46 protein-coding genes (2 of these 46 cut by a window edge) are annotated in these 57,671 nt (G+C 59.1%); 25 read left to right on the top strand and 21 right to left on the bottom strand.

Annotation, left to right across the window (positions count from 1 at the left end; translation table 11 throughout):
• From ACYQ54_RS09910 to ACYQ54_RS09895, 4 genes are all read right to left on the bottom strand, one after another.
• Nucleotides 1–1,382: the 5' portion of a BCCT family transporter gene (locus ACYQ54_RS09910; protein WP_460081551.1), read on the bottom strand. It extends 247 nt beyond the left edge of the window; 1,382 of the gene's 1,629 nt are visible here — the first part of the coding sequence; the start codon lies at nucleotides 1,380–1,382; its stop codon lies off the left edge, out of view.
• Nucleotides 1,383–1,411: 29 nt separating this feature from the next.
• Nucleotides 1,412–1,825, bottom strand: coding sequence for a universal stress protein (locus tag ACYQ54_RS09905; RefSeq protein WP_460081548.1), 414 nt, complete (start codon nucleotides 1,823–1,825; stop codon nucleotides 1,412–1,414).
• A gap of 330 nt (nucleotides 1,826–2,155) precedes the next feature.
• Nucleotides 2,156–4,327, bottom strand: coding sequence for a diguanylate cyclase (locus tag ACYQ54_RS09900; RefSeq protein ID WP_460081546.1), 2,172 nt, complete (start codon nucleotides 4,325–4,327; stop codon nucleotides 2,156–2,158).
• A 150-nt stretch (nucleotides 4,328–4,477) separates the two neighbouring features.
• Nucleotides 4,478–5,659, bottom strand: coding sequence for a pyridoxal phosphate-dependent aminotransferase (locus ACYQ54_RS09895; RefSeq protein ID WP_460081544.1), 1,182 nt, complete (start codon nucleotides 5,657–5,659; stop codon nucleotides 4,478–4,480).
• 229 nt (nucleotides 5,660–5,888) lie between these two features.
• Between ACYQ54_RS09895 and ACYQ54_RS09890 the strand changes: the two genes are divergently transcribed.
• The 5 genes from ACYQ54_RS09890 (at nucleotide 5,889) to ACYQ54_RS09870 (ending at nucleotide 10,236) form a co-directional block, all read left to right on the top strand.
• Nucleotides 5,889–6,974 (top strand): CobW family GTP-binding protein, encoded by a 1,086-nt coding sequence (locus ACYQ54_RS09890; protein ID WP_460081542.1) that lies wholly within the window; start codon nucleotides 5,889–5,891, stop codon nucleotides 6,972–6,974.
• A 12-nt stretch (nucleotides 6,975–6,986) separates the two neighbouring features.
• Nucleotides 6,987–7,964: a WD40 repeat domain-containing protein gene (locus tag ACYQ54_RS09885; RefSeq protein WP_460081540.1), complete on the top strand. Its 978-nt coding sequence runs from the start codon at nucleotides 6,987–6,989 to the stop codon at nucleotides 7,962–7,964.
• A gap of 36 nt (nucleotides 7,965–8,000) precedes the next feature.
• On the top strand, nucleotides 8,001–8,501 hold the full coding sequence (locus tag ACYQ54_RS09880; RefSeq protein ID WP_460081538.1) for a DUF2937 family protein: 501 nt from the start codon (nucleotides 8,001–8,003) through the stop codon (nucleotides 8,499–8,501).
• 99 nt (nucleotides 8,502–8,600) lie between these two features.
• Nucleotides 8,601–9,500: a LysR family transcriptional regulator gene (locus ACYQ54_RS09875; protein ID WP_460081535.1), complete on the top strand. Its 900-nt coding sequence runs from the start codon at nucleotides 8,601–8,603 to the stop codon at nucleotides 9,498–9,500.
• 172 nt (nucleotides 9,501–9,672) lie between these two features.
• The gene (locus ACYQ54_RS09870; protein WP_460081533.1) at nucleotides 9,673–10,236 is read left to right on the top strand and encodes a TetR/AcrR family transcriptional regulator; all 564 of its coding nucleotides are present in this window, start codon (nucleotides 9,673–9,675) and stop codon (nucleotides 10,234–10,236) included.
• A 142-nt stretch (nucleotides 10,237–10,378) separates the two neighbouring features.
• On the opposite strand, the gene ACYQ54_RS09865 is transcribed toward ACYQ54_RS09870, so the two are convergent.
• A complete protein-coding gene (locus ACYQ54_RS09865) occupies nucleotides 10,379–11,452 on the bottom strand; it encodes a Glu/Leu/Phe/Val dehydrogenase dimerization domain-containing protein (protein WP_460081530.1) in 1,074 nt (357 codons plus the stop codon).
• 249 nt (nucleotides 11,453–11,701) lie between these two features.
• Between ACYQ54_RS09865 and ACYQ54_RS09860 the strand changes: the two genes are divergently transcribed.
• On the top strand, nucleotides 11,702–13,627 hold the full coding sequence (locus tag ACYQ54_RS09860; protein WP_460081527.1) for a HoxN/HupN/NixA family nickel/cobalt transporter: 1,926 nt from the start codon (nucleotides 11,702–11,704) through the stop codon (nucleotides 13,625–13,627).
• A 23-nt stretch (nucleotides 13,628–13,650) separates the two neighbouring features.
• On the opposite strand, the gene ACYQ54_RS09855 is transcribed toward ACYQ54_RS09860, so the two are convergent.
• The 3 genes from ACYQ54_RS09855 to ACYQ54_RS09845 form a co-directional block, all read right to left on the bottom strand.
• On the bottom strand, nucleotides 13,651–14,409 hold the full coding sequence (locus tag ACYQ54_RS09855) for a gamma-glutamyl-gamma-aminobutyrate hydrolase family protein (protein ID WP_460081525.1): 759 nt from the start codon (nucleotides 14,407–14,409) through the stop codon (nucleotides 13,651–13,653).
• 68 nt (nucleotides 14,410–14,477) lie between these two features.
• Complete coding sequence (locus tag ACYQ54_RS09850; RefSeq protein WP_460081522.1) at nucleotides 14,478–15,146, bottom strand: response regulator; 669 nt, start codon at nucleotides 15,144–15,146, stop codon at nucleotides 14,478–14,480.
• A gap of 7 nt (nucleotides 15,147–15,153) precedes the next feature.
• Nucleotides 15,154–16,515, bottom strand: coding sequence for a cache domain-containing protein (locus tag ACYQ54_RS09845; protein ID WP_460081519.1), 1,362 nt, complete (start codon nucleotides 16,513–16,515; stop codon nucleotides 15,154–15,156).
• A 189-nt stretch (nucleotides 16,516–16,704) separates the two neighbouring features.
• Here ACYQ54_RS09845 and ACYQ54_RS09840 point away from each other — a divergent pair, with 189 nt between their 5' ends.
• From ACYQ54_RS09840 to ACYQ54_RS09830, 3 genes are all read left to right on the top strand, one after another.
• The gene (locus ACYQ54_RS09840; protein WP_460081517.1) at nucleotides 16,705–17,805 is read left to right on the top strand and encodes a TRAP transporter substrate-binding protein; all 1,101 of its coding nucleotides are present in this window, start codon (nucleotides 16,705–16,707) and stop codon (nucleotides 17,803–17,805) included.
• A gap of 75 nt (nucleotides 17,806–17,880) precedes the next feature.
• The gene (locus ACYQ54_RS09835; RefSeq protein ID WP_460081514.1) at nucleotides 17,881–18,915 is read left to right on the top strand and encodes a TRAP transporter small permease subunit; all 1,035 of its coding nucleotides are present in this window, start codon (nucleotides 17,881–17,883) and stop codon (nucleotides 18,913–18,915) included.
• Nucleotides 18,916–18,936: 21 nt separating this feature from the next.
• On the top strand, nucleotides 18,937–21,603 hold the full coding sequence (locus ACYQ54_RS09830; protein WP_460081512.1) for a TRAP transporter large permease: 2,667 nt from the start codon (nucleotides 18,937–18,939) through the stop codon (nucleotides 21,601–21,603).
• Between the two features lie 307 nt (nucleotides 21,604–21,910).
• On the opposite strand, the gene ACYQ54_RS09825 is transcribed toward ACYQ54_RS09830, so the two are convergent.
• Complete coding sequence (locus ACYQ54_RS09825; RefSeq protein WP_460081510.1) at nucleotides 21,911–22,633, bottom strand: response regulator transcription factor; 723 nt, start codon at nucleotides 22,631–22,633, stop codon at nucleotides 21,911–21,913.
• Between the two features lie 152 nt (nucleotides 22,634–22,785).
• The gene (locus ACYQ54_RS09820; protein WP_460081509.1) at nucleotides 22,786–24,756 is read right to left on the bottom strand and encodes a PAS-domain containing protein; all 1,971 of its coding nucleotides are present in this window, start codon (nucleotides 24,754–24,756) and stop codon (nucleotides 22,786–22,788) included.
• Between the two features lie 167 nt (nucleotides 24,757–24,923).
• Between ACYQ54_RS09820 and ACYQ54_RS09815 the strand changes: the two genes are divergently transcribed.
• Entirely contained in the window at nucleotides 24,924–26,822 is a 1,899-nt protein-coding gene (locus tag ACYQ54_RS09815) for a S8 family peptidase (protein ID WP_460081506.1), read from the top strand.
• Between the two features lie 40 nt (nucleotides 26,823–26,862).
• Here the strand turns inward: ACYQ54_RS09815 and ACYQ54_RS09810 are convergent, their stop codons facing one another.
• Together ACYQ54_RS09810 and ACYQ54_RS09805 are read right to left on the bottom strand one after the other, a co-directional pair.
• Entirely contained in the window at nucleotides 26,863–27,123 is a 261-nt protein-coding gene (locus ACYQ54_RS09810) for a hypothetical protein (protein WP_460081505.1), read from the bottom strand.
• Nucleotides 27,124–27,179: 56 nt separating this feature from the next.
• A complete protein-coding gene (locus ACYQ54_RS09805; protein WP_460081504.1) occupies nucleotides 27,180–27,602 on the bottom strand; it encodes a Ros/MucR family transcriptional regulator in 423 nt (140 codons plus the stop codon).
• Nucleotides 27,603–28,329: 727 nt separating this feature from the next.
• Between ACYQ54_RS09805 and ACYQ54_RS09800 the strand changes: the two genes are divergently transcribed.
• Nucleotides 28,330–29,460, top strand: a complete 1,131-nt coding sequence (locus ACYQ54_RS09800; RefSeq protein WP_460081503.1) for a porin — start codon at nucleotides 28,330–28,332, stop codon at nucleotides 29,458–29,460.
• A gap of 205 nt (nucleotides 29,461–29,665) precedes the next feature.
• Here the strand turns inward: ACYQ54_RS09800 and ACYQ54_RS09795 are convergent, their stop codons facing one another.
• The 4 genes from ACYQ54_RS09795 to ACYQ54_RS09780 form a co-directional block, all read right to left on the bottom strand.
• Nucleotides 29,666–30,475 (bottom strand): CPBP family intramembrane glutamic endopeptidase, encoded by an 810-nt coding sequence (locus tag ACYQ54_RS09795; protein ID WP_460081501.1) that lies wholly within the window; start codon nucleotides 30,473–30,475, stop codon nucleotides 29,666–29,668.
• A gap of 68 nt (nucleotides 30,476–30,543) precedes the next feature.
• On the bottom strand, nucleotides 30,544–33,759 hold the full coding sequence (locus tag ACYQ54_RS09790) for a S41 family peptidase (protein ID WP_460081500.1): 3,216 nt from the start codon (nucleotides 33,757–33,759) through the stop codon (nucleotides 30,544–30,546).
• A 148-nt stretch (nucleotides 33,760–33,907) separates the two neighbouring features.
• Nucleotides 33,908–34,249, bottom strand: a complete 342-nt coding sequence (locus tag ACYQ54_RS09785) for a hypothetical protein (RefSeq protein ID WP_460081498.1) — start codon at nucleotides 34,247–34,249, stop codon at nucleotides 33,908–33,910.
• Between the two features lie 195 nt (nucleotides 34,250–34,444).
• On the bottom strand, nucleotides 34,445–34,843 hold the full coding sequence (locus ACYQ54_RS09780) for an SH3 domain-containing protein (protein ID WP_460081496.1): 399 nt from the start codon (nucleotides 34,841–34,843) through the stop codon (nucleotides 34,445–34,447).
• Between the two features lie 266 nt (nucleotides 34,844–35,109).
• Between ACYQ54_RS09780 and ACYQ54_RS09775 the strand changes: the two genes are divergently transcribed.
• The 11 genes from ACYQ54_RS09775 to ACYQ54_RS09725 all read left to right on the top strand — a co-directional run bounded on the left by ACYQ54_RS09775 (nucleotide 35,110) and on the right by ACYQ54_RS09725 (nucleotide 48,020).
• The gene (locus tag ACYQ54_RS09775) at nucleotides 35,110–36,138 is read left to right on the top strand and encodes a LacI family DNA-binding transcriptional regulator (RefSeq protein ID WP_460081493.1); all 1,029 of its coding nucleotides are present in this window, start codon (nucleotides 35,110–35,112) and stop codon (nucleotides 36,136–36,138) included.
• 379 nt (nucleotides 36,139–36,517) lie between these two features.
• Nucleotides 36,518–38,446, top strand: a complete 1,929-nt coding sequence (locus ACYQ54_RS09770) for an AMP-binding protein (protein ID WP_460081492.1) — start codon at nucleotides 36,518–36,520, stop codon at nucleotides 38,444–38,446.
• Complete coding sequence (locus ACYQ54_RS09765; RefSeq protein WP_460081490.1) at nucleotides 38,443–39,270, top strand: ABC transporter ATP-binding protein; 828 nt, start codon at nucleotides 38,443–38,445, stop codon at nucleotides 39,268–39,270. The genes ACYQ54_RS09770 and ACYQ54_RS09765 overlap by 4 nt, the downstream gene beginning before the upstream one ends.
• Nucleotides 39,271–39,282: 12 nt before the next feature.
• Nucleotides 39,283–40,236 (top strand): branched-chain amino acid ABC transporter permease, encoded by a 954-nt coding sequence (locus ACYQ54_RS09760; RefSeq protein WP_460081489.1) that lies wholly within the window; start codon nucleotides 39,283–39,285, stop codon nucleotides 40,234–40,236.
• Between the two features lie 13 nt (nucleotides 40,237–40,249).
• The gene (locus ACYQ54_RS09755) at nucleotides 40,250–41,326 is read left to right on the top strand and encodes a branched-chain amino acid ABC transporter permease (RefSeq protein WP_460081488.1); all 1,077 of its coding nucleotides are present in this window, start codon (nucleotides 40,250–40,252) and stop codon (nucleotides 41,324–41,326) included.
• 104 nt (nucleotides 41,327–41,430) lie between these two features.
• A complete protein-coding gene (locus ACYQ54_RS09750) occupies nucleotides 41,431–42,762 on the top strand; it encodes an ABC transporter substrate-binding protein (protein ID WP_460081486.1) in 1,332 nt (443 codons plus the stop codon).
• A gap of 61 nt (nucleotides 42,763–42,823) precedes the next feature.
• Nucleotides 42,824–43,678, top strand: a complete 855-nt coding sequence (locus ACYQ54_RS09745; RefSeq protein WP_460081484.1) for an ABC transporter ATP-binding protein — start codon at nucleotides 42,824–42,826, stop codon at nucleotides 43,676–43,678.
• A gap of 40 nt (nucleotides 43,679–43,718) precedes the next feature.
• Nucleotides 43,719–44,957, top strand: a complete 1,239-nt coding sequence (locus ACYQ54_RS09740) for a phenylacetate--CoA ligase family protein (RefSeq protein ID WP_460081483.1) — start codon at nucleotides 43,719–43,721, stop codon at nucleotides 44,955–44,957.
• 313 nt (nucleotides 44,958–45,270) lie between these two features.
• Entirely contained in the window at nucleotides 45,271–46,350 is a 1,080-nt protein-coding gene (hemH, locus tag ACYQ54_RS09735; protein ID WP_460081481.1) for a ferrochelatase, read from the top strand.
• Nucleotides 46,351–46,584: 234 nt separating this feature from the next.
• The gene (locus tag ACYQ54_RS09730; RefSeq protein WP_460081722.1) at nucleotides 46,585–47,568 is read left to right on the top strand and encodes an SPFH domain-containing protein; all 984 of its coding nucleotides are present in this window, start codon (nucleotides 46,585–46,587) and stop codon (nucleotides 47,566–47,568) included.
• Nucleotides 47,565–48,020, top strand: coding sequence for an NfeD family protein (locus ACYQ54_RS09725; RefSeq protein WP_460081480.1), 456 nt, complete (start codon nucleotides 47,565–47,567; stop codon nucleotides 48,018–48,020). Before ACYQ54_RS09730 ends, ACYQ54_RS09725 begins: the two co-directional genes overlap by 4 nt.
• A 60-nt stretch (nucleotides 48,021–48,080) precedes the next feature.
• On the opposite strand, the gene ACYQ54_RS09720 is transcribed toward ACYQ54_RS09725, so the two are convergent.
• The 3 genes from ACYQ54_RS09720 to ACYQ54_RS09710 all read right to left on the bottom strand — a co-directional run bounded on the left by ACYQ54_RS09720 (nucleotide 48,081) and on the right by ACYQ54_RS09710 (nucleotide 51,006).
• Nucleotides 48,081–48,938 carry a flagellar motor protein MotB gene (locus tag ACYQ54_RS09720; protein ID WP_460081479.1) on the bottom strand — a complete coding sequence of 286 codons (858 nt, stop codon included), beginning with the start codon at nucleotides 48,936–48,938 and terminating at the stop codon, nucleotides 48,081–48,083.
• A 129-nt stretch (nucleotides 48,939–49,067) separates the two neighbouring features.
• A complete protein-coding gene (locus tag ACYQ54_RS09715; RefSeq protein ID WP_460081478.1) occupies nucleotides 49,068–49,835 on the bottom strand; it encodes a motility protein A in 768 nt (255 codons plus the stop codon).
• Between the two features lie 157 nt (nucleotides 49,836–49,992).
• Nucleotides 49,993–51,006: a KpsF/GutQ family sugar-phosphate isomerase gene (locus ACYQ54_RS09710; protein ID WP_460081476.1), complete on the bottom strand. Its 1,014-nt coding sequence runs from the start codon at nucleotides 51,004–51,006 to the stop codon at nucleotides 49,993–49,995.
• A 204-nt stretch (nucleotides 51,007–51,210) separates the two neighbouring features.
• Between ACYQ54_RS09710 and ACYQ54_RS09705 the strand changes: the two genes are divergently transcribed.
• The 3 genes from ACYQ54_RS09705 (at nucleotide 51,211) to ACYQ54_RS09695 (ending at nucleotide 55,333) form a co-directional block, all read left to right on the top strand.
• Nucleotides 51,211–52,674, top strand: coding sequence for an outer membrane beta-barrel protein (locus tag ACYQ54_RS09705; protein ID WP_460081473.1), 1,464 nt, complete (start codon nucleotides 51,211–51,213; stop codon nucleotides 52,672–52,674).
• Nucleotides 52,675–52,749: 75 nt separating this feature from the next.
• Nucleotides 52,750–54,021 (top strand): lytic murein transglycosylase, encoded by a 1,272-nt coding sequence (locus ACYQ54_RS09700; RefSeq protein WP_460081472.1) that lies wholly within the window; start codon nucleotides 52,750–52,752, stop codon nucleotides 54,019–54,021.
• Between the two features lie 34 nt (nucleotides 54,022–54,055).
• Nucleotides 54,056–55,333 (top strand): SGNH/GDSL hydrolase family protein, encoded by a 1,278-nt coding sequence (locus ACYQ54_RS09695; protein WP_460081470.1) that lies wholly within the window; start codon nucleotides 54,056–54,058, stop codon nucleotides 55,331–55,333.
• A gap of 77 nt (nucleotides 55,334–55,410) precedes the next feature.
• Here the strand turns inward: ACYQ54_RS09695 and ACYQ54_RS09690 are convergent, their stop codons facing one another.
• Nucleotides 55,411–56,841: a glutamate synthase subunit beta gene (locus tag ACYQ54_RS09690; RefSeq protein WP_460081469.1), complete on the bottom strand. Its 1,431-nt coding sequence runs from the start codon at nucleotides 56,839–56,841 to the stop codon at nucleotides 55,411–55,413.
• Nucleotides 56,842–56,932: 91 nt separating this feature from the next.
• Nucleotides 56,933–57,671, bottom strand: partial view of a glutamate synthase large subunit gene (gltB, locus tag ACYQ54_RS09685; protein WP_460081468.1) — the final stretch only. The gene runs 3,992 nt beyond the window's last position; only the last 739 of its 4,731 coding nucleotides appear in the window; the start codon falls outside the window, past its right edge — the gene reads right to left on this strand; it ends in the stop codon at nucleotides 56,933–56,935.

Here is a 57,671-nt window from a genome sequence, read left to right as displayed (position 1 = left end):
AAGAACACGATGACCAGAATGATGGCGATGAACGAGGTGATCGAAGCCATCGGCAGATCGGCAAGCATGCCGAATAGCGACAGCTCGGGGCTGTAGCTCGCAATCACATATTCATGCACCTGGCTGTCGCTGCTGGCCAGGACCTGCTCGATGGCGGTGCCGCCGAACGCGGTCATCCAGATCACCGAGACGATGGTCGGAATGATCAGGACGCAGACGATAAACTCCCGAACAGTGCGGCCACGGCTGACGCGTGCAATGAACATGCCGACAAAAGGCGACCAGGAAATCCACCAGGCCCAGTAGAACGATGTCCAACCCTGGCGGAAGCTATCGTCCTCGCGGCCGAATGGCATCGACAGCGGTACGATTTCCCTTCCATAGGCAATAATGTTGGAGAAGAAGTCGGAGACCAGCGTTGCGGTTGGCCCTGCGGCAATCACGAAGACCAGCAACAGCGCTGCGATCAGCATGTTGATTTCCGACAGCACCTTCACGCCACCATCGAGGCCGCGCAGCACCGATACCAGCGCAATGCCGGTGATGCCGATGATCAGCACGATCTGTGCCGTGACGCTGACTGGAATGCCGAAGACGAAATCGAGGCCGGCGTTGGCCTGTTGAGCGCCGAAGCCGAGCGAGGTGGCGAGGCCGAACAGGGTGGCGAACACTGCCATGATATCGATGATATGGCCCGGCCAACCCCAGGTGCGTTCACCGAAGATCGGATAGAACACCGAGCGCATGGTCAGCGGCAGCCCCTTGTTGAAGGAGAAGATTGCAAGAGCGAGTGCAACCACTGCGTAGATCGCCCAGGGGTGCAGACCCCAGTGAAAGATCGTTGCAGCCATGCCCATGGCCTTCGCAGCTGCGACGTTTTCCGGAATGAGATTTCCGTCTGCGTCAAAAGGCTTGGGCACGCCGACCGGCTCGGAAAAGGCCATGTGATAGACGGGTTCCAGCACCCCGAAGAACATCAGGCCGATGCCCATGCCTGCGGCGAACAGCATGGCGAACCAGCCGAAATAGGTGTAGTCGGGCTCGGCGTCCTTGCCACCGATGCGGACGTTGCCGAGGGGGGTGACAATCAGCGCCAGGCAGACGAGGACGAAGACGTTGCCGGAAATGATGAAGAACCAGTCGAGGTTCGAGGTCAGCCACTTGCGCAGATGATCGAACATCGGTCCGACTTCGGTCTGAAAGGCAAGGGTCAGAAAGACAAAAGCAACGATGGTGAGGCCGGAGACCAGGAAGACCGGATTGTGGATGTCGAGATTGAAGGGACCGACAGAGGTCTCGATATTGTCCTGGCCAATCTCATATTCGGTATCGATGAGATTGGCGGCACCTTCCGGATCCGGAATGCCTTGATTGTCGCTCATGGGAGCGCTCCTTTTGTTCGGGAAACGGGTTATCTCACAAGGAAGACGGATACGTCTGCGTGGCTTGCGACGCGGCCACCGTTCGACGGCCAGAAATGATCCGGCAGATTTGGAATATGCGTCGCCATGACCACCAGATCCGCCCCGGTGTCATGAATCGCCTTGAGAATCGCATTTTCCAGATCGATTGCCGGGTCATGAGAGAACACGGCATGGCCAGATGCGGTGATGCCGTGTTTCTGCCCTTCTGTGGCAGCGTAGGCAGCGAGCTTTTCCCGAAACTCGTCCGGTGTGTGGGCCAGGGCACTCGGTGTATTCGAAGTTACTGCTGCAAATACCACGGGAATACTATTGGTTTTTGCCAGATAAGCGCCTACCGAGATGGCTTTTTCAAGTTTATCCGCATGACTCAAGTCAATTGGAACTAGTATTTTTGTGAACAAATGTCCCTCCTAGATCTGTTCTAGCAAGAATATACAAGATTCAAGCTATAGAGGTCCGCGCGCGGAGGGTTCGTTTTAGTATGCCATTTTAAGGTAATGTCGTTTTGTCCCGCTCCGCTGTGATTAGACTACTGTCGCATATGCGGAGGGTGGCGTCAAAAGAGCGTCAAGAACAGGCTGTGACGCGACATATTGGCGCGCCTAGATCGAAAAAAGGTCTGAATTTCGCGCGCGAACCATGGAAAAACGCTACGGCATCGTCTGCCGTGACGCGATTTCGAGGCTGGCTGCCCATTTAGAGCAGATCTGGTTCGAGCCGATCGGGTCCGGTCAGACGGCCGGCGTATGCTCCGATTGCGGAGCCTTGTAGGCGACGCATTTGTTGCGGCCCGTCGACTTGGCTTCATAAAGCGCCGTGTCCGCCTTTTGCATGAGCGTCGAAAACTCCAGATCTTCCCGCGCTGCGGTCGCAAGCCCCATGCTGCAGGTGACGACCTGATTGACGATGTCCAACTGGCACTCTTCCATGATCTTCACCCGCAGGCGTTCACACACCAGCATGGCGTCGTCCATATCGGCATTGTGCAGGATCATGCAGAACTCTTCACCGCCGACACGGCCGAAGATGTCGACCGCACGCAAGGCACCACTGACGGTGTCTGTAAATTTCTTCAGGACCTCGTCGCCCGTTGCATGTCCGTACAGATCGTTGATCTGCTTGAACTTGTCGATGTCCATCATAACCGCGGTGAAGGGATGCTTGGTGCGGCGGTACCTTTGGACTTCGGTGCTGGCGCGTTCCAGGAAGGCGCGGCGGTTCAGGATCTGGGTCAGGTCGTCGATGCTGGCGACCCGCTCCAGGTTGATCTTGGCGTTCATCAAGGCCTGATGATCACGCTGGCGGGCAATCTCGTGTCCGACCCAGTCGGCAAACTGGCGCACGATCTGAAGGTCGGAGGCTGTAAACGCCTGTTTGCGAGCTTCCGGGGCGGTGAAGTTGATCGTCCCGTGGACCTCGCCGTCCACCAGCAGCGGTGCGCCGATGTAGGTCTCCAGCTTGAAGATCTCGTGACAGGGATGCCTGGCGAACTCGGAGTTTGCGGCATTGGCGGTTGCAAGCGGCTCATCGGCCTTCAGCGTCAGCAGACAATAGGTGTCCTGCAGCGGGAACGACGTGCCCGGCACAAGTTCTCCGTCGGGACTCTGGGCGTGCGTGATCGTGTAATGGTCATCGATCACATGGCTGATGATGCCGAACGGAACCTCGAAATGCTCGGTACCAAGGCGCAGGATCTCGGCGATCTTGTCTTCGTGGCCGAGTTCGCGTGTCGAGGTTATTGCGTAAAGCTCGGCCAGCGTCCGTTCTGTTTTCTTGCGGTTTGTAATGTCCGAGAGCAGCACCACGATGGCGTCAACCGCGCCGTCGTCGCTGAAGCGAGGATTACAGCTCATCAGGCATTCGCGCAAAATGCCGTCAGGAAAATGAAGACTGATTTCCGTCGATACCTTTTCGCCGTTCAACGCTTCACCCAAGATCGACCGTAGGGTTTCACGTTCCTTCCAGGGCAATCGGTCACGAAGCCGCGTGCCGATCAGGTTTTCCGGTGTCTCCTGAAACCAGTCACAGGCGGTCTTGTTGATGAAAAGGCACTTTCCGTCCCTGTCGACCTCGGTAACGCTGGCAACGATATTGTCCGCCATCAGGCAGAGGTTCTTGTAGGCGCTTTCCGCCTGGGCCTGCGCCCTCTTGAGTTCAGTGATGTCAAACCGGATGCCGGCGATCCCGCCATTGCGGGTGCGGGTTTCGGAAATGCGCAGCCAACGGCCGTCACTGAGGTTTTGTTCCAGGACTGTTCCGTCTCCGGCCTGATGCCGTTCGAGACGTTCCGCGAGCCATTCGTCGTCCGTTTTACCGCCCGTGTCGTACTGCTTCCGGTTCAGACCGAACCGCAGGATGTCCTCGAAGCGGTTGCCGGGGAACATTGCAGGTGCCGAGTGGCTGTAGATTTCCCGGTAATTGTCATTGCAGATGACCAGACGGTCATCCTTGTCGTAGAGCGCAAACCCTTCGGAAATTGCATCCAGGGCATCTTCAAGCGTCAGGGCGATATCGCTGAGTTTGCTTTCGAGTGCTTTTCGCTCCGCCTGATCGCGTGCGATAAACAGGATGCCGGTCAGATTGTGGTCTGCATCGAAAAGAGGCGCACTGACAACCTCTACCGATACGGTCGAACCGTCTTCGAGCAACAGATCAAGCGCGTAGGCCTTGCGGTTTCGGTGATCCGTCGGAGTTTGGTAGAGCTCCGCAATTTGCGCAAACTGGTTCGGGTCTGCGAAAAACCGCTTCGTCGTGGTGCCGACAACGTCTTCGCGATCGACCTTCAGCAGGGCGGCCATGGCCTTGTTCATGAAGACGATGGAGCGCTCGGGGTTGGTGACGAGGACACATTCGTTCAGATCGCCGAATGTCTGTTCAAGATCCAGGTTGATGCTCTTGTCCATATCTGTCCCCGTGGTCCTGCCGTTGCGCGGCATCGGAGCCATTCAAACCAATAAAAGTTTAATAAAAACGATACGCAGTAGCAGACTCCTTGAAGAAAATGCGCAAAATAACCTATGTAATGTCTAGCGACTGGTATTTGTGCCAAGTGTCTAAATCTTGCGGTTTACGTTCAGGAATTTCTCTATTCGCCCGAGAGCATCGCGGATGTTGTCCGTCGAATTCGCGTAAGACAACCTGATGTATCCTTCGCCCAATACACCGAAATCTGGGCCGCCAATGACCGCAACGCCGGCTTCTTCCAAAAGCGCCGAAGCAAGTTCCTTGGCCTTCCAGCCAGTCTTCTTGATGTTGGGGAACGCATAAAAGGCACCAAGCGGGACACGGCAGGATACACCTTCGATGGCGTTCAGGCCGTCGACCGTTACCTTGCGCCGGCCGTCGAATTCCCGAACCATGTCCGCCACAGCGGTTTGCGGTCCCGTGAGTGCGGCAAGGGCGCCGAACTGGGCAGGTGCGTTGACGCAGGACCAGGCGTTGACCGCCAGTTTGCGCGCCTTGTCGATCAGGCCGTCGGGCCAGAGGGAAAAGCCCATCCGCCAACCCGTCATGGCATAGGTTTTCGACCAGCCGTCGAGCAGGATGAGGCGGTCGCGCAGGGAAGGGAAGCCCAGCAGCGAGACATGCTCCATGCCGTCGTAAGTCATCTGCGAGTAGATTTCATCGGACATGACGGCGACATCGGGAAACTGCTCCAGTCCGGCGACAAGCTTTTCGATCTCCGCTCTCGGGGTGACGCCCCCAGTGGGATTGGCCGGTGAATTGAGGATCAGCAACCGGGTCTTGTCGGTGATCAGGGAAAGCGTTTCGTCCGCCGAAAAGGCAAAGTCGTTTTCCTCGCGGATCGGAACCGGCACGGGGCGGGCTCCGGTGAACTCGATCATCGAACGGTAGATCGGAAATCCCGGGTCGGGATAGAGAATCTCGCTGCCCGGTTCGCCGAACATCAAGATGGCCATGAACATGGTCACCTTGCCGCCGGGAACGATCAAAACGTTGCCGGGGTCGGTTTCCACGCCGTGACGTTTCAGGAGGTCGGCGCAGACCGCCTCGCGCAAGGGGGCAATGCCGGTCGCCGGCGTGTAGCCGTGCTGGCCATCGCGCAAGGCCTTGATGGCCGCTTCCACGATGTGATCCGGCGTTTTGAAATCTGGCTGGCCGATGCCCAGATTGATAATGTCGCGACCCTGTCTGGCAAGTTCCGTTGCCCGCGCCAGCACGGCAAAGGCGTTTTCTTCGCCAATCCGGTCAAATCCGCCAATCGTGTGCAGCATTTCGGTCTCCCATGCCTGTGCGCTTTCTGGAGGTGACGTTAATGCGGTGGGGAAGGGCTTGAAAAGGCTTATGAACGGCTAAAGCGTTCGGGTGAGTGTCCACAGGCCTGCAGAGTTGAGGGAAATTTCCGTACCGCCCTCCCAATGCGGCGGCGAAATGCTTATATTCGCGGCCAAGCGGCCCGCCGACCGGCGGGCGACCCCTTATCTCCTGCCAGGAAAGCGCGCAATGACTGCGACCCAGGACAGCCAGGCACAGATTCCCGTCACCGTGTTGACGGGATATCTGGGTGCCGGCAAGACCACTCTTCTCAACCGGATTCTGACCGAAAACCACGGTCAGCGATATGCCGTCATCGTCAATGAGTTCGGCGAAGTCGGTATCGACAACGATCTGCTTGTTGAATCCGACGAAGAAATCTTCGAAATGAACAACGGCTGCATCTGCTGCACGGTGCGCGGCGACCTGATCCGCACAGTGCAGAACCTGATGAAGCGCAAGAATGCCTTTGATGCGATTATCGTGGAAACCACGGGTGTTGCCGATCCGGCGCCTGTCGCACAGACATTCTTCATGGACGATGATGTCCGGGCTGCGGCGAAACTCGACGCGGTCGTTGCCGTGGTCGATGCCCGTCACGTCCTGCAGCGCCTGGAAGACACCGAAGAGGCCGAAGACCAGATCGCCTTTGCCGACGTGATCCTGATCAACAAGACCGATCTTGTTTCGAGCGAGGAGCTTGCGACCGTCGAAGCGCGCATCCGTTCGATCAATCCGTATGCCGTGCTTCACCAGAGCGAGCGCTGCGGCATCGAGATTGCCAAGGTCCTCGACCGGGGTGCGTTCGACCTCGACCGGATACTGTCGCTAGATCCGCATTTCCTGGAGCATGGCCATCATGCCGATGAATGCGGTCCCGATTGCGACCACGACCACCACCATCATGACCATGACCATGACCATCACCACCACGGTCATGATCACGGGCATCACCATCATCACCACGATGAAGACCCCCATTCGGTCAAGAGCATTTCCCTGAAGGCGGGCGACCTCGACCCCAACATGTTCTTTCCCTGGATCAACCAGGTCACGCAGGTTCAGGGTCCGAACATCCTGCGCTTGAAGGGCATCATTGCCTTCAAGGGTGATCCGCAACGCTATGTCATCCAGGGCGTGCACATGATCGTCGAAGGCGATCATCAGCGTGACTGGAAAGAGGATGAACCGCGGGAAAGCCGCCTGGTCTTCATTGGCCGCGATCTCAACTGGGATGTCCTGAAAGACAGTTTCCAGGCCTGCGCTGCGCAATAAGGAAGAAGACACTTGCCGACAGTTGCTCCCGTGGAGGTGGACGGCTACGTCGTCCGCGCCGGCTATCTGAAAGAAACGGCCTTTTTTGTATCCGGAGAAGGCGACATCGTCCTGTCCGGACAGGGCGAAACGAAACTGAGGCCCCATAAGGCCGGGATCCTGGCTGCCGCACCGGCCACCGACGGCAAGGGCTTGATCACGTCCGGCGACGACGGTTGCATTTATCTGAGTGCGGCGGACGGGTCCAGCAAATGCGTTGCCGAACGGCCGCGCAAGTGGATCGACCTGATTGCTGCCGGACCTTCCGGTGCATTGGCCTTTGCCAGCGGCCGCACTGCGTGGGTGCGGTTCGCTGACGGGCGCGAAAAGGAATTTGCCCATGAACGGGCCGTCGGCGGTCTTGCGTTCGCACCCAAGGGCATGCGGCTGGCGGTTGGGCGTTACGATGGCGCGACACTCTGGTGGGCCGGCACGGATGGAGCTCCGGTTGAGCTCAGCTGGAAAGGCGCTCATCTGGGTGTAAGTTTTTCACCCGACGGCAAGTATGTTGTCACCGCCATGCAGGAAAATGCCCTGCACGGCTGGCGACTGTCCGACAGCCAGGACATGCGCATGACCGGTTATCCGGCCAAGGTCAAATCGTTCAGCTGGTCGGTCAAGGGGCGCTATCTGGCGACCTCCGGTGCCAATGCAGCGATCCTGTGGCCGTTCTTCGGCAAGACCGGGCCGATGGGACAGACGCCCTTGCAACTTGGTACGCGCGGCGACAACCTGGTCAGTGCCGTTGCCTGCCATCCGAAGGAAGATGTCGTCGCCGTTGGTTATCAGGACGGCATGATCCTGATGTGCCGGTTCGAGGACAATGCCGAAGTTCTGCTGCGGCGGCCGGGGCAGGGGCCTGTGTCGACCATGGCCTGGGATGCGGACGGCGTCCGGCTGGTCTTTGGAACGGAAACGGCGGAAGCCGGGATTGTCAGTCTGCAGGACTGACCGCCCGGTGCACGGCAAGGGAGATCCTGACACCCGATGGCACGTATCATGATGCTGATTGTCATGTTGCTGAGTGGAACCGCGACGTCCCAGTTGCCGGAATTCACACAGCAATATCGTCAGCGGCTTGGTGGTGCCATCGACGCTCTGGAAGAAATACTGGCCGACTTCAATCGCGATGCTGCCCGCTATGGGCTGACGCCGGCGGAAGCCATCGCGCGTCAGAAATCTTCCGAAGATCCCTTCATCAGGTCGCGCGGCGACAGCATGCTGAACGCCGAAATCCGGTTGAGCCGGTTGAAGTTGCAGCGTGAAGAGCTGGAAACGGCAGGTCCGCTGGATCGCATGATCATCTTTGCGCGCGGCTTTGACCCGACCTTGGCGCAGGCAACGGCCAAGGACTACGAGCCGGCTGTCCCGGTGACGCCTGCCGGTTTTGCCAGTGCGGGTGTCGGCGCGCTTGGCGGCCTACTGCTCATGCGCCTTCTGATCGGCGCGGCGCGCCTGGGTCGCCGTTCGCGGCCTGTCCGGCACTGACCGTCCTGCCGGGGGCAGGCTTTGGTGAAGCCTTTGACCGGTCGCCGGAAAGTAGGCTAAGCAATGTCTTCATGAAGGCCCGAACGGGAAGGATGCCGGATGGACGCAATTACGCGGATGCGCTGCTTCATTCAAGTTGTCGATTCAAATGGATTTTCCGCAGCGGCCCGTGAGATGGGGCGGTCCAAGGCGCTGGTTTCCAAATATGTCGGTGAGCTGGAAGACGAACTGGGTGTGCGTCTGTTGAACCGGACCACGCGGCAGGTGTCGCTCACCGAAGTCGGTGAGGCCTATTACAAGGAAGCGGCGGAAATCCTGCAGCGGATTGACGATCTGCAGGCCTCTGTCCAGTCCTCGCATCAGGAAGTGCGCGGCCGTTTGCGTGTCTCGGCTCCCCGTTCGATGGGCGACGATTTGCTGAACCAGGCCATGATGCATTTTCTGGTCCGGTATCCTGAGATCAACCTGGACCTGAGGCTCGAGGATCGGTTCGTGGATCTCGTGGAAGAGGGATTTGATCTTGCCGTGCGGGTGACGCAGCTGGAGGACTCCAGCCTGATCGCCCGCAAGATCGCCCCCTTTCGTACCGTGGTCTGTGCCACGCCCGAGACGATCAAGACCCATGGGGTGCCCAAAGTGCCCGCGGATCTCTCCACGCGGCCCTGCATCATCGACACGAATTATCGCTACAAGCAGAACTGGGCCTTTTACACGAACGGTGAACGGTCGTCGGTGGCGGTCAAGGGGCCGCTGGAAGTCAACAGTGCCGCTGCGGCGCGCGACGCGGCGCTGTGTAACCTCGGTTTTCTGCGAACGCCGCTGTTTTTCGTGTCCAAAGATATTCGTGACGGCAATCTGGTCACGCTGCTGGAAGCCTATGAAGAGCCCATGCGCGGTATTCATGCAGTCTATCCGCATCGTCGGCACCTGAGTGCAAAGGTCCGGGCGTTTGTTGATTTTCTGGTCGAATGGTATTCGTCAGGTCAAAATGATTGTTGAATTTTTTATTCAGGATCAGGTATTTTTGGGTCCTTGAATTTTACGTTTCCCGATTTGATTTCCGTGCCGAATTGTTTTGGGCGTTGAAATGTAATCTTGAAATTTCTATCTATGGTTATTTAAGGGAAATTACGTACAATAAGTTTTGGTGAAGGTTCTCCTTGAAATACGGATGTATAAATCCCAAGGTTTACTCATGGAAAACGCGCAGGAACATATTGCGGCCCGTCTGGAAGAGGTTTTCTGGAGCCGGGGATTTGCCGAGCCGAGCGTTCCAGAACTCAGGGCCGGTGCCGGAGTGAGCATGCGTACGCTCTACCGTCATTTCCCCTCGCGGGAGGCGATGGTGCTGGGAGCCCTGGAATATCGGCACCGACGCTATCTCAGCTATGTCCGCGAGGGAGTGGCAGCGCCCGGCCTGGAAGCTGCCGTTCAGCTGTTCGACAAGCTGGGAGGCTGGATGCGCATGACCGCCGGCAAGGAGTGCCTGTTCCGTCAGGCTCTGGCGGCCAATCCCGACAGCACCGATATCGCGGCCATGGTCAAGCGGCACAAGGGTGAGCTTCTGCAATTCTTCGGCGAGTTGAGCGGACAGGAAAGCTTCGCTTCGCGGCTCTACCTGCTGCACGAAGGCGTCACGGCCTGCTATGCCGAAATGGGAGAAACGGCCGTGGAAGATGCCAAGAACCTTGTTCGGCAGATGTTCAAAGCATCAAACGAGCGACAGTTTTCCTGACCTCTGTCTCATTCGAAATCTTACATGCCACTTCGCATGGTCCCTTTCCGGATATTCGGAAGGGCCGTGATGAAATGCAGTTGGCAAGACGTCAAAAACGGCGGCTCGAGACCGCCGTTTTGATCCGGGTTTGATGTGTTGATCAGGCCGCCTTTGCCTTCGCCAGGCGCTCTTCGGCCATTGTGTCGGCCACATGTTCCGGCGTGGTGTTCTCTTGCGCTGCCCTGTCGAAGATCGTTGCCAGTGTTTTCCCGATCGCGATGGTTTTGTCCCGAACAATGTTGTCGCCGCTGTTTGCGGTTGCCAGCGCGATGGAGATCACCCCTCCGGCGTTGATCGCATAGTCGGGAGCATACAGAATGCCGCGTTTCTTCAGGGCTTCGCCGTCAGCCGGGGTCTGCAGCTGATTGTTGGCGGCTCCTGCCACGATCTTCGCCTGAATTTGCGGAACCGTGCGAGCATTGAGGCCTGCCCCGAGCGCGCAGGGCACAAAGATGTCCGCTTCGACCATATGGGCTTCGGCGGGATCGACAGCGGTGGCACCGAAGGCGTCGATGGCACGCAGCACGGCCGGTGCGTGAATGTCGGAAACAATGAGCCTGGCGCCGGCGTCGTGAAGTTGACGGGCAACGTCAAAACCAACATGGCCGAGGCCCTGAACGGATACGGTCCTTCCGGAAAGGTCGCTGCTGCCATAGACAAATTTGGCGGACGCCTTGATGCCTTCGAACACGCCGAGAGCCGTATAGGGCGAAGGGTCACCGAGCCCGGTCGCCTTGGTGCCGCGTACATGGGCGGTCTGGCGGGCGACGGCTTCCATGTCATCAGGCGACACGCCGACATCTTCCGCGGTGATGTAAGTTCCGGACAGGCGCTCCACATGGCGGCCGAACGCTTCCATCAGCGCTTCGGACTTGTCTTTGCGTGGGTCGGCGATGATAACGGCCTTGCCGCCGCCGAGATCGAGGCCTGCCAGGGCGTTCTTGTAGGTCATGCCGCGGGACAGGCGCAGGGCATCCGTCAAGGCGTCTGCGGGGTTCTCGTAGGGCCAGACCCGGCAGCCGCCAAGAGCCGGACCGAGCGTCGTGTCGTGGACGGCAATAATAGCCCGCAGGCCGGTGGCCTTGTCCTGGACGAAAACGATATCTTCATGATCGCCCATCTCGGGATGATCGAATACGGCGCTGTGGTGAACTGTTTTGTGCAAAGCGTTCATGGCTGGCTCGGTTCAGTGGTTATTGTTGTAAATATTTTAGGCTCCTTTCCAGGAATATTGTCTTTTTTCTCCTAAAATGGAGCGGTCTGTGAGTTGAAACATTCCGCTATTTGTGTGTGGGCGCGAAAATCGTTCCTTGAGGTTTTTGCGCCGCGAAAGTGTCGCGGTCATCTTCCTGCCGTCTTCTCTGGTCAAAGAACGCACTGCGTGTCATGTAAACATATTACATCTGATCAGTGGGTGATCCCGTTGCGCTTTCTCTCCGCCTTTCCGGCCAAGGCTCTTTCTGCGGCCTCACGCCGTCTCATCCTTGGCCTAGGTCTGCTGATGGCTGCCGTTGCGGGCGCCGGCGCGCATCCGCATGTCTTCGTCGAGGCAAGAAGTAAGCTGGTGTTCGATGATGCGGGGCAGGCGATTGCCCTTCAGCACGTGTTCCGGTTCGACGATGCCTTTTCCGCTTTCGCGGTCCAGGGGTTCGACAAGGACGGTGACGGTCACTATTCCCGAGAAGAGCTGAGTGAACTGGCGAAGGTCAATGTGGAGAGCATGGCCGATTACGGCTACTTCACCTTTGGTGACAACACCCGTGTCGAGTTCGATTTCAACGCCCCGACGGATTACTGGCTGGAAGTGGTCAAGGTTCCTCTCAAGGACTATTGGGTAATGAAGCCCGAGGACTTTGAGGCCATGGAGGAAGATGTCCGCATGAATGGCGGTTCCATGCCGGAGGACGTGGATCTGCTGGAACTGCATTTTACCCTGCCGTTCAAGCAGCCAAGCGACGCAAGGAACCTGATCACGCTCGACGTCTACGATCCGACCTATTACGTCGATTTTCGCTTCGGTGCGGGTGACGATGCGCTGGGGACGGAAAACGCGCCAGGCACCTGCCGAGTGACCCGCAAGGAACCACCGCCGCTCGATGATGCGGAAGCCTATGCGCTCGCACAGATCGGTGCCGATCAGCGCGACCTTCCGCCCGAGCTTCAGTCTGTCGCTGCCTCTCAGGTCAATCAGATGCTGGTTGCTTGTGGCGATGCCTTGGCGGCGGCAAGCTCCTCGCCCGAAACGCAGCAAACAAATTCACAGGAAGTAAATTCGCCGGAAGCCACGTCCGCAGCCACCGATACCGCCTCCAGCCCGCCAACTGATGCAGCGGCGGCGATCACCGCGGCGCTCGATACCTCCAAGCCGGCGGATGAAAAGGTAGTAGCGCCGAAGGCAGGTTTCCTCGATACGATTTTCGGAACCATTGCGGTCAAGCAGAAGGAATTCTACCAGGCCCTGGTCGCCAGTCTCAGGTCATTCCGCAACAATCCGCACGCGGCCTGGCTTCTGATGGGGCTGTCCTTCGCGTACGGCATATTCCACGCGGCAGGCCCGGGGCATGGCAAGGCCATCATCACGTCCTATGTGGTCGCCAACAACGAGACCCTTCGCAAGGGGATCATTCTCTCCTTTGCATCGGCCTTCGCTCAGGCGGTCACCGCGATCCTGCTGGTTGGCGGGCTGGCTGTCGTCTTCAACCTCACCAGCATCGCGATCCAGGATACGGCGCGATGGTTCGAGATCGGTTCCTATGTGCTGATCACCGGTCTCGGGGGCTGGCTGTTGTGGCAGAAAGCGCTTCGTCCCATGGCAACCAGCCTGGCTGCACGGCTGACCGGGTCGCAGCTCGCCCTTGCGGGAGCCGCCGGCCATCCCGGTCATGGTCACGGCGATCACCATCATCATGGTCACGATCACGATCATCACCACGACCATCATCATCACCATGAAATCGGAGCTGATGGCGTCTGTGCAACCTGCGGACATGCCCACGCGCCGACACCCGACATGATCCAGGGCAAGATTACGCTTGCCCGTGCGGTATCGATCATTTTCGCGGTTGGTCTTCGGCCCTGCACCGGTGCGCTGGTGGTTCTGGTCTTCGCGCTGTCCCAGGGCATGATCGCAGCTGGCATCGCTTCCACTCTGGCGATGGCAGTCGGCACCGGCATCACCGTTTCACTGCTGGCAGGCATGGCAGTCGGGGCGAAGGAACTTGCCGTGCGGCTCTTCGGCGAAGGCAGCCCGATGGCAGGCAAGGTTCACCGAACGATCGAGATCGTCGGAGCAGCCATTGTCTTCCTTCTGGGCATTACCTTGCTGATTGCAACGCTTGGCTGGGGATGACGCGTTTTCTCGTCAGAGCCCGGTCATAGTCCCAGGCGTTTCACTCGATAGGCCCGGACGGCATCGCCGAACGCTGAGAAAAGCTTCCTTGACGGACCGTCTGTCGAGACCCAGTATTCCGGGTGCCACTGGGTTGCCAACACGTAGCCGGCACTGTCCCTGACGGAGGCGGCTTCGATCGTACCGTCCTCGGCTTCTGCTTCCATGACCATTCCGTTGCCCAACGTGCCGACGGCCTGGCGGTGGAGCGAGTTCACTTCAAAGGGTTCGTCTCCCACGACAGCTGCCAGGCAGCTGCCGGTGGCGACTTCCACCGGATGGGCGATCCGGAAACGTTCCTCCTGCCGTTCTGATGTCGGTGCCCGGTGATCGGCGCGGCCTTGAAGGGTCTGGATCTCCGTCAGCAACGTACCACCGAGTGCGACGTTCAGCTCCTGCATGCCACGGCAGATGGCAAAGACGGGAATACCGCGTTCGACAGCCCGCCTGAGCAGCGGCAGCGTCGTGGAATCGCGGGCCGGATCATAGGGGCCGTTCTCTTCCGTCGGTTCTTCGCCGTAAAGCTCCGGATTGACATTGGACCGGGATCCCGTCGCTAGCACACCGTCGACCTGATCCAGTGCCGCGTCCAGATCCAGATCCGCACCGAGGGACGGCAGGATCATCGGGATGGCGTCGGAGCCCTTCAGCACGGCCTGCAGATAGGTCGAGGTCGCTGCGTGCCAGTTATAGCCTTCGATGGTTTTCACATCGGCGGTTACCAGGACGAGTGGTTTGGTCATTTCATGCCTGTCAGATGGGAGACGCGCGTCTCCGGAAGAATTCGGACATCAGATTTATCCGAGCCGGATCAGTCCAGCAATCCCAGATCCTGCGCGACCTTGTAGAGCTGTGCAGCATTCTTGTTGCCGACCTTTTCCCGAAGATTCAAGCGGTGGGATTCGACCGTGCGCACGCTGATGCCCAGTTCCTTGGCGACTTCCTTGTTTGGCTGCCCCTTGGCGATGGCCGTCAGGACCTGGCGCTCCCGGTCGGTCAAGCCGTATGGGTCTTCCACCGGCGCGGAGGTGCCGGCGCCGACCAGGGTCGGACCAACCGCGGACGAGAAATAATAACCGCCATTGGCAACACTGGTGATGGCAGTGATCATCTCGGCTGCCGAAATATCCTTCAGGATGTATCCGCGCGCGCCCGCCTGGACGACGCCGCGCACATATTCCGGATTGTCGTAGACCGACAGGATCAGCACCGCGATTTCCGGCAGCAACTTGCGCATCTGGGTTGCCGCTTCCAGTCCGTTCATCACCGGCATGGACACATCCATCAGGAGAACGTCCGGGCGCAGCTCGCGGGCGAGCGTCAGCGCGTCGCGGCCGTTGGTTGCTTCACCGACCACTTCCAGCTCGGCCACCTTCTGCAACCGGGCCCGGATACCGTCTCGAACCAGCTCATGGTCGTCTGCCAGAAGAACGCGGATAGGCCTGGTGAAGGAGCGGGGTGAAGGTGAATGCGCTGTCATCTTTTCATCATGCCGCTTTTGCCGCCGCATTGTCGAGCGGCATCTGGACTTTAATACGGGTTCCGCCGGAAGCGCGACGGCTCAGGGTCAGCCGGCCGCCGTAGGTTTCGATCCGTTCGCGCATGTTGCGGAAGCCGAGGCCGCCGGATTTCGGCAGCGGGCGCGGCAGCCCGACGCCGTTGTCTTCCACCGAAAGAACCAGTTGCTGCATGCCGACCTTGAGGGAGATCGCGACTTCGCTGGCGTGGGAATGGCGGGCCACATTGGTCATGCATTCCTGTACCACACGGTAGAGCGCGGTCTTGGCGCCTTCGGACAGGCGGCTGTGACATTGCTCGGCCTGCACATTGACGGTAATGCCCGACTGATTCTGGAATTCTTTCCCGAGACTGCCGAGCGCAGCCGCAAGGCCCATGTCATCAAGGACACTGGGTCTGAGATCACGCGATATCCGTCTGACTTCGGCAATGGTTCCGTCCAGGGTCTTCAGGCACTTGGCCGCCTGGACCTGAAGGTCAGGGTCGCGGTTGGCCTCGCTGTGGATCATCTCCACACCGTAGCGCACCGAGACGAGCAGCTGGGAAATACTGTCGTGCAGTTCGGTGGACACGCGTTTGCGCTCCTGTTCCTGCACCTGGAAGATCCGGTTGGTCAGCTCTTTCAGCTTGGTGTCGGCAAAACGCTGTTCGGAAAACCGCACGCCGGCAATGAGGAAGCCGGCAATGACGATTGCCGCCAGCGTGATCATGAAGGTAACGAAGAGGGTCTGGCGGATAGAACGGGCAAAGTCCGTGCGGATGGCGGTCACTTCGCGGGCAATGTCGTCGGTATACAGGCCGGTCCCGAGCATCCAGCCCCACTTGTCGAGCAGGATCGCATAGCCGAGCTTTTCCTCCACCGTGCCCGTCGACGGCTTGTGCCAGACATACTGATGGAAACCGCCACCGTTCTTGGCGGCCTCGATCAGGTTGCGGATGACGAAGTCACCGTTGTCGTCCTGGAGTTCCCACCAGTTGCCGCCAACAAGATGGGGCAGCTTGGGATGGACCAGGTTGGTGCCGTCGAGCGTATAGACGAAGAAATAGCCGTCATAGTCGAAGGTCAGGTGCTGGAGGATCTCCTTGACCCTTTGCTGTGCCGCTTCACGTCCTCCTGGTTCCTCCTTGTAGATCTGCTCGATCGAGGTGAGGGCAAGACTGACATAGTTGCGGATTTCCTGGCGTTTGGAGGACAGGATGCGCTGTTCCACCGCCTGGGTCTGCGTGTTGATCAACTCTCGCGACTGATAGTAGGTGGCCGCTCCGATGAGGACGGAAACCGCGATCAATGGCAGGATCGTGATGAGGAGCAATTTGGTCTTGAAGGTCACGAATTTCGCTCTCTTGTTGCGCGAACACGCGCCAAACGATTATCTCTCTTGCGTGGTTCTCGGTAGTAGTACTGAGAAGCTGCGCAGAACCACGAATAGCGCTTCAGACACTCGGTCAACTAGACATACCTCGAGATCGGTGCAAGTGTGTACCCGGTCCGAAATCGGGTCCGATTAGGGAGGAAACTAATGGATCGTCGTTCGTTTATCAAAAAGGCTGGTATTGGTGCTGGTGGTGTTGCCGCTGGATCCATGCTTGCTGCTCCGGCTATTGCGCAGGGCACCAAGGAAATGGTTATCGTGTCCACATGGCCGCGCGATTTTCCGGGTCTCGGTATTCCGGCACAGCGCCTGGCAGCCCGTATCGCGGAGCTGACCGCAGGTCGCCTTAACGTTCAGTATTTCGCCGCTGGCGAACGTGTTGGTGCATTTGACTCCTTCGACGAAGTCGCTTCCGGCAATGCTCAGGCCTACATCGGCGCCGATTATTACTGGAAAGGCAAGCATCCGGGCTGGGCAGCATTCACTGCCGTGCCGTTCGGTCTGACCCAGGCTGAAATGGACGCCTGGATCAAATACGGCGGCGGCCAGGAACTGTGGGATGAGCTGGCTGGTGAATTCGGCCTGAAGAACTTCGCCATGGGCAACACCGGTGTCCAGATGGGCGGCTGGTTCAACAAGGAAATCGAAACCGCTGACGACCTGAAGGGTCTGAAGATGCGTATTCCGGGTCAGGGCGGCGACGTCATGGCGAAACTCGGCGCGTCTCCGGTGTCCCTGCCGGGCGGCCAGATTTACGAAAACCTCGTGTCCGGCGCGATCGATGCAACCGAGTGGGTTGGTCCGTTCAACGACTACTTCATGAAGTTCTACGAAGCTGCCAAGTACTACTACTATCCGGGCATGCACGAGCCAGGCGCAATGCTTGCCATGGGCATGAACAAGGCATTCTGGGACAGCCTCGACAAGGTCGATCAGCAGATCATCGTTGCAGCGTGTGCGGAAGAAAACTCCAACACGATGGCTGAAACCAACGCCAACAACGGTAAGTACCTGACCCGCCTGATCAACGAGCACGGCGTCGAGCTGCGCGAGTTCTCCGACGAGATCTATGACAGCTTCGGTGAAGCCGCTCAGGAAGTTCTGGAAGAAGCGATGGATCATTCCCCGCTGTCCAAGAAGATCTTCGAGAGCGTCATCAACGCGCGTCAGGAAATCGGCAGCTACATGGCGATCGCCGACATCGCCTACAGCAACAAGCGTAACCGCTACCTCGGCATTCCGAAGTAATCGGTTGAGCAAATAAAAGGGGCGGGAGAAATCCCGTCCCTTCTTCTTAGACAAAGATAAAAAGGCACAGCCACGATGACGGCCTTGGACAATGTTCAAGACGGCTCGCCTGTTATGAATTCCGGTGGTCAAGCCTCACCGGAGAGCGCCCGCTTCTTCCGCTTGTGCGGCTGGATCGTATTGGCGATCATGACGGCGTTTCTGCTCAACAACTACCTGACCTATTGGCAAGACCTTCCAGGCATTGCGCCCATCTTCGGTGGCGCGGCCAACGGGTCCATGCCTATCCTGTGGTCCTGGTTGCAGCTGGGGCTTTATGCTGCGTTGATCTTCGCCGCCTTCGGCTACGTGCGGACGAACGGCAACACACTGCGTGAAGACAGTGTCCGGATCACCAACATCAATGCCTATCTGATCAGGGCCTGCTTCTTCGCTGTGCTCATTGTCGGACTGGTCGACAGCGCGATTTCCTTCCTGCGTATCGAGGGTTTCCTTGCCGATTTCGTGGGGCAGACACTCGCCGACGACCTCGGCAAGTCGCAGTTTCGCGGGCCTTACGTCCACATGCCGCTGATCGCACTGTCGTTCGTGATTGCCGCCTTCACGCGCACGCTCGGCTTTACCTGGCTCGCATTGCTGGTCGTCGCGGCGGAGTTGATCATCGTGATCGGCCGCTTCGTCTTCTCCTACGAGCAAGCCTTCCTGGCCGATCTTGTCCGCTTCTGGTATGCGGCGCTGTTCCTGTTCGCCAGCGCGTACACGCTGCTCGAAGAAGGGCATGTGCGGGTCGACATCCTTTATGCGGGGCTGTCCTCCAGGGCCAAGGGCTTTGTCAACGCCTTCGGGTCCGTCGTGCTCGGCATCAGCCTGTGTACCGTCATCCTGGTCATCGGCATGGGCGGCAAGCAGAACATCATCAACAGCCCGATCCTGACCTACGAGACCACACAGGCCGGTTTCGGACTTTACGTGAAATATCTCATGGCAGGTTTCCTCGGTGTGTTCGCCGTTTCCATGATGATCCAGTTCGTGGCCTATTTCCTGGACGCGGTTGCCGATATTCGCGGTGAGCCGGGCGGACGGGATCATGACAGCCATTCTGTTCAATAGAGCCTGACGAGACCGCTTGATATGGAACTCTTTTTCCTTCTTCTCCTGGTCGTCCTGATGGCGATTGCGCTTGGGTCCGGTTTCCCGGTCGCCTTTGCGCTCCCGGGGTCTGCCATCCTGACCATCGGCATCGCAGCCGGGTCGGGATACCTGTTTGCCGGGGATACCGGTGCTTTCTTCTCTCACGGCGGCCCGAGCCAGTGGCTCAGCGCAGGGGTGACGAACTTCCGAGGGATCTACTGGGAGGCCGAGCGAGATACGCTGATCGCCATTCCGCTGTTCGTGTTCATGGGCATCATGCTGCAGCGGTCCAAGATCGCCGAAGATCTGCTCGTTACCATGGCACGGCTGTTCGGTCCGGTGCCGGGCGGCCTCGGCATCTCCGTTGTCTTTGTCGGCGCGCTTCTGGCCGCCACCACCGGCATCGTCGGCGCAACTGTCGTGGCCATGGGCCTGATCTCGTTGCCGGCCATGCTGCGCAACAAGTACTCGGTGCCGCTGGCAACCGGCACGATCGCCGCTTCCGGTACGCTGGGACAGATCATTCCGCCGTCGATCGTTCTGATCATTCTGGCCGACCAGCTGGCCAGTGCGGTCGATCAGGCCGGCTCGCTCCGCCAGACGCTCTACAAGGCCAGCACCGGCGAACTTTCAATGCCGTCCGACTATTCGGTCGTCTCGACCAGCGCCGGCGAAATGTTCCTGGGTGCCTTCCTGCCGGGTCTCGTCCTGGTCGGCCTTTACATGCTGTTCATTCTGGGTTTTGCCCTGCTGAACCCGAAATCGGCACCAGCTGTCCATGAAGAAGGCACCTTTACCCGTGCGTTTGCGGGCAAGGTGGTTCTGACCCTGGTTCCGCCGCTGGCACTGATCTTCCTGGTGCTTGGCTCGATCATCGCAGGTGTCGCCACCGTGAACCAGGCTGGTGCCATCGGCGCCGTCGGCGCAATGGTCATGGCCGGTTACCGGCTCCGTGACGGCAAGCGCGGTGCCTACAGTCCGGCAATCATTGCCATACTTGCGCTGCTCGGCCTGACAGTGGTGGTCAGCTTCTTCGGCTCGGTCAACATCAAGCTGATCCAGACCAGCGACGATGTCCTGGCACTGACCCTGGCCATCATCGCTGTTTCGCTGCTGATGATCGCGATCCTTTGGTCCGGTTGGCGCACGCTGAAGTTCGAAAACACCCTGCGCGGCGTAATGGTGGAAACCGCCAAGACCACGGCGCTGGTGTTCATCATTCTTCTCGGCGCGGCCATGTTGACCTCGGCCTTCCGTGCCTTCGGCGGGGAAGAGCTGGTCAAGAACTTCCTGCAAGGTTTGCCGGGCGGGTTCTGGGCTCAGTTCCTGATAGTGATGCTCGTCATCTTCATCCTCGGCTTCTTCCTCGATTTCATCGAGATCGCCGTTGTGGTGGTGCCGATCGTTGCGCCGATCCTGCTTGCCGATCCGGAAGCCAACGTCACCGCCGTGTGGCTCGGTGTGATGATCGGCCTCAACATCCAGACATCGTTCCTGACACCTCCGTTCGGCTTCGCGCTGTTCTATCTGCGCGGCGTTGCACCTGCGGTGGTCAAGACGCTGGACATGTACAAGGGTGTGGTTGCCTTCATCTGCCTGCAGTTGCTTGCACTCGGCATCGTTGGGCTTTACCCGCAGCTGGTGAACTACCTGCCGAACCGCTCGTCCCTGCTTTCAGAGACAGCACCGCCGCCGAAGAACCCGCGTCTGCAATACTGCATGGAAAACCTCATCTACGAGGACTTCCAGCAGAACGGCGACACGATCCTGTCGGCGATCCAGTCGGTCGAATCCATCGACATGAGCTACCTGCCGGAAGATCTGCAGGAGGATGTCGCGGACGGTCTTGAAAAGGCGAAGGAGGCCCTGCCGCAGATGCAGGCAATCCGTGAGGCGGAAACCGCTGTTGCGGCAGCCGCTGGCGCCTACAAGCCGGTGCATACCCGGGTTCGTGCCATCGAACGAGATGCCCGTCGTCTCGACGATCGTATCGCCGACCTTCAGGTCATTGTCGAACGGTCTGGTGAAACGGGTATCTACACGGCCGCACAGGGTGAACGCGCTCAGGCACGCATCGATGACCTGAAGGTCCGGCACGATGCGCTGATGGCGCAGATCCCGTCCGATTGGCAGGAGACCTACACCACCTTCGCCAAGATCCAGAAGGCGGAGGATGTCGCCAGGTTGACCTACCGCCGGACGGTCGACCAGGCTTACGAGCCTATCGCCGAACTGAAGGCGATCCTCGGAGATGCCGATCTGGTTGCAAGCTTCCGGGCCGAAATCGAAGCCCTGAAGGCCGAAGTGCCGACGCTTGATCCGGAAGCCGCAGAAGATGCTATTTCGGCGATGCGTTCCAGGGTCGGAGAGGCGGAAGGCACGAGCGATATCCGTGATGGCCTGAACGAAGCCCGCAAGATCATGCGCGGCCGACAGCCGAATGCGGAAGAGGCGGTCGCGGAAATCGACAAGTCGATTGCTGCTCTCGATGCGGATCTTGCATGGCGCCGGAAGGGAGCCGAGGACATTTTGCCGAAGCTGCAAGCCTTCGACGAAGCCGTGGCGACGAATATCGGTGTGAGAGCACAGGACCGGCTGCCGACGGATATGGCACTGGATGTTGCCGGGTGTCTGTCCAGCCACAGGGACATCAGCCTGAGCTTCTGATCCTGAAGTCGCGACAACGTTGGAAAGCGGGGGGAGAAATCCTCCCGCTTTTTACTTGAACAGCCTCAATTGGGTGTGGTCAGGCCGGGAAAGTGTCCCAAGTTTTTGTCCGTGGTGGAGCGACCCGGAACCCCGGACGAGGTCGCAGAACGCAGAGTACCCGGGCATCAAGATCAAAAATTCGTGGCTGGTTTGAACGCTTCCCGAATTCCCGTGTTCGGCGGACGGACACGCGGGAAGGACATTCGGGAACGAAATGCAGGCAGGTCTTTCCAACATGCTGCCTGCAAAAGCCTGAAGTTCCGCCTCAGCTCCACTTCACATCGCAGGCGAGCATGTAGCCGGAGCCGTAGATGGTGCGGATGTGGGCCGGTTCGTTCTTGCGGTTGAGTTTCTTGCGGATACGCGAAATGCGCACGTCGATGGACCGGTCGAGGCTCTCGTCGCGGCCGCCATGTTCCAGCAGATAGTCGCGCGACAGCACGCGCTTTGGCGCTCTCAGCAGGGCCTCCAGCAAGGTGGCTTCGCCGGTCGACAGAAACGTTTCCTCGCCTTCGGGAGAGGTCAGGCAGTGAGAGGCCGGCTGGTAGGTCCAGCCTTCGAAGCGGGCACAGTCGACACTGGCCTTCACCGGGGTTTGGTCGGATGCCCGGCGCAGGATGGAGCGGATGCGTGCAACCACTTCGCGGGGGTCGAACGGCTTCACGACGTAGTCGTCGGCGCCGAGTTCCAGCCCCATGACGCGGTCGGTCGAATGTCCGCGGGCCGACAGGACGATGATCGGCACCGAGGACCGGCGCCTGATCTCGTTGATCAGCGCCATGCCCTCCATGTCGGGCAGGCCAAGATCGACGATGCAGGCATCCGGCGTTTCCAGGCCGAGCGCGATCAGCATCTGGGCGGCCGTTGAAAAAAACTTGCCCTCCATCTCGAACTGGAGCAGGGCGTCCAGTAGCAAGTTGCCGATCTCCGGCTCGTCGTCGACAATGAATACTGTGCGTTTGGCTGCCTGGAGGGAGCGTGTCTGCAAGGGGTGTTCCTGTGTCCTGTTTCAAAGAGTGCCGATTTTGGTCCTTCGGAAGGATCGTCAGACCGTGGTCGCCGGACAAAGATGTCCGGCAGGTGGCAAAGGCTCTTCCTCTCCGGTTGAATGGGTCATAAGCAACACTCTTCGTATAACCATCAGGCCGGATCTGGAGTCGGTGAGAGAATCTTCTGTAGGGTATCTGCAAGTTGAGCATCTGCGAAAGGTTTCGCCAAGACGGGAAATTCGCAGGCATTTTCCTGTCCTGCAAGATCGGACCAATCAGCGTAGCCGGACATCAGCGCTATGCCCAGATCGTGCCGTTTCTGCTGGATCTCCCGTGCCAGCGCCAGCCCATTGATCTGCCCCGGCATGATGATATCGCTGAGGACGCCGCGCAGTTCCGGCAGGTCCAGCGCAAGGCTGCGGGCATCCTCGGCATTTTCAGCCCTGAGAACCGCGTATCCGAGGTTCTGCAACTGATCTGTCACGGTGTTGGCGACATCCGGATCGTCCTCCACAAGCAACAGCAATTCGCCCTGACCCGGCTTCAGCAACTCCGCTTCGCCCTCATCCGTGTCCCGGCCGGCCGAAACGGCGATGCGTTGGTACGGCAGATAGAGGGTCAGATAGGTGCCGACGCCGAGCGCACTGGAAATGTGGATTGCCCCGCCTGACTGACGAATGAAGCCGTAAACCATCGACAGGCCGAGACCACTGCCGGTGCCGAAGTTCTTGGTGGTGAAAAAAGGTTCGAACACCCTTAGCTGAGTTTCCGCATCCATGCCGCCGCCGGTGTCGCCGACAGTAATGCGCGCAAATTTTCCGGACGAAATGCCCAGGTCTTCTGCTTCGCGGGCGTCCAGTTCACATTCATCCAGCGTAATGGTCAGCGTGCCGCCGTCGGGCATCGCGTCCCGGGCATTGAAAGCCAGATTGATCAGCGCGGTCTCCATCTGCGTCGGGTCGATGCAGGCACCGATTTCCTTGTCCTCGGCAGTAATGGTGACGTCAACCGAGGGCGGCAGCGAGCCTTCCAGCAGACGGCCGGCACTGGCGATTACCTTGGCCAGAGAGACGTTCTGGGGATCGATGGCCTTGCCGCGGCTGAACGCAAGCAGGCGCTGGATCAGGTCCGATCCGCGTTTGGTTGCCTCGAGCATGGGCGAAAGCTTGCTGTCAAGCGTTGCCCGGTCGAGTGGCGTTTCCATGCGCCCGAGGGACAGGAGATTGCCCATGAGAATGGCGAGCAGGTTGTTGAAGTCGTGGGCAAGCCCGCCTGTCAGCTTGCCGACGGCATCCATGCGCTGGGACTGCACAAGCGCAGCCTCCGCCTGTTTCTGATCTGTGGCGTCGAGCGACAGCACGAAGATCCCGAGCGTTCTGCCGTCCTTGGTCATGTCCGGAATAAGTGTGGAACGCATATAGGCGATGCTGCCGTCCGACCGGTTGCGCTGATATTCGTAACTGACCGCGTTGCCTTCGAAAGAGCGGTTGATATGAGGCTCGAGTTCCTTGAATAGCTCCTCGCCGACCACTTCGGGTGCCGGGCGGCCCGCTATCGAGGCGACGGAGTGGCCGAACCAGTCGGCGTAGCGGCGGTTGGCGAAGCGGAACACGGGGCCGGGCGACAGATAGGCGATCAGGGCCGGAATATTGTCTGTCACGAGACGGAGCCAGTCCTCCGACTGCTGCAGGGCGCGGGTGCGCTCTTCCACCGTGCGTTCCAGCTTTTCCTGCCGGCGGCGGTCCTCGGTCACGTCCGAATAGGTGGTGACGAAACCTCCCCGGGGGAGGGGCGTGCCTGAAACGGCGATCACCTGCCCATTGGGGCGGATGCGTTCGAAATAATGCGGTTCGAACAGTTTTGCCCGTTCCAGCCGGCGCTGGATCTTGCCTTCGATATCTCCCGGGCCGTATTCGCCGCGTTCGGCGTTGACGCGCAAGAAGGCTTCCAGATGCGTGCCGCGCCGGGCCAGCTCCTGGGGGAAATCGAGCATTTCCCACAAACCCCGGTTCCACGCGACAAGTCTGAGATCGGCATCGAAGGCCGAAAATCCCTGATTGATGTGGTCAAGTGCCGCCTGCATCAGATCAAGCTGCGTCTTGAGCTGTTGTGTCTCCTCCATGAGGTGAGATTAAGCCTGAAAGACTGGTTTGACCATTCATCCGAGAAGAGAATGGCGGTTCTTCATGTCACAAGAGACAAGCCCTGACGTGTAGGCCGAAAAACTTCGCCTTTCGTGATATGCTGGCCGGGTATTTCATACTGTGTTTTTCTGCGTTGGAGGCATCCATGCAATTAAAGAAACTTGATCCGAGGCTGCGCCGAGCAGCGGCCCAGGCCGAACTGAAGTCAATTGAAACCGAAGCCGCCCTGGATGAATTTGCGGTCGGGGCTGCGTCTGACGGCGGGGTCTCGCCGGGAGAGGTCAAACGGGTTCTCGTCGAACTGCAGGAGGAGCGGCCGCCTGCAGCGTTCGAAAATTTTCACTGGGTGCATGTTGCGGGCAAGATCTACTCCGTGTCCCTCCCGATGAGCCGTATGGTGGAGCTGAATGCACATCCGTCGGTCGAGGCGGTTGAAGCGGGCCGGCGCTGGTTTCCGATGCTGGAAAGCTCTCTTGCCGAGACCAGGGCCGACACGGTGCATAGTGGAAGCGCCGGTGTTCCGGGCCGGACGGGCGCAGGCGTTCTGGTCGGCATCATCGATTACGGTATGGATTTCACGCTCGATGATTTCCGCAATGCTGACGGTAGTACCAGGCTGGCCTTTCTCTGGGACCAGAGCCTTGATGTCCGCCAGGGCGAGCACGCCCCGGACGGTTTCGCCTATGGTGTGGAATATTCTGCCGACCAGATCAATCAGGCGCTGAACGCGTCCGATCCCTTCAGCGTTGTCCGGCATGATCCCGATGCCGGTTCCCACGGCACGCATGTGGCGGGTATCGCAGCCGGTAATGGCAGATCGCATGACGCCAACTTCGCGCAAGGGACGCATCTTGGAGCTGCGCCCGAAGCGACATTGATTTTCGTGCAGCCGGATACCCGGGACGGGTCCGGTACATTCACCGATTCCAGCCATGTGGTCGATGCGGTCGCCTATATCATGGGCAAGGCGGATGCACTCGACATGCCATGCGTCATCAACATGAGCCTCGGGCAGAACGGCGGCAGTCACGACGGGGAGAGCCTTGTCGAGCGGGCGATCGACCGGCTGCTTGAACCGTTGGGACGGGCGTTCGTGAGTGCGGCCGGCAACGAACATGTCTGGCATGGACATGCCGCTGGAACACTCAATACGGGCGAAAGCCGCGAGCTGCGCTGGAAAACAGGCGGAGGCATGCCTTTGCCCGATGGGTCCGTTACCCAGACGGGAACAGACAGGACATCGAGCGAACTGGAGATCTGGTATTCGAGTGTCGACAGGTTCTCCGTTACCCTGACCGCGCCTGACGGGACACAATACGGGCCGGTGACACCCGGAAAATCCCTGCTTGAAGACGAGGTCTTTATCGATTCGGAGCGCTTTTCGAGCTTGAACGGGCAAGCGCGGATCTACATGCAACTGGAAGCACCGTTCGGTCTGGGGATGTTGAGACCCGGTGTATGGACGGTGAAGCTGGAAGCGCTGGAAGGGGAAAACGGGCAGTTCGATGCCTGGATCGAACGTGACTTGCGCGACCGGAGCAACAATTTCGCGGACCAGTCTTTCTTTCAGGGAGGCGACTTCGACCCCGTCCGCACGCTCGGTACACCGGCGACAACACGTCGGGCCATTGCCGTTGCCAACTACAGCCACTATTCGCTGTCGCCGGCGGCCTCATCAAGCCGCGGGCCGACACGAGACAACCGGAACAAGCCAGAAGTTGCAGCGCCCGGTACCAATATCGCCGCATCGGGTGCCCGAGGCGGGCGGAGCGACGGCAACGGCGGGGTTCATCCGGTGCGTGTGCTGAAATCGGGAACCAGTATGGCAGCTCCCCATGTTGCCGGAATTGTTGCCCTGCTGTTGCAGGAAGCACGCTCCCTGTCAGCGCTTCAGATCGCCAATATCCTGATGGCGACGTCCGACAATCCGGACGGGACGCCAGGGTTCGATGTCGCCTGGGGCTTTGGCCGGGTCAATGCGGCGCGCGCCTTGCGGCTGCTGCGCGATCCGGATCAGCCCGGGCGTACCGATGCACTGACGTAATCTTGGTGGAGTTGAGAAAACGGATGCGGATGCGACGGTCTCAGCGTCGCATCGCTCCGCCGACCTGGATATAGGTGACGGCGGTATCCTCGGCGAGTGCGTTGAGGCTTTCCGCAGTGACGAGCAGTGTCATCAAGTGGCTTTGCGGGCTCCAGGACAACAGTTCCGGTGCGCCTGCACCGGTCTGGCGCATTGCCAGGTCGTCGGGGGTCTTTCCTGGTGCCAGTTCAACCATAGCCTTCAGCCGCGCCTTGGGATCGTTTTTCATGATCGCCTTGCGCGCCTGCGGGCTGAGTTTCATCTGCCTGACGTCCATATCGGGAATATAGCACTGCGCAGCCGGTCTTCAAAACCTTGTCAGCGCTTGCGGTGCCCCAGTTTCGCGGCCTTGGCCATTTCGGCGCGTTTTTGCGCATAGTTTGGAGCAACCATCGGATAATCAGCGCTCAGGCCCCATTTCCGACGGTATTCTGCCGGCGTCAGATTGAACTTCGTTTTCAGGTGCCGCGTCAGAAACTTGAATTTCTTGCCGTCCTCAAGGCAGACAATGAATTCCGGTGTCACCGACTGCTTGATCGGAACCGCCGGAACGAGTGGGGCTCGAAAAACCGTCGGGGTATTGTTGGTCGCCGTTTCCAGAGCGACGTGGACGTCGAGAATGAGCTCGATCAGGTCCTGCTGTGGAACCGGATTGTTCGTCACATAGTTGGAAACGATTCCCGCGGTGAGTGCCATCAGGTTCGGCGAATCGTAGATCTCGCCTTCTTCTGATTCAGCCATGGAAGTTCCTTTTCCGAAATGGGGGCTGGAGAGGGCCGTGGGCAGGGCGGTGCCGGGCGGGCAGGCAAGCCGTGCCAAATAGATTTGTTTCACGACTTCAGTTTTCAAGTAGCGATCACGTTTTTATCAAATAAAAATTGATAGGAGGAAAATTCGCCGATTTTGGAAACCGGCGAGTTTTCGTGCGGTGCATTCTTAACTGTAGTTTTCAAGAAATACCTATCTTAAATTTCAGACTGTTCGAAAAATCGCGAAAAACTGTAGGAAAAATAGACAAAATCGTGAACGCGATTTCTTCTCTATTGCATGGCTTGTTTCTCAAATCAGTAAACTGAACAGTGTAGTCATGACTTTCTTCGCTATTGCGGAAGCAAATGCAAGAAAAACACCTCAAATAATCGCAAAGTATTTAAAGTAGTGAAGGGGCGGTGCATATGGGGATGCGATTTTGGGAGTTCAAGGGAAAAAATGAAAAAGTGAAAAGTTGTAAAAAATGATGGATTTTCAATGTGTTGCAAAAATATGACTCAAAATACCAATGTTCGCCAGGGAGAAATTCTGGCTTGAATTCCGTCGGCGAAACTGGCTTTTTGATGCGGAGACGGCCAACGGGGTGCAAGTAAACGCTTGTTGTTGGTAGTCTAAAGGTTCGTTTGAAGGGGTCGCGTGAAAGTATTCGAATCCGTTCCTTCAGCCTTCCGACTGAATTTGAAACTGGAGTAATGTAATGAAACTCAAGAGTTTGATGCTCGGCGCGGCCGCAGCTGCTGCTGCAACCACCGCCCAGGCGGCCGACCTTCCGGTCGCTCCGGAGCCGGTAGACTATGTTCGCGTCTGTGACGCATATGGCGCGCGCTTCTACTACATCCCGGGTACTGAAACCTGCCTGCGCGTTGGCGGCCGTGTTCGTACTCAGGTCGTTGTCAACAACGTCCTGGAAGACGGCGCCTTCAGTGACCGCGATTCAGACGGTTACTCCTGGCTGTCCCGCGGTTACCTGTACCTGGACGCTCGCACAGCTACCGAATTCGGTACCCTGCGCACCTACGTGTCCATCTACTCCACCGTTACCAACGGCGAAAACAGCACCACGCTTGAAAACGCCTACATTCAGTGGGGCGGTCTGACGGCTGGTCGTCTGACGTCGAACTTCGACATCTTCACCGGTCAGGCCTTTGTCGGTGTCGTGGATCGTGACTGGTCCGACGTGACGTCCAACCAGATTGCCTACACCGCAGCTTTCGGCAACGGCTTCTCCGCGACTATCGCTCTGGAAGACCGTTCCGATCGTGAATATGGTGATTACGGCGGGACCCGTGTTCCGGACGTCGTTGCTGCTCTCGGTGTTTCCCAGGGTTGGGGTTCCGCACAGCTGTCCGGTGCCCTGCATCAAGTTTACCCGGATGCTGCAGCCAACCGCACCAACAATGGTGGCGAAGACGAACTCGGCTTTGCAGTTGGCGGTGGCGCAGCCATCAACCTGCCGATGCTCAACCCCGGTTCGAACATCTTCTTCCAGGGCTTCTACGCTGATGGCGCACTGTCCTACATCACCACGTATGACGGCGTAGACGACTTCAACAACGGCGACACCTCCACCGGTTACTCGCTGTCCGCTGGTGCCTACATCCAGGCAACCTCCACGATCGGCCTCGCGCTTGACGGTTCCTATGCCGACATCGACGCCGCATCCGGCCTGAACGACGTAACCCGTTACGCAATCGACGGTTCGGTTCAGTGGGAGCCGGTCTCCGGCTTCGTCATGGGTGCTGACGTTGGTTACGCAAACACCGATGTGGACACCCAGGGTGACCAGGACGAACTCCTCTTCGGTGTTCGTATGCAGCGTACCTTCTAATCTTACGGTTAGACTCTGACTGACTAACTTTGACCTCCAGTCAGTCAATCGGCCCGGCAGACTCCAAACTGCCGGGCCTCCCCCGTTTTGGGGCGTATTCATTTTGCATTGTGGATGTTTCGCGTGGTTGCCTTGACTGGGCGGCAACAGCGCATGTCCAGCTTGGGACGGACGGATTTCGGTTCGCCTGAGATTTTCAAAGTGCCTAGTGTTCTTCCGAAGGCCGTATTCTGTGAACGCGGCGCAGAAGCCAAAGTGCGTATAGCGTACCCGGCAATATCATCGCGAAAGGCGCGATAGTCTGGATCAGAGTTCCCTGCGAAGCTGCGCTCGCTGCGTCCACAGCTGAAGGCTGGTTGGCGTTTTTAGCGGCAAGAACGACCAGAAATGTCGCCCAGTCCCACAACGCGTGGAAGATGATGGCAGCCCAGAGCGATCCGGTTCGAAGCAGGATTGCAATCAGCAGCAAGCCGGTACAGGCCGCGGTTGTTGCCTGAGTAATCGCCGAGGTAAAATCCCCGGTCGTGAAACCGTTGAGAATATGGACCGAGCCGAAAGCCGCAGTGGTCACAAGGATCGCCGGCCAGACATCCAAAGGACCGCGCAGGGCACGATACAATATGCCCCGAAACATCGTTTCCTCCGAAAAACCGACCAGAAGCGTGTTCACCCCAACCAGGATAATCACGCCGACCGGCGGCAATCCCGACATTGCTGCCAGAGCCAGTACCAGCAGAACCAGAATTCCCGGAAACAAGAGCAGTTTCAGGGTGCCGGGCTCCGGCGCACGGAAGCAGAGGTCTGTCCAGCGGCGCCAAAGCATAACCATGATCAGCAACACGCAGGCGAGCAGGATCGGCCAGTTAATGCCTGCCGTCACAAGCTCGTCCAATGCGGTTTCCGGCGGATAGAACAGCTTGGTCCCAAGAAGGTTGACGGCCATCCAGGCAACCAGTGTCGCCAGTGATATCGCAATGCGGATTTGTGATCCTCGCATGGCCTGAACTTGCGTCATGGCTGCCTACCTTCACCGGAACCGGTCTTGTCGTCCTTCGTATTCACGTGAGCTCCACGCCGCATGCGCTAGTCCAGTTGCTCAAGCAGGGTTTTGACGGCAGCCTCCAGCTGAGGATCGCGCCCTTTCCCAATGATGTTCGGATCATTGTGCACAAGGACATCAGGTTCGATTTCCGTATTTTCAAACCAGGTTCCGTCTGTCAGCTGAAAACCCATTTCCGGTACGCGATATCGAAGTCCCGCCTCAAGTTGGGGGACTTCACTTACAGCCGTCCCTGTCCCTGGTGTGCGGTCGCCGACGATCTTGCCCACGCTCTTTTTCTTGTAGAGCATCGGAAACACGGATCCGTCCGAATAGCTGCCCGCGTTCTGCAGGAGAATGCTCGGCTTCGTCCAGCGCCCGATCGGAATGCGGGTCACAATATGACCATCTCTGGCGCGGTTGAACGCGTCGGTCCTTCCCGTCAGCATGACGATGAGTTCGTCGTGCAGATTGCCGCCACCATTGTTGCGAATGTCGACCACCACTGCTTCGGCGTCCGGATGCAGGCCGAACAGATCACCATAGGCAGTGCGATAGGGCTCGGTCTTCATGGCAAGCAGATGAATGTAGCCGAGACGGCCGTCCGACAGGTCCGTAACGATTTGCCGGCGTTTTGCGACCCACCGCTGATAGGCCAGTGCAATCTCCCGGGCTGTGCTGATGGGCGTCACCACGGTGTCGACCGGATCACTGCTATCCGAGGGCGCAACGGTCAGTCTGACTTCCTTGCCGACCGTGCGATTGAGCAGGCGATCGATGTCGATATCCGGTGTGATGGTCTCGTCATTGACGGCCAGGATCGTGGCGCCGGGAACCAGGGGACTGTTCTTGCGGTCGGCGGGGCCACCCGGCAAGACACCGGAAATCTTCATGCCGTGGGAGCGGTGGTCCGTATCATAGTAGAGCCCGAGCACACCGGTGGCATCTGCCAACGGATCCATGCGGTGATAGCTCGGATTCTGGTGCGAAGCGTTCAGTTCGCCGTCCATCTCGCCAAGCAGCTCCGCAAGATCTTCCCAATGGAAGATGTGCGGAGCAAAACCCAGGTAATGGTCGCGCACGCCAACCCAGTCCACGCCCTGCATGTCTTCGCGATAGAACGTTTCCGCTGTCGCGCGCCAATTCGAGCGGACGATGTAGTCGACTTCGTCACGGACACTTCTGTCGACTTCTGCGTGATAGGGCACTGTTTCAGATTTGCCGCTGGCGATGTCGTAACGGGTCATGCGTCCGGGGTTGAGCACGAAGAGAGCGGTTCCTTCAGGATCGCTCTCGATCGCCAGCACTGTCGACGCGGGAATATTGAAGATCTGACGCTCCTGACCGTTTGTCAGATCGCGAACCCCGGCCTGCAGTGTTCCTGCCGGTGTTGGCATGACGGAAACGAAAGAACTGTTGCCAGACATGAGCCGGTAAAGAATGTAGTTCCCGGAGTGCTGGGTCAGCCGGGACGTACGATGGCGGATCCCGGAGAACTCCGGCTCCAGTTCTGCTGCTTTGTCTTGATCGTCCTTATCCGCCCGTGACCGTTCGGCGCTGGCCTGGTGAAAATCTTCCCAGCTTTCACGTGTCAGGAAAGCGGCCATCACGTCCAGCTGCTCCGTTTTTCCCTCTGTCGAACGCAGGCCATATCGGTCGGACAACCAGAGGACGGCGGACCCATCGGCGCTGAATTCCGGAGAAAGATCCACAAAGCCGTTCTGGCTAAGATTGTGGCGGGTAGACCCGTCACTTGCGAGCAGCGCGACTTCCGCGGTGCTGAAAAAACCGGTTCGCGTCAACAGCCACCGACCATCGGGGCTCCACTGGTAGGTCAGGTCGCCATCATTGTAGGAATAAGTCTGGTCTCCGGCGAGCGCCTGGAGCGACGTGCCATTTTCAAGGTCCTGGACCCGCAGTTCGGTCCGATTTTTCAGAAAGGCAATCCGCTTGCCGTCCGGACCATATTTCGGCTGAAAAAGATCCGCCTCGTCATCGATCAGTAGGTGCTCACTGAGGTGGATGGGATCGGAAAACAGGTGTTCCTTGTCGCTTCCTTCGTCGTCGATGCGCGTTTCATAGATGTCCCAGTCACCACCGCGCTCGCTCGCATAGGCAAGGCGACGCCCGTCGGACGAAAAGGCCAGGTCTCTTTCCTGGGCAACGGTGTTGGTAATGCGTCGTGTGGCCTTGCTCTTCCAGCCGGTGACAAAAACCTCCCCACGGGCGATGAAGGCAATCTCTTTTCCACCGGGCGCAACGACCACCTCCGAAATCTCACCGGTCACGTCGCGGAGCGAGATCGTGTCGATAAGACTGCCCTGACCGATCGTCACCGTCAGGCGAACGGGTTCCGAAGTTTCGGGGTCGAGCCGCCAGAGACCGCCGTTCCAGGCATAGGCAAGTGTGCCGTCGTTCGCAGCCGAAAGGAAGCGAACAGGCCAGCGTTCGTGAAAGGTGACCTGGGCCGGTTCGCCGCCGGAGAAAGATCGTTGCCAGACGTTGAAGTTGCCGCCCCGTTCACTGAGCCAGTAGAACGAACTGCCGTCGGCATTCCAGTTCGGGTCTCGATCCTCACCGCGAAATTCGGTCAACTGCTCATGATGCCCGTTCACGGGCGTATAGGCCCAGATGTCGCGTGAGGCGTCGGAAACGTGATGCTTGCGCCACTGGTTTTCGACGACGGACGGATTGTCCTCGTAAAGCAGCGTACCGTCCGGTCGATAAGACACATTCAAAGCTGTTGTGGGTAAAAGCGGTTGGGTGCGGCCGCCATTGGCGGGGACCGTATAAGGGCGGGCGTAATAGCTGCCCAAACCATAAACCGAGTTGGTCGCATCCGCTTTTTCGTCGCCGAGCCGGATGGAGGAGAAGACCACCTGCGAACCGTCAGGGGTGAAGCTCATCGGAAAATCGTTGGCGGAGTGAAAGGTGAGGCGCGACACGGCGCCACCTGAGGCCGGCACGACGAAGACATCATACTGACCGTGCCTGTCCGCGGCGAAGGTCAGGGACTGGCCATCCGGTGACCAGACGGGTTGAGTGGCGTGCCAGAGACCGTTGGTCAACGGCCGGGCCTCTCCTCCTTCGGTATCGACAGTCCAGATTTGACCGGCATAAGAAAAAGCGATCTGTGTTCCGTCAGGCGATATAGCCGGATAGCGCATCCACTGTGCTTCGGGAGGCGCGGCAAAGGCCGATGAGGGGGCAAGAAAAAGCAAGGCAGCCACGACAAGCCCAAGAGAAGTTCCTTTAGTCATTTTCTGTCCCCTGATACGGTTTTGTTGGCCTTCATTTTTCCAAGTCGGTAACGCCGATCCAGCCCCGTTTCACCAATTAGGAAGCGGCCAGGAACCAATACGCACGCATCTGGAAGGTCAGCGCATCCTGTGCCGTGCCCGGCCGGTCTTAGAACAGGACGTATCCACCAGCGCCGTCATTGAGTGTGAAGGACATGGTCAGACCATTGCCGGAACGATTCCTGGCGAGAACGGCCGTGCCGTGGGCGCCATTTGTGCAGTGAACAGCGGCCGCTTCGCTCTTGACGGTTCCGGGTGCATGTCTGATCAGGGCGGTACAAAGAGGTGAGCCCTCAACAGAATTGAAAGCAAGCGCATAAGCGCCTTCCTTGTGTCCCATGATCGTGCCGCGCAGGGCATCCCCACCGTAGAAGGTTCCCGTCCCGGAAAGGCTGACATTCCGAGATGTACGGTCCGGCCCGTGCGTTACGGCAGGAGAGTTTTCCCGCATGTAGCTTTCAACAGCGTTGTGGGCTCGGTTCAGTTGTCCTCGTGAGCAAGATGATCCCGCGGTGATGCGACGCCCGACAGGGTTGTAGAGGGCAGTACACCCGCTCTGATATCGAACTTCGATCTCACCGCTCCGGCGGATGTGAAGTTCCGGAATGTCGTCTTGTGGCTGCCGGGCCGCAACTGGTGTTCCTGCTTAGCGCAAATAGCGGCCGGACACCCAGCCTGAGGTTCGCCCGTCGGGCGTTTCCACGTGACACCAGCGGCTGTTGCCGCTTCCCTGGCAACCAAGATTTCGAAAACTGAAACCGTTCGGGGCGGTCGCGACAATAGGATTCCGCGCACCCGGTCCGCTGCGAACGTTCAAGTGATCGTTGGCGGGCACACCTGTCACCTGCCAGTAGTCGGGACCCATCTGGGCATTGGCAAGCGAGCTGCCAAAAAGGAAAAACAGAAACAGAAAGCCGAAGGCAGCGAGCATCTGTTTCGCATGCCTTTGGGACAGCTCCTGATGATTTCCATTGGAATACTTGATCATCTCAGTCCCTCCAGCAATTCTAAATGCAAATTGAAGCGCAATGCCCAGATCGCTCAATCATATGTATATTCCCGTACAAATGTCACGCAGATGAAATTCGCCGGTCATGCCTGGGCAGCAAGAAGCTTTGAGCATGTGAGCGATTGGAATATCCAGAGGTCTGCCGGCTGATCGGCTCACGTTTCAGGCGCTGCCCATCTGGCAGGGCGTTTTGAGAGAATGGCCCAAAGCCGCTTCCGTACCGGCCGATGGCCGAAAATACTTTTTCTTTGCATTTGAAAAAAACGTGCGATGTCAGACTGTTCTCGGCTAACATTCACGGAATGCCAAAGTCCGAATTCAAAAAGAAAAATCCGACGGTTCAGGACGTCGCCCGTGCAGCCAATGTGTCGACGGCCACGGTCAGCCGCGCGCTGACGACCCCAGACAGAGTGTCGGCTGAAACACGGCGCCGGGTGTCGGACGCGGTCGAAAAGACCGGCTATGTCCTCAATCACGCCGCGCGCAACCTGCGCCGCAGGGATACCGGAACGATCGTCGCCCTGGTTCCCGACATCGGCAACTCGCATTTCTCAAACATCCTGCAGGGCATCGAAACGGTCTGCGCCGAAAGGCGGCTGAAAGTACTGATTGCCGATACGCGTAAACCGTCCATGTCGCATTCGAGCCTGAGCGACTATTTCAGCAAGAACAATTGCGACGGGATCGTGATCCTGGATGGTCATTTCTCGATTTCCCGAATCAGGGCGTCGAACCCGAAGTCCCCACCGATCGTGCTGGCCGGCGAGTGGAGCGACGATCCGGCCGTGCCCATCGCGGTGGTCGACAATCTGATGGGTGCGGATCTGGCGGTGTCGCACCTGCTGGAGTTGAAGCACGCCAATATCGGTCATGTCACGGGGCTGCTGTCGCACAAGCCCGGCCGGGACAGACTGGACGGGTTCCGGGCGTCTTTGGGCGGCGCAGGTCTTGATCCGGCGAAAGCCTGGGTCTTCGAGGGAGACTACACGCTGGAAGCCGGCGCCAGGGCCGCGGAGGCCTGGCTGGACTTGCCGGAGCGGCCAACAGCCGTCTTCTGCGCCAGTGACCGAACCGCGTTCGGCTTCATCTCCTTTCTGAGTGAAGCAGGCATCCGCGTGCCGCAGGATGTTTCGGTGGTCGGCTTCGACGACATCGACATTGCCGGCCATTTCGTGCCGCCGCTGACAACAATCCACCAGCCCCGCCGGGCCGTCGGCGAACAGGCCGCGAAGCTGCTGCTCAATCTGCTCGGTGGCGCGAAACCGGACAATGGCAGCGTTCAGCTGGAGCCCTGGCTGGTGGTTCGCAAGAGTGCGGTGGCGCTGGTCTAGGCACCCCGCATTTCGCACTTGCAGCGCAATTGCAACAATTCGACATGATTGAAACATATTGCTGAAAATCAGGCCTCCTAGCCTGCTTCTATCGGGTCTGGAACTCTCCGCCTGTTCGCCTTTAACAATTTACCGGTTGAAGGTTGGCGCGGCAGAGCGTTTCATACCCCCAGGAAACGACCCCGAACAATTGGGGCGCCTTTCAGATCATGCCGCTCATGGGCGAATGCACCGGACAGCGGACTGTCGATCGACAAAAGATGAAGAAGCATCTTGTCTGTGTTCATCCGAACGCAGGATGCTTCAGGGGAAGAAACAGTTCATGGTAGGGTCGGCCAGCGCTTCACCGCGCGGGGAGGACACCTTTCCGAAGATACTCATGCACAATGCGCAGGTCTTCGGTGACCGGACAGCGTTCCGGGAAAAGGATTTCGGGATCTGGCAAAGCTGGACCTGGTCCGAGGTGTGTGAAGAAATCCGCGCATTCTCCATCGGTTTGAAATCTCTGGGTCTCAAGGCCGGAGACAAGATCGCCATCGTCGGTGCGAACCGTCCGAGGCTCTATTGGGCGATGGTTGCCGCCCAGGCGCTCGGCGCCGTTCCGGTGCCCGTCTATTCGGACAGCGTCGCGGAGGAAATGGCCTTCGTTCTCGGTCATGCCGAAGTCACCTTCGCGGTGGTCGAGGATCAGGAGCAGGTCGATAAGCTGTTGTCGATGGCGGATGAGGTGAAGTCGCTCGGCAATATCATCTATGACGAGGCGCGCGGCCTGCGCGATTACGATCATACTCACCTGCACGGCTATTCCGCGGTACAGGAAAAAGGTCGTGAACTGCTGTCTGCAAAGCCCTCTCTGGCAGCCGAGTGGGAAGCCGTGTTCAACGAGGCCAAGGGCTCCGACATTGCAGTGATGCTTTACACCTCCGGCACCACCGGCCGGCCGAAGGGTGTGATGCTGTCCTTCGACAATCTCGTCATTTCGGCACGCAACGGCAATAAGTTCGACCATCTGGACGAGACCGAGGAAGTGCTGGCCTATCTGCCGATGGCCTGGATCGGCGACCACGTGTTTTCCCTGGCGCAGGCTTTCACAGCCGCCTATTGCGTCAATTGTCCGGAAAGCATGGACACGATCGATGTGGACCGGCTTGAAATCGCGCCGACCTATTTCTTCGCGCCGCCGCGGGTTTTCGAAAACATGCTGACCCGGATCATGGTGCGCATGGAAGACGCCGGCAAAACCAAGCGCGCGATGTTCGACTACTTCATGGACGTTGCCCGAAACGTGGGCGAGAAGATCCTCAACGGCGAGAAGGTCGGCCTGAAGGACAGGCTGCTTTATGCGCTTGGCGAATTCTGTGTCTACGCGCCGCTCAAGAACCGCATGGGCCTTACCCGCATGAAGGTCGGCTATACGGCTGGCGAGGCAATAGGACCCGAGATTTTCCAGTTCTTCCGCTCGCTTGGCCTCAACCTCAAGCAGCTCTATGGCCAGACCGAGGCCAGCGTCTATATCACGCTGCAGCCGGACGGGGAGATCTTCGGCGATACGGTTGGCAAGCCGGCCCCGGATGTGGAGCTGAAGATCGCCGACAGCGGCGAGGTCATGTATCGCTCGCCGGGCGTGTTCGTGGGCTATTTCAAGAACGACGAGGCAACTGCCAGCACCAAGACGCCGGATGGCTGGGTGCACACGGGCGACGCGGGCATCATTGCGGAAAACGGCCACCTGAAGATCATCGACCGCGCCAAGGATGTCGGCAAGCTCAATGACGGCGCGCTGTTTGCACCGAAATACATCGAGAACAAGCTGAAGTTCTTCCCGAACATCAAGGAGGCGGTTGCCTTCGGTCACGAGAGGGACATGGTCGCGGTCTTCATCAATATCGATCTGACCGCGGTCGGCTCCTGGGCAGAACGCAACAACGTCAACTATGCCTCCTACCAGGAACTTGCCGCGCATCCCGACGTCTATGGCATGATCGAGAGCCATGTCGATCAGGTGAACCGGGATCTTGCCCGTGAACCGATGATGGCAGGCGCGCAGATCAAGCGGTTCCTGATCCTGCACAAGGAGCTGGACGCGGATGACGGCGAGCTCACCCGGACGCAGAAGGTTCGCCGGAGCTTCATCGCCGAACGCTACGGCCCATTGATCGATGCACTCTATGATGGCTCGACCTCCAAGCATGTGCGTACCGAAGTGACATACGAAGACGGTCGCAAGGGCGCCATCGAAGCCACTGTCGAGATCCGCGACATGTCCCTTCATGCCGCCGGAACGGGCATACAGGAGGCCGCCGAATGAACGCCTTTGTTACCGACAAGACATTGACGCCGACTGATGCGCAGGAACCGGCGGAACGCGAGGTGCTGTTGCGCGTCGACAATGTCTCGCTGTCGTTCGGCGGCGTGAAGGCGATCACCGACATTTCGTTCGACATCCAGAAGGGCGAGATCCGAGCGATCATTGGTCCGAACGGTGCCGGAAAGACGTCGATGCTGAACGTCATCAACGGCTTCTATCATCCGCAGGAAGGCACGATCACCTGGCAGGGTCAGGTTCGCCGCAAGATGAAACCTTACGAAGCCGCCAGCCAGGGCATCGCCCGGACTTTCCAGAACGTGGCGTTGTTCAAGGGCATGACCACGCTGGACAACATCATGTCCGGCAGATCCCTGAGGATGCACAAGAACTTCTTCTGGCAGCTTCTGTGGCGCGGGCCGGCGGAGCGCGAGGAAATCGAACATCGGCGGAAGGTCGAGGACATCATCGACTTCCTGGAAATTCAGGCGATCCGCAAGACCCCCGTCGGGCGACTGCCTTACGGGCTGCAAAAGCGGGTCGAACTCGGACGCGCGCTGGCAATGGAACCGGACCTGTTGCTGCTCGACGAACCGATGGCCGGCATGAACCTGGAAGAAAAAGAAGACATGAGCCGGTTCATCATCGACGTAAACCAGGAATTCGGCACGACGATCGCCCTCATCGAACACGACATGGGTGTTGTCATGGATCTCTCCGACCGGGTGGTCGTGCTCGACTACGGCAAGAAGATCGCCGACGGGCCACCGGAGGAAGTGCAGGCCAGTCAGGCCGTTATCGACGCTTATCTCGGTGTGAGCCACTAGGAGGGACGAACCATGCTCTACGACATTTTCATCGATCCCTTCGTACAGATGTACCAGATGCCGGATTTCTTCCTGCAGGTCCTGTGGGAAGGCTTTGTCGCCGGTATTCTCTACGCGCTGATCGCGCTCGGCTTCGTGCTGATCTTCAAGGCGTCAGGGGTGTTCAACTTCGCCCAGGGCATCATGGTGGTGTTTGCCGGCTTGACGCTGGTGGGTCTCAACGAAAACGGGGTGCCCGCCTATCTGGCGCTGATCCTGACCATCGGCGTGATGGGCGTTCTGGCCTATGGTGTCGAACGGGTGGTCATGCGGCCCCTGGTCAACCAGCCGGAAATCATCCTGCTGATGGCCACCATCGGCCTCACGTATTTCCTGGTCGGTTTCGGCGAATTCGTCTTCGGCGGTGAGCCAAAGCAGATGATCACCGAACAACTGGGGCTGCCCACCGGGTCGACCGCATTCGAATTCGGCGACCGTGGTCTCGTCATCCTGCAGCATATCGACATTGCCGCAGCCGTGATCGCTGTGGTGATGGTGACGGCGCTTGGCATCTTCTTCAACAAGACGCGGATCGGCCGGGCCCTGCGGGCCGTGGCCGACGATCACCAGGCAGCCCTTTCCGTCGGCATCTCTCTCAACCAGATCTGGGCCATCGTCTGGTTCGCAGCCGGCCTCGTGGCTCTTGCGACCGGCATCATGTGGGGCGCGCGGTCCGATGTGTCCTTCGCGCTGGAAATCGTCGCGTTCAAGGCCTTGCCGGTGTTGATCCTCGGCGGCTTCACGTCGATCCCGGGCGCCATCGTCGGCGGTCTGATCATCGGCTTCGGCGAGAAGATCGGCGAACTCTACTGGGGTGGTCTTGTTGGCGGCGGGGTGGAATCCTGGCTCGCTTATATCATCGCCCTGATCTTCCTTCTGTTCCGGCCACAGGGCCTCTTCGGCGAACGTATCATCGAGCGGATCTAGGGATTTCTGACCCATGTTTTATCGCGAAGCTGGCCAATTCAAGACGAGCTACAAGGCGGATCAGGCGTTGTTCCCGATCCTCCAGGACCGTGTCGGTCTGGCCGCCATTCTCATCACGGCATTTGCTGTCATTCCGGCCTTGGCCAATGACTTCTTCCTGACCTCCATCATGATCCCGTTCCTGGTGTTCTCGCTGGCGGCGATCGGGCTGAACATCCTGACCGGGTTCTGCGGACAGTTGTCGCTCGGAACCGGGGCGTTCATGGGGGTCGGTGCCTATGCAGCCTACAAGCTGACATCGATCTTTCCCGATGCAAACGTCATCGTGATGGTGCTCTTGTCCGGGGTGTTCTCGGCTGCCATCGGGGCGATCTTCGGCTTGCCGAGCCTGCGCATCAAGGGACTGTACCTGGCGGTGACGACGCTTGCGGCCCAGTTCTTCCTGGAGTGGTGCTTCATCCGCATCCCGTGGCTTTACAACTACAATGCTTCCGGGGCGATCGAGATCCCGCGTCGTGAAGTCTTCGGGATCATCGCCACGGGTGCGGAGGCGACGCCGCTGGCACGCTACTTCATCGTCCTCGGAATCACGGTTCTGATTGCCTTCCTGATGGCGAACGTGCTGCGCGGCCGCATCGGCCGGTCGTGGATGATGATCCGTGACATGGACATTGCAGCCGAACTCATGGGCATCCGTCCGCTGCAGACCAAACTGATGGCCTTTGCCGTGTCGTCCTATATCTGCGGTGTTGCCGGCGCGATGATGGTGTTCTTCTGGCTGAATGCCGCCGAGCCCTCGTCCTACTCCATCCGGCTGTCCTTCCAGGTGCTGTTCATGGTGATCCTGGGCGGACTCGGCAGCCTTGGCGGCGCGTTCATGGGGGCGGCCTTCATCTGGATCCTGCCGGTCGTGCTGAAATTCGTACCGGGCCTGCTCGGCATCGATCTGGCCGCGGAAACTGTGGAACATGCGACCTTCATGATCGTTGGCGCGCTCATCATTTTCTTCCTGATCGTCGAACCGCACGGCTTTGCGCGGCTCTGGCAGATCGCGAAGCAGAAGCTCAGGGTCTGGCCGTTCCCTTACTAGGGGCTGCCAGCCTTTTCGCCCGCCATCCGGACTTGGACCGATCCGGTGAGGAATGGCGCAACCGGTCCGGCGGTATTCATTTCGATGCCGCGTGGGAGGAGAATATGAAAAGCATAAAGCAACTTGCGCTGGGAACCGCCGTTGCGCTCGGGGTCGGTCTTACCGGCGCCATGACAACCGCGGTCCTGGCAGAAGACACCAACTATGTGCCGCTTCTGACTTACCGGACCGGGCCTTATGCCGGTTCCGGCATCCACATCGCCAACGGCATGCATGACTACCTGCAGATGCTGAACGAGCGCGATGGCGGCATTGGTGGCGTCAAAGTGGCGATTGAAGAGTGTGAAACCGGCTACAACGCCCAGAAAGGCGTCGAGTGCTACGAAGCCACCAAAGGCAAGGGCGCGCTGGTCTATAACCCCTATTCCACCGGCATCACGCTGCAGCTGATCCCGAAGGCAAGTGTCGACAAGATCCCGGTCCTGTCCATGGGGTACGGCCTGTCGGCGGCGGCCGTCGGCTCCACGTTCCCGTGGATCTTCAACGTGCCGGACACCTATTGGGACGGCGCATCCGTTGTCATCAAATACATTGGTGAGCAGGAAGGCGGCCTTGAAAACCTGAAGGGCAAGAAGATCGGTTACATCTTCCTCGACGCCGGTTACGGCCGCGAGCCTTTGCCGTTGCTGGAACAGCTGGCCGAAAAATACGGCTTCGAGCTGCTGCAGTATCCGGTTCCGGGTGCTGAAATGCAGAACCAGTCCTCGCAATGGCTCAATGTTCGCCGGGATCGTCCGGACTACATGGTCATGTGGGGCTGGGGTGCGATGAACCCGACCGCTGTCAAGGAAGCCGTCAAGATCCGCTTCCCGATGGACAAGTTCATCGGTGTGTGGTGGTCGGCAGGCGATGACGATGCAGCGGCTGGCGGCGAAGGCGCCAAGGGCTACAAGGCACTGAACTTCTCTGGTGTCGGTGCCGATTTCCCGGCGCTGGACGACATCAAGAAACATGTTGTCGATGCCGGCAATTCCTCCACCGATGCAGAGACGATCGGCAGCACGCTCTACAACCGCGGCGTCCTGAACTCCGTCATCATCGCGGAAGGCATCCGCACCGCGCAGGAACTGACCGGCAAGAAGGTCATCACGGGCGAAGACATGCGTCTTGGTCTTGAAGCTCTCAACCTGGACGAAGCCCGTCTGGCAGAGCTTGGTCTGAAGGGTTTTGCCCATCCGATGAAAGTGACCTGCGATGACCATGCCGGCAGCCATCCGGTGTTCATCCAGGAGTGGGACGGCAAGAAGTGGCGTCAGGCTTCCGACTGGATCGAGCCGATGACCGATGTGGTCCGTCCGCTGCTGGAAGCAGCAGCTGCGGAATACGCAGAAAAGAACGCGCCGTGGCCGGCGCGTACCGAACCCTGCCCGAACTGATAGGCAGTCCGCTCCGCCGCGCCGGATCAGCGTGCGGCGGAGCTTCCAGGGAGAAGAGGGAATGGCATTGCTGGATGTAGAACAGCCCGGTTCGCAGGGCGCTCGGGAAGCTGCCGAGACAATCCTGTCGGTCAACAATATCGAGGTCATTTACGACCACGTGATACTGGTGCTGAAGGGTGTGTCGCTGACGGTTCCCAAGGGTGGGATCGTGGCACTGCTCGGCGCGAACGGCGCAGGCAAGACGACCACGCTGAAAGCGGTTTCGAACCTGCTCGGCGCGGAGCGTGGCGAGGTGACCAAGGGCAAGATCCTGTTCGACGGCGAAGAGGTCCAGTCCCAGTCGCCCAACGATCTTGTTCGCCGGGGATGCATTCAGGTGATGGAAGGGCGGCATTGTTTCGGCCACCTGTCCATCGAGGAAAACCTTCTGACAGGCGCTTACACCCGCAAGGATGGATACAGCGCCGTGAAGGCGGACCTGGAGATGGTCTACAATTATTTTCCGCGTCTGCGCGAACGGCGCGGCAGCCAGGCGGGCTACACCTCCGGCGGCGAACAGCAGATGTGCGCCATCGGCCGTGCCTTGATGAGCCGGCCGAAGATGATCCTGCTGGATGAGCCGAGCATGGGGCTTGCGCCTCAGCTCGTCGAGGAAATCTTCGAAATCGTCCGCCAGCTCAACGACAAGGAAGGCGTGTCCTTCCTGCTAGCCGAACAGAATACCAACGTGGCGCTGAAATACGCGACCTATGGCTACATCCTGGAGTCCGGCCGTATCGTGCTCGATGGCGATGCCAAGGCATTGCGGGAGAACGAGGACGTCAAGGAATTCTATCTGGGCGTTGGCGGTGAAGGCCGCCGCTCGTTCCGGAATGTCAAACATTACAAGCGAAGGAAGCGCTGGCTGGCCTGACGGGGCTTCAGACACAGGGCCGAAACAGGCGGAGACGACCATGAGCGACATTCAGTTTGACGCGCGCGAGCGGCAGGACGCCGCTCAGCGCGAACGGGATCTTTTTGCCCGATTGCCGGACCATCTGGCCCATGCGACAGGCAAGTCCGCCGGTTGGGCCGCACATCTGGCCGGGTGCGACATTGCCGCCGTAACCGACCGGGCAGCGCTTGCGAGGGTGCCGGTTCTGCGCAAGTCCGAGCTTCTGGAAAAACAGCGGGCCAAGCCGCCGTTCGGCGGTTTTCTGGCCGGTGAGTTGTCGGGAGCCGCCCGGGTTTTCATGTCGCCCGGTCCGATCTGGGAGCCCCAAGCCCCCGGGCTCGATCCCTGGAATGGCGCACGCAGCCTTTTCGCTGCCGGCTTCCGCAAGGGCGATGTGGTTCTCAATGCCTTTTCCTATCACCTGACCCCCGGCGGTTTCATTCTTGATCAGGGCGCCATTGCGCTCGGATGCACGGTGTTTCCCGCCGGTGTCGGCAATACGGACAGTCAGGTCGAAGCGATCGAGGTGCTCAAGCCGTCCGGTTTCGTCGGCACGCCGGATTATCTGAAGATCCTCCTCGATCGCGGCCGGGACCAGGGCCGGGATGTCTCCTCCATCAAGAAGGCCCTGGTCTCCGGCGGTGCGCTGTTTCCGTCCCTGCGCGAAGAATACGAAGCTGGCGGGATCCGTGTCGGTCAGTGTTACGCCACAGCGGATCTTGGCGTTATCGCTTATGAAACCGAAGCGAAGGAAGGCATGGTCGTCAACGAGGACTACATCGTGGAGATCGTGCGTCCCGGCACCGGTGAACCTGTGGCGGACGGTGAAGTCGGGGAGTTGGTGGTCACCAACTTCAACAGCCTCTACCCGTTGATCCGATTTGCCACCGGCGACCTGTCCAAGATCATTCCCGGACACTCCTCCTGCGGACGCACCAACATGCGGCTTGCCGGCTGGATGGGAAGGGCGGATCAGCGCACCAAGGTCAAGGGCATGTTTGTGGATCCGGCTCAGATCGCGCAAATCGTTGCCGCCCATCCCGAAGTCAGCAAGGCCCGGCTTGCCGTGAGCCGTGTTGGCGAGACCGATGCCATGACACTGACGGTGGAAACCGACGCCTCGGGCAACGGCTTGCCGGAACGTGTCGCGGCAACGCTGCGCGAGGTTACCCATCTGAAGGGAGACGTTCTTACCGTCCCTCCGGGCGCATTGCCGAACGACGGCAAGGTGATTGCCGATGAACGGGAGTATGGTTGAGGCTGTGGCGCCTGGACGTGCCTCCGGAGCGAATGCAAGTTTCGGTCTCTTCCTGAGGATGCGCGCAAGCCCTGTTTCGAAGGATGGGCGGCATACTCCGGAGCAGGTTGCCCAATCCTATCTGTTGAGATTGTCTTCGAGACGGACCTGGCGGTCGTCCTCAGGATGAGGTCTTTGGTTGTTGCTCTTCCGCCTGAATTTCGGTGATCTGCTTCGACAAACCTGCGTATGACAAATGCCGCATTGGCCTGAGCATGTGCTTGGCCTATGTATGGCGTCAGACAGACAGACCGTTTTAGGACCATTCCCGCAGATGACCGTTCAACCGACCGCGCCGATCGCAGCCGACCAGGAAGCCGCATTCAGAAAAATCGATCTGCCGAAGGACCACCCTTCGGTGAAGAGCGGCAAGGTGGGGGTGCTCCTGGTCAATCTGGGAACGCCGGACGCCACGGACTATTGGCCGATGCGCCGATATCTGCGTGAATTCCTGTCCGACAAGCGCGTCATCGAATGGCCGCGGGCAATCTGGTATCCGATCCTCTATGGCATCGTTCTGATGACCCGGCCGGGCAAGTCCGGCAAGGCTTATGAAGAAATCTGGAACAAGGAAAAGGACGAGTCGCCTCTGCGCACGATCACCCGCAGCCAGTCGGACAAGCTGGCTGAAATGCTGGGCGATGCAGACGGTAGGCTGAAGATCGATTGGGCGATGCGCTACGGCCAGCCGTCCATTCCGGACCGGCTGAAGGCGCTCAAGGACGAAGGTTGCGACCGTATCCTGGTGTTCCCGCTCTATCCGCAATATTCGGCAACCACGACGGCGACAGTCAATGACGTTGTCTGCAAGACGCTTCTGGAAATGCGCTGGCAGCCCGCGATCCGGACGGTCCCACCTTATCACGACGATCCGGTTTATGTGACCGCGCTGGCCAAGTCGGTTGAACGGCATCTGGACAGTCTCGATTTCAAGCCGGATGTGGTGCTGACGTCCTACCACGGAATTCCGCAATCCTACTTCCGCCGGGGCGATCCCTATCATTGCCACTGCATGAAGACGACCCGTCTGATGCGTGAGGTTCTCGGCTGGGATGCCGAGAAACTGCGTGTCACGTTCCAGTCCCGTTTCGGGCCGGAAGAATGGCTGCAGCCCTACACGGACAAGACCGTCGAACAGCTGGCCAAGGACGGCGTGAAAAATGTTGCGGTGATGAACCCGGGCTTTGTCGCTGACTGTCTCGAGACGCTTGAGGAAATTGCAGGTGAGGCCGGGGAGATCTTCGAAGAGAGCGGCGGCGAGCATTTCAGCCATATCCCCTGTCTGAACGACAGCGATCTTGGCATGGAAGTGCTGTCCCACATCGTGCGGCGGGAACTCGGAGGCTGGATCTGACCGGCTGCAAATCCACAGGCGTTTAACCTTGCCGGTGGAAAATACTCGTAAATTTTCGCGATACTGCCCATAAGTCACGGCACTGTTTCACGAGCGCCTTAAGTGTTTGTGCGAGCAGGGCTTGCGGGCGTGCGTCCGTATGGGCTCAACGTCGCGAATACGCTGGAAACACTCTGGTATTCGGCGCATAGTGACAGTGCTAATTTAAAAATATCACGGGAGACGTGTATGCCTATCGCGGGATTTGACATTTTCCTGATCGGCCTTGTCGTGCTGGTCATTCTGGTCTTTTTCGCCGGCGTCAAGACGGTGCCGCAGGGCTACAATTATACGGTCGAACGATTTGGCAAGTACCGCAAGACGCTGACGCCGGGTCTGAACTTCATCATCCCGTTCATCGACAGGATCGGCCACAAGCTCAACATGATGGAGCAGGTGCTGGACGTTCCGACGCAGGAAGTGATCACCCGCGACAATGCGACGGTGAGCGCGGACGGGGTCACCTTCTACCAGGTGCTCGATGCTGCCCGTGCTGCCTACGAAGTGCTTGGCCTTCAGAACGCCATTCTCAACCTGACCATGACCAACATCCGCTCGGTCATGGGGTCGATGGATCTCGACAACCTTCTGTCCAACCGCGACGAAATCAACGCCCAGATCCTGCGCGTCGTCGATGCAGCGGCAGAGCCCTGGGGCATCAAGATCACCCGTATCGAAATCAAGGACATCAATCCGCCGCGGGATCTGGTGGATGCCATGGCCCGGCAGATGAAGGCGGAGCGCGAGAAGCGTGCCTACATCCTAGAAGCCGAAGGCAAACGTCAGTCGGAAATCCTGAAAGCGGAAGGTCAGAAGCAGTCGCTGATCCTGGAAGCTGAAGGCCGCCGCGAATCCGCTTTCCGGGATGCGGAAGCACGCGAACGCGAGGCGGAAGCCGAAGCCAAGGCAACGGAACTGGTGAGCGCCGCGATCGCGGCCGGCGACGTTCAGGCAATCAATTACTTCGTCGCCAACAAATACGTTGAAGCCTTCAAGGAACTGGCCACTTCCCGCAATCAGAAGACGCTCATTCTCCCGATGGAAGCGACCTCGCTACTGGGCGCCTTGAGCGGTATCGGCGCCATTGCCAAGGAAGCGTTCGGTGAAGACGGATCTTCCAAGCGGTCGTCCGCACGCATTCCCAATACGAGCAGTGATGAGGGAGGCGACAACCGTTGAGCCTGATTGAAAGCACGATCGCGGCCCTCGGGCCCTGGAGCTGGTTCGTTCTGGGGCTCTTGCTGCTGGGGCTGGAAATACTCGCGCCCGGCACGATCTTCCTGTGGTTCGGCCTGTCGGCACTGGTCGTCGGCGTCGTAGCTCTGATGTTCAACTTCGCCTGGCAGGTGGATGTTGGGCTGTTCCTCGTGCTGTCACTCGTCAGCCTGCTGATCGGACGCCGGCTGATGCAGAAGCTTGCATCGGAAAAGGGCGATCCGGGTTTAAACCAGCGTGGCAGCCGTTACGTGGGCCGTGAATTCACCCTTGCTGCACCGCTTAGCGAAGGTGCGGGAAACCTGTCCATCGACGACACGATCTGGCGTATTACCGGCCCGGATTTGCCTGCCGGTACCAAGGTGCGTGTCGACGCAATCGACGGCGCACGGCTGGTTGTCTCCAGGGTCAGCTAGATCACACTTGCTACCTGGTGGGCGCGTTCTTTCCGAGACGGTGTTGCCTGTGTCGTGGTGCTAAAGTTTGTGCCCTGCGGGCAGCGGCGGTTCTTCAGCCTTGAGCAGAATGCCGATCCTGCGGTTTGCCGCAAGATAGGGGTCGTTCGGGAACAGCGGTTCCGTGTCGGCCTTGCCGACAACAGAGTAGAACTGGTTGTCCGGCACACCGTATTCGGACAGGATCTGCCGGGCGATGTTGGCGCGTTCGCTGGAGAGCTCCCAACCGGTATAGCTCGGATCGATGGACTGGCGACCCGCAGTCGTGTGGCCGGTGATCTCGATGCGATTGGGCATCTGCGACAGAACCGGCGCCATCTTGGCGATCAGACGGCGGGTGGTTTCGTAAGGATATTTGGAGCCTTCCCGGAACATTGAACGTCCATCCTGGTCGACCAGCATGATGTTCAGGCCTTCTTCGGATTCCTCCAGAATGATGTTGCTGGAAATTTCGGTGATCTCCGGCATTTCCTGCCAGGCCTGACGCAATGAGGCAGCCGCCGTCGCGAATTGCCGTGGCCTTTCGATGTCGGCTTCCAGGGTATCATGCGTATTGGCTTCCGGCCCCTGTTTGCGCCGTTGTTCATGGCGTACCTGGGAGAAATCGGAATCCATTTCCTGTTCGACCTGGCTGATATCCTTCATGTAGTCGCGGATCGGAATGCCCTCGACCTCGATGATGCCGGTCTTGCGGGAGGTATCTTTCACGCCGAAGGCTTCGCGCATGGACCCGGCGACAACCTGAAGCTTTTCCTTGTCCTGAATGGAAAAGGAAATGATCAGAACGAAGAAACACACGAGCAGGGACATCAGATCGGCAAAGGTCACCAGCCAGTCGGGTGCTCCGCCGCCACCTTGAGGTTTCTTTTTCTTTGCCATCGCGCTGTCGCCGCTCTTTTGTCAGTCTTGGGTCAGCCGTTGTTCACTTGAACCCGATTGAACATTCGCCGATCGCTATTAGGGTTCGCGAGCATTCTGCCTGGTTCATCAGAACGCATACAGGCCGTTCTAGGCCGCATCCGCCAGGTCACCGCGCAGCTTGTCCGGCAGATATGCAATCAGCATTTCCTTGATCAGGGCCGGGCTCTTGGATTCGCGGATCTGGCAGACGCCGTCGATAATCAGCGTCTGGTTCAGGTCGTCGACGTCGAACTTCGCATCCAGCTTGTCCACCAGCGGCAGACAGAGGATGTTGGAGATCAGCGCGCCGTATAGCGTCGTCAGGAGGGCGACAGCCATGGAGGGACCGATTGCGGCCGGATCGTCCATATTGGCAAGCATCTGCACCAGACCGACAAGCGTCCCGATCATGCCGAACGCCGGTGCGGAATCGCCAAGGGCCTTGAAAACGCGCTTGCCTTCCGCCAGTCGGGAAAGCTGCAGGTCGCGCTCGCGCTCCATCGATTCCTTGATGAAATCCAGCTCGTAGCCGTCGGCGATGTACTGCACACCCTTGGCCAGGACCGGATCGGATACGTCGACGTTTTCCAGACCGAGGGGACCGGACTTACGGACGATTTCACCCAGGTTGCTGATTTCGGTAATAAGATCGCGCGGGCTGGCGCTCTTGCCCGCCAGGGCAACTTTGAAGCCCGTGACGAAAGCGGCGAGAATATCGGAGATTTGAAACCGGATGAGTGTGGCGGCCAGACCGCCCCCGATCACGATCAGCATAGACGGCACATCGATGAACTGGCCGAAACTGCCACCGAGGAAAATAGCGGTCGTAACGATGCCGAAGGCACCCACAATGCCGATTAATGTCGCCAGATCCATTCTGTACACACACCAAGGTCTGCGGCGTCAAGCCGATGAAACTTTGAGGCAGTGTAAGTGGCTTATGGCTAATCAAATCCTAATGGCATGCCGTTGGCAGGCCGGAAAAGAAACTTTTTCGAGTTGACGAGGCTTGTTTGCCCGGATCTGCCGCCGGTCAGGCAGCCCCGATGCGGAGAAGATCGTGCAGGTGGACGATGCCGACCGGTCGGCCGTCCTCGATCACGAACACTGAGGTGATCGACAAGCTGTTGGCCAGTTCCAGGATCGATGCCGACAGCGTGTCCGGCGTAACCGTCTTCGGAGCGCGTGTCATGATTTCTCCGGCGGATTTCGCCAGGAGATTTGAAGAAACGTGGCGGCGCAAGTCACCATCGGTGATGATGCCGATCAGCTGCTTCAGTTCGTCGACGACACCCAGAACACCGAACCCGCGCTGGGTCATCAGGACGATGCCTTCGCTCATCGAGGTGTTCGCGGACACCAGCGGCATGCGTTCGCCGGTGTGCATGATGTCTTTGGCCGTTTTCAGGCTGGCGCCCAGGCGGCCACCCGGATGGAATACACGGAAATCCTGCGCGGTGAAGCCACGTCCTTCAAGAAGGGCAACAGCGAGGGCATCGCCGACGGCCAGCTGGATCAGCGCGGACGTTGTCGGAGCCAGACCATGCGGGCAGGCTTCGGTCACCGCCGGCAGGTTCATGACGATATCCGCGGCGCGGCCGAGCGTGCTGTCCTTGCGCGACGTGATCGCGACAAGCGGCACCTTGAAGCGGCGGGTGTAGCTGACGATCCCTGCAAGTTCCTGGGTTTCGCCTGACCATGACAGGGCTATCACGACATCTCCCTCTGTGATCATGCCCAGGTCGCCATGACTGGCTTCACTGGCATGCACGAAGAAAGACGGTGTTCCCGTGGAGGCGAGACTTGCGGCAATCTTGGTGCCGATATGACCGCTCTTGCCGATACCGGTAATGACCACCCGGCCCTTGCTTTTCTGGATGAGGTCAAAGGTCTTCTGGAACGGTATCGCAAGTCCGTTCTTCAGCGCTGCCCGGACGGCACTGAGGCCGGCAATTTCCGTTTCAAGGGTCCGCTCTGCGGAGACGAGGCACAGGGACGTCATGTCGGCATTTTCTTTGGAAACCGGGTCACGCAGAACGGTGGTCATGAACATTATTCTTTTTTATTTAGGATTGCCTAGCTCTATGCCAGTCACAGACGGGGATCAAGAACCCATGATCTATTAAATGCATTAGATCGGGTGACTTTATGTAACTTTGTGTAACCTTCCAATTTGCGAAAAAGAAACGAAGGATTAACCATCCTTCTGCAGTTTGGACCGGACATACCACGTCGACTGGTTCCGGACTTCATGCGCAGCTTTCTGCCTCTGATCACTCTTCTAGCCGTTTTGCAGGCCGTTTCCGCGGGCGCACAGACGACGCTTGACGATTTGCGTGGATCGGACGAACCGGGCGGGGCGCAAGAATCAGCAGATCCTTCCGATCAGGCCGCCCAGGCGGCAGACCGCAATCCGACCCAGGCCGATGTCTTTTCCCTGCGGTCGACGTTGAATTCCGCTACGGCGGAAACCGGATCGAGCGGCCTTGGCACCAATGGCAGAACCTCGCCGGTCAGACCGTTCGCGGACAGGATTGCTGCGGTCGACAGGGCCGTTCCTCTTTCGAACAGTGGCATCGATGACAGCGTGTTCGGTGGCGACACGACTTTTGACGCAGCGCAGGGGATCAGGCTCGGTTCCTTCACCCTGACGCCTCAGCTCACCCTGTCGACGGGCTGGACCGACAACAGATCCCAGGCAGCAGACGGTACGTCCGGCAAGTTCTACCGGATTTCACCTGACATTTCCCTGACCTCGAACTGGTCGAGGCACCAGCTGGATACGTCGCTGCGGGGATCCTACACCGGTTATCCCGGAGACACTGACGACAACGAAGCCAACGTCTTTGCCGCTGCAAACCTGCGGCTCGATATCAGCGAAGCGACACAGGTCATCACCAGATTGACCTATTCGCTCAGCCAGGAAGACGACGGAAGCGCGGAATCCTCGTCCGGCACCGACTACGATCACGAACTGTCGGGAAGCCTCAGCGGAACGCGCGCGATCGGCATCGTTGCGGCGACGGCTTCGCTTGGCGTCGACCGGAATTTCTATACGTCGGAAAATGGTTCGGAAACCGGACGCAACAACACGCTCTATTCGGCCAGTCTGCGACTGGATGGAAATACCGGTAGTGTGTTTTCACCATTTGTCGAAGGCGCGCTGCTCTTGCGGCGCTATGACGACACCTGCAGCGATGCCCTGTGCGAGAAGCGCAACGCCAATGGTTATCAGGTCATGGGTGGTGTCACCATTGCGTCCGGACCGAAACTTACCGGAGAGCTTGGCGCGGGGTGGCGGATCGAAGACATCGAGGACGACCGGCTTGAAAACCTGTCAGGCCTGATTGCCGATGCCTCTCTGGTCTGGTCACCAAGCAGACTGACAACTGTCACCGCGGGTCTTGGAACCACCTTCTCGGCAACCGATATCGACGGCGCAAGCGGTTCGATCATCTATTCCGGTGACCTGCGCCTCGCCCATGCCTTCAGTGACCGGCTGGTCGGCGAAACCGGTGTGGGTTACAGTTACCGTACCTATGAAGGTGTTTCGATCGAGGAACGTACTCTGACCGGGTTCGGCGGCCTCACCTTCGCCGTCACCAAGAATATCGCAGTGACAGCGGATTACACTCACCGCCGGTTCGACAGTTCCCAGCAGGGGAACGACTACTCCGAAAACGCTATTGAAGCGGGCTTTAGATTCCGGCATTAACGTCACGGTAACCAAATCAACACCATTCATGGGGCGGGGGCAGAAACTACGGACCTGGGCATCAAGGAGGCCCTGATGCGGAACCTTGCGCAGCTGACTGCGAATGTAAAAACTAATCTGCCCTTTTCTGGAAGACTGAGGACCATTGGCTGCCAGTTGCTTGTAATCGCCGCTGCCACAGGCGCTCTGCTGGCCATTGCCGTACCCGCGCAGGCCGACCAGGGTTTCAGCCGGTTCGTCTCCGGTTTCTGGCCAACGGCCAAGGCGGCCGGCATTTCATCCCAGACCTATAACGCGGTCTTCACCGGCATGGAGCCGGACGAAGACACCTTGCGGCTGATGAGCAAGCAGTCCGAGTTCGTGAAGCCGATCTGGGAATACCTCGATAGTGCCGTTTCAGACACGCGGGTCGAAAAAGGCCGCGAGATGCTGAAGGACTACAGTCAGGTTCTGGCGGCCATCGAAAACCGCTATGGCGTCGACCGTGAAGCCGTTTTGGCAATCTGGGGCATGGAAACCAACTACGGCGGTTTCATGGGGCGCCACAACGTTATCCAGGCCCTGGCGACGCTGGCCTATGCGGCGCCGCGCCGGAAGAGCTTCTGGGAAAAGGAACTCGTGACCGCGCTGGGGATCGTCCAGGCAGGTCACGTGCGTTTCCAGGACATGGAAGGTTCCTGGGCCGGTGCGATGGGGCATACGCAATTCATGCCGTCGAGCTGGAAGGCCTATGCGGCCGACTATGACGGCGACGGCCGCAGGGACATCTGGACGTCCATTCCCGATGCGCTCGCCTCCACCGCAGCCTATCTTCAAAAGCACGGATGGCAGACAGGCAAGACCTGGGGATACGAAGTGGCCCTGCCACGCGGGTTTGACTATCACTTGGCCGACGGCGACAAGACGCTGACGCTTGGCGAGTGGTCCAGATACGGAATCCGCCGGTCGAACGGCAAGGATTTTCCGCGTCCCTCAGACAATGCCATCCTGGTTCTGCCGGCCGGCGCAAGCGGTCCCGCCTTCCTGATGCTGAAGAACTTCTACGTGATCAAGCGCTACAACAACGCGACCGCTTATGCGCTTGCCGTTGGGCACCTTGCCGACCGGATCATCGGCGGCGGGCCGATCGAAGGCGACTGGTCGCGTGAGCATCTACCGCTCAACCGCTCGGAAACTGCAGAATTGCAAGCACTTCTGAACCAGCGCGGATTTTCTGTCGGAACAGCGGACGGCCAGGTTGGGCCCGCGACCCGCAAGGGGATACGGGCCTATCAGAAGTCCCGTGGTATGGTTCCAGACGGTTATGCATCCGTTGTTTTGCTGGCACGGCTGAAGCTGGACGGTTAAACTGGGCGGACATCATCCGCAGCGGGAGCACAGCGTGAGGTTTCAGATCCGGCAACACGAAGGCAAGGGGACGCGTGCCGCCTCGGTCCGGTTTGCCGTCGCGCTTGCTCTTGCGCTGGTTGTCTGCTCAACCGGAGTCGCCGCCGCACAGGACGCCTCGCGCGGTGACATTGTCGTTGCGCAGAACGGACCGTTCCGGGGCTTCAATCCGTTTGCTCCCCTTCAGCGGCTGTTTGGCGGCGGTGGCGAGAAACGCGCCAAGAAACCGCAAAAGACACAGCAGAAGCCCCGGGTATCGCGGCCGGCGGGAGCTCCACCCAAATTTGACGTTCTTGAAAAGGATCCGAACGCCGGGCTGATCCTCGTCATTGGGGACCGCATGGCACGCGGCGTCGCCGACGGGCTGAAATACACGCTCGCCCAGAAACCACAGATCCGCGTCGAAGCCATTACCGAGGACAAGGAAGGCTTCGTGGGTGAGGGCTCGCCCGACTGGGCAACCCAGGTGGTTTCCAGGATCCGAGGAGCGGACGTGCAGGCCGTGGTCGTAATGATCGGACGGCAGGATCTCGGCAAGGCGTTCGCCGGCGAACCGCCAGTCGAATTCATGACCGCGGAATGGCTGGACAGCTATCGCAGGAAGGTCGATGCGCTGGTGCGTGTAGTACGCCAGGAAAAGAAGCCGCTTGTGTGGGCCGGTCTGCCGCCCACCGGCGATGAACTGGTGAATGCCGATTTCACCCAGCTCAACTCGATTTTTCAAAGTGCATCGGAAGACCGGCGGGTCCGTTATGTCGACATCTGGGACATCTTCCTGGCCGAGGACGGCAGCTTTTCCTCCTACGGACCGGATGTCGACGGCAAGAACACCCGTCTGCGCACCAACAACAAGATCGATTTCACCTGGGCAGGTTATCGCAAGGTCGCATTCTTTGTGGAACGGGAATTGTCACGCCTTCTCGGCGGCTATGGCGGGCTTGCCTTCGAAGGCGTTGAGGATGATCCGAATTTCATCGTGCTGACCGGCCGCACCACCTCACCGGAGGCTCTGCTTCTGGGCGGTGAAGACGAGGAAGAGATCAACCCGGCCAGCAGAACCTACCGCTTCTTCGCCAAGGGAGAGCCCTTGCCGCCGATGCAGGGACGTGTGGATGATCCGCGCATGCCTGTAGCCGAACTGTCCGCGCCCGTGACGGCTGTCGAGGAGGTGATTGCACCGCCAGGTGTCACACTGAGCGAACGGCTGGGTACTGTCTCCGGTCAAGAGGCGGGTGGCCGCGTCTCCGTCACGGTGCGTCCGGGCCTGCCCTGATCCTTGCAGGGATGCGAGCCAAAACAAAACCCCACGAGCAGACGCCCGTGGGGTTTTTCAGTTCAATTGCAAAGTGCTTAGCGCGGCAGGTCGGTCGAACCGGTCAGGAATTCATCGACGGAACGTGCTGCCTGGCGGCCTTCGCGGATGGCCCAGACGACCAGAGACTGGCCCTTGCGGACGTCGCCTGCGGCAAAGACCTTGTCCATGCTGGTCTTGTAGTCGTCAGTATTGGCCTTCACGTTGGTGCGACCATCCAGCTCCAGCTTTTCGCCGGCTTCGGAGATGTAGGTCTCCAGCAAGGGGCCGGAGAAGCCGATGGCGGCGAGCACAAGATCGGCCCGCAGAATGAACTCAGTGCCTTCGATCGGGCGACGCTTTTCATCAACGCGGGCGCATTTGACACCGGTAACCTTGCCGTCTTCGCCAACAAGGGCCAGGGTCGCTGCGGAAAATTCACGCTCTGCGCCTTCGGCCTGGGACGACGACGTGCGGAACTTGGTCGGCCAGTAAGGCCAGATGGCCAGTTTGTCTTCCTTCAGCGGCGGGATCGGACGAATGTCGAGCTGAGTTACCGAGAGGGCTCCCTGGCGGAACGCGGTGCCGACACAGTCGGAGGCGGTGTCGCCACCACCAATGACCACGACATGCTTGCCGCCGGCCCAGATCGGTGCCTCGTCGCCTTCCGGCTCACCGCCGACGCGGCGGTTCTGCTGGACCAGGTAAGGCATTGCCCAATGGCAACCTTCCAGTTCCATGCCGGAAACACCCGGGTCACGCGGCCGTTCGGCGCCGGCGCACAGGATAACCGCGTCGTGACGCTCGGCCAGTTCTTCCAGAGCGACGGTGACACCGACATTGACGCCGTAATGGAAGGTGACGCCTTCGGCTTCCATCTGTTTCACGCGGCGGTCGATGTAGTGCTTTTCCATCTTGAAGTCGGGAATGCCGTAGCGCAGCAGACCACCGGCCTTCGGCTCGCGTTCATAGACGTGGACGGTGTGGCCGGCGCGGGCAAGCTGCTGGGCAGCCGCCATGCCTGCGGGGCCGGAGCCGATGATGGCGACTGCCTTGCCGGTCTTCGTGGCGGACAGTTCCGGTACGATCCAGCCTTCTTCCCAGCCCTTGTCGGCAATGGCCTGTTCAACGCTCTTGATGTTGACCGGGATGTCTTCCAGGTTCAGCGTGCAGGCTTCCTCGCACGGGGCCGGGCAGATACGGCCCGTGAACTCCGGGAAGTTGTTGGTGGAATGCAGGTTCTTGAGCGCATAGTCCCAGTCGCCCTGGTAGACCAGATCGTTCCAGTCGGGAATCTGGTTGTTGACCGGGCAACCGGTCGGGCCGTGGCAGAACGGAATGCCGCAATCCATGCAGCGTGCCGCCTGATTGGTGACGTCCTGGTCGTTCAGCGGAATGGTGAACTCGCGGAAATGGCGAATACGGTCAGAGGCAGGCTGATACTTCTGTTCCTGCCGATCGATTTCCATAAAACCGGTTACCTTGCCCAAGGCGACCTCCTCAAAACTTAGTGCGTCTGTCCAGGGTGGCTGCAATCGGCCGCTTCATGCGGCCGAGAGCCAGTTCGTGCGTTTGGCCGGATTATTCGGCGGCGACCATGCCAAGGCGCTGCTCTTCCATCTCGCGCAGGGCCCGGCGGTATTCGACCGGCATGACCTTGACGAATTTGGGCCGGTACTGGGTCCAGTCATCAAGGATTGCCTTGGCCTTTGTCGAGCCGGTCAGTTCCAGATGCTTCGTCAGCATCTGGCGCAGGCGCTCATCGTCATGACGGGTCATGTCGCAGGAAAGGTCGACACGGCCCTTGTGCTCGATATCGCCGCCATGGTGGTGCAGCTTCTCCAGGAGATCGTCTTCCTCGGTCACCGGTTCCAGTTCGACCATGGCCAGATTGCAGCGGGAGCCGAAGGTGCCGTCTTCATCGAGCACGTAGGCGATACCGCCGGACATGCCTGCCGCGAAGTTACGCCCGGTCTGGCCGATCACGACGACGACGCCGCCGGTCATGTATTCGCAGCCGTGGTCGCCCACGCCTTCGACCACGGCGATAGCGCCGGAGTTGCGAACCGCGAAACGTTCCCCGGCAACACCGCGGAAGTAGCACTCACCCTCGGTGGCGCCGTAAAGCACCGTGTTGCCGACGATGATGGAGTTTTCCGGCACGATGCGGGTGTTTTCCGGCGGACGGACAATCAGCTTGCCACCGGCAAGACCCTTGCCGACATAGTCGTTGGCGTCGCCGACAAGATCGATAGTGACACCGCGGGCGACGAAAGCACCGAATGCCTGGCCGGCAGTGCCCTTCAGATTGATCTTGAGC

Source organism: Roseibium sp. LAB1, from assembly GCF_054658235.1.
This window is presented reverse-complemented; position numbering and strand designations above follow the sequence as displayed.

Excerpts from the sequence above, each read along its gene's own strand:
- ACYQ54_RS09835 (WP_460081514.1), top strand. The coding sequence starts at position 17,881 with ATGACGGCCTTGGACAATGTTCAAGACGGCTCGCCTGTTATGAATTCC.
- ACYQ54_RS09810 (WP_460081505.1), bottom strand. The coding sequence starts at position 27,123 with ATGAAACTCAGCCCGCAGGCGCGCAAGGCGATCATGAAAAACGATCCC.
- ACYQ54_RS09900 (WP_460081546.1), bottom strand. The coding sequence starts at position 4,327 with ATGGACAAGAGCATCAACCTGGATCTTGAACAGACATTCGGCGATCTG.
- ACYQ54_RS09770 (WP_460081492.1), top strand. The coding sequence starts at position 36,518 with ATGCACAATGCGCAGGTCTTCGGTGACCGGACAGCGTTCCGGGAAAAG.
- ACYQ54_RS09760 (WP_460081489.1), top strand. The coding sequence starts at position 39,283 with ATGCTCTACGACATTTTCATCGATCCCTTCGTACAGATGTACCAGATG.
- ACYQ54_RS09875 (WP_460081535.1), top strand. The coding sequence starts at position 8,601 with ATGGACGCAATTACGCGGATGCGCTGCTTCATTCAAGTTGTCGATTCA.
- ACYQ54_RS09705 (WP_460081473.1), top strand. The coding sequence starts at position 51,211 with ATGCGCAGCTTTCTGCCTCTGATCACTCTTCTAGCCGTTTTGCAGGCC.
- ACYQ54_RS09790 (WP_460081500.1), bottom strand. The coding sequence starts at position 33,759 with ATGACTAAAGGAACTTCTCTTGGGCTTGTCGTGGCTGCCTTGCTTTTT.
- ACYQ54_RS09720 (WP_460081479.1), bottom strand. The coding sequence starts at position 48,938 with ATGGCAAAGAAAAAGAAACCTCAAGGTGGCGGCGGAGCACCCGACTGG.
- ACYQ54_RS09815 (WP_460081506.1), top strand. The coding sequence starts at position 24,924 with ATGCAATTAAAGAAACTTGATCCGAGGCTGCGCCGAGCAGCGGCCCAG.
- ACYQ54_RS09710 (WP_460081476.1), bottom strand. The coding sequence starts at position 51,006 with ATGACCACCGTTCTGCGTGACCCGGTTTCCAAAGAAAATGCCGACATG.
- ACYQ54_RS09700 (WP_460081472.1), top strand. The coding sequence starts at position 52,750 with ATGCGGAACCTTGCGCAGCTGACTGCGAATGTAAAAACTAATCTGCCC.
- ACYQ54_RS09840 (WP_460081517.1), top strand. The coding sequence starts at position 16,705 with ATGGATCGTCGTTCGTTTATCAAAAAGGCTGGTATTGGTGCTGGTGGT.
- ACYQ54_RS09740 (WP_460081483.1), top strand. The coding sequence starts at position 43,719 with ATGAGCGACATTCAGTTTGACGCGCGCGAGCGGCAGGACGCCGCTCAG.
- ACYQ54_RS09745 (WP_460081484.1), top strand. The coding sequence starts at position 42,824 with ATGGCATTGCTGGATGTAGAACAGCCCGGTTCGCAGGGCGCTCGGGAA.
- ACYQ54_RS09715 (WP_460081478.1), bottom strand. The coding sequence starts at position 49,835 with ATGGATCTGGCGACATTAATCGGCATTGTGGGTGCCTTCGGCATCGTT.
- ACYQ54_RS09850 (WP_460081522.1), bottom strand. The coding sequence starts at position 15,146 with ATGACAGCGCATTCACCTTCACCCCGCTCCTTCACCAGGCCTATCCGC.
- ACYQ54_RS09880 (WP_460081538.1), top strand. The coding sequence starts at position 8,001 with ATGGCACGTATCATGATGCTGATTGTCATGTTGCTGAGTGGAACCGCG.
- ACYQ54_RS09830 (WP_460081512.1), top strand. The coding sequence starts at position 18,937 with ATGGAACTCTTTTTCCTTCTTCTCCTGGTCGTCCTGATGGCGATTGCG.
- ACYQ54_RS09750 (WP_460081486.1), top strand. The coding sequence starts at position 41,431 with ATGAAAAGCATAAAGCAACTTGCGCTGGGAACCGCCGTTGCGCTCGGG.
- ACYQ54_RS09755 (WP_460081488.1), top strand. The coding sequence starts at position 40,250 with ATGTTTTATCGCGAAGCTGGCCAATTCAAGACGAGCTACAAGGCGGAT.
- ACYQ54_RS09775 (WP_460081493.1), top strand. The coding sequence starts at position 35,110 with ATGCCAAAGTCCGAATTCAAAAAGAAAAATCCGACGGTTCAGGACGTC.
- ACYQ54_RS09870 (WP_460081533.1), top strand. The coding sequence starts at position 9,673 with ATGTATAAATCCCAAGGTTTACTCATGGAAAACGCGCAGGAACATATT.
- ACYQ54_RS09765 (WP_460081490.1), top strand. The coding sequence starts at position 38,443 with ATGAACGCCTTTGTTACCGACAAGACATTGACGCCGACTGATGCGCAG.
- hemH (WP_460081481.1), top strand. The coding sequence starts at position 45,271 with ATGACCGTTCAACCGACCGCGCCGATCGCAGCCGACCAGGAAGCCGCA.
- ACYQ54_RS09795 (WP_460081501.1), bottom strand. The coding sequence starts at position 30,475 with ATGACGCAAGTTCAGGCCATGCGAGGATCACAAATCCGCATTGCGATA.
- ACYQ54_RS09805 (WP_460081504.1), bottom strand. The coding sequence starts at position 27,602 with ATGGCTGAATCAGAAGAAGGCGAGATCTACGATTCGCCGAACCTGATG.
- ACYQ54_RS09890 (WP_460081542.1), top strand. The coding sequence starts at position 5,889 with ATGACTGCGACCCAGGACAGCCAGGCACAGATTCCCGTCACCGTGTTG.
- ACYQ54_RS09820 (WP_460081509.1), bottom strand. The coding sequence starts at position 24,756 with ATGGAGGAGACACAACAGCTCAAGACGCAGCTTGATCTGATGCAGGCG.
- ACYQ54_RS09800 (WP_460081503.1), top strand. The coding sequence starts at position 28,330 with ATGAAACTCAAGAGTTTGATGCTCGGCGCGGCCGCAGCTGCTGCTGCA.
- ACYQ54_RS09865 (WP_460081530.1), bottom strand. The coding sequence starts at position 11,452 with ATGAACGCTTTGCACAAAACAGTTCACCACAGCGCCGTATTCGATCAT.
- ACYQ54_RS09855 (WP_460081525.1), bottom strand. The coding sequence starts at position 14,409 with ATGACCAAACCACTCGTCCTGGTAACCGCCGATGTGAAAACCATCGAA.
- ACYQ54_RS09785 (WP_460081498.1), bottom strand. The coding sequence starts at position 34,249 with ATGCGGGAAAACTCTCCTGCCGTAACGCACGGGCCGGACCGTACATCT.
- ACYQ54_RS09895 (WP_460081544.1), bottom strand. The coding sequence starts at position 5,659 with ATGCTGCACACGATTGGCGGATTTGACCGGATTGGCGAAGAAAACGCC.